Genomic DNA, 57,184 nt, shown 5'->3' on the forward strand with positions numbered 1-57,184 from the left:
ACGCATAAAGCCCCGCAGCGAGCACGACGAGCCCCACCAGCGTGGATACGCTGCCACTTGCCAGAACGCGGTCATAGACCTGAAGCATGAACAGCGGCGAGATGAGCGCAAGCACGTTGACCACGCCGCTGATCAACACAATGCCCCAAATCGCGGAAGTCAGAGGGAAGGGTCTCAAAGCTGAATCCTTTAAGGAATGGTTGTCACGTAAGTCTCCGGAGGCTGGCGACCCAGCTCCCTATATTGCTCCCCGACCGGCAACCGACTGCATCCGCTCGCTGGTTCAGGATCAGTGCTCCCGCCGAATATGTTTGGTCCTGGCATTTAATGGAGCGGGTCAACAACACCGTCCGGCTGAAGGTTTGGAAGGGATTCATCGTGGTCGGCCGCAAGGGCCCGAACAGGCTTCCGCCTCCACACCTTCAGGCGCGTTCATATTCGTCATCGGACAATTGCAGAAATCGATTGCTTGGATAGGCACACATTTACGAAATGGATTCACTCTCGTTCGCTTCGCCCTTCTGCTGAGCAGTTGCGGGGTCGCAGGCGGCGGGGGATCGCCATCCATGCCTCCTCTCATAGTCGAGGGGGGGCAGTTTCTCAATTTGGGGACAACTGAGACGTCCGGTGCTCTTAGGCAGAGGAATCATACGAGATCCCTCCTGCAACATCATTTCCCGCATCCACAGGCTTGCCGGATCACTATTGTGGAGCGCAGGCCATTGAACGGCCTCCGTGAATGCGGGAGGAAGTGGCGGCGGAAGTTTGACAATCCGCAGGGGTGTTGTTTTTGCGAAATGCTGCGCCAGCCGTAAGGGCATGGTCCCGATGCGGCTGGTGCCTGATACAACGGGCGGGATCAGGCTAAAGCCGTGTACGACAACTTCGATACGTCTCTCGAAACCGTGCTCGAGCAAATACCATTCCTCCATGGAGAGCTGCCGGGTGTCCCCGAATTTGAACACAACCTGCCCCATCGATAAGTATCGCTCCAATGTAAGTGGCTCTGACAGCTGCTTGTTCGTGCCGCAGCCTACGCACACGAGCATATCTTCGAACAGGGTTGCGCGAGGATGTTTCGACATGAATACTTCCGGCATGATCAGAAAATCAACGTCGCCGCGCCGGAGAAGCTCCTCGGGGTCGTCGGAAATAGGGAGACATTCAAAGCGGACGGCGGGAGCTTCCCGCGCAGCACGTTCTACGATCTTCTTAAAAAATACGAGCGTGATGTAATCGGAAAGGATAATCCGGAAGCGACGATCCGATTGGGCTGGGTTGAAGGCGTCCCAGGAAATAATCGATAGCTGGATGTGGAGCAATGCCTCCCTGACTGCTGGGGCGAGCCCCTCAGCGCGAGGTGTCAAAATGAGCTCGCGGCCGCTCATCGTAAATAGCTCATCGCTGAAATAGGCGCGTAACCGAGCAACGGCGGCGCTCATTGCCGGCTGGCTCAGGTTAATACTGCGGGCCGCCGCGGTGACTTTACGTTCCCTGACCAGAGCGTCCAACACAACGAGGAGATTCAGATCGAGTCCCTTAAAACGCATGTCTTGATCTAGGCGGCGTGTGAATGGGTTGCGACCAAACATTCAATTCGAATGGTGAGTAGCGTCAACGCATCAGCCTTCGACGAAAAAGAGCAATCGAAAAGAAGAAGGGCAAAACTGTGTATATGCAAAGCGCGCCGATATGCAGGCCCATTTTGTCAATCGGACGGCCAAGCATCGCTGGACGAATGAGGTCGATTGCATGTGCGAGCGGTAATAAGGAGGCAGCATACTGAAAAGCGCCGGGCAATTGGTTGATCGGAAACATCGCGCCGCAAAGGAACAGCATGGGTGTAATAACAAGCGTATTATAAAATATGAAATATTCATAACTGGGCGCAAGCGCCGTGACGACCATCGCTAGACTCGCGAAGGCGAGGCCATTGAGAGCGATGACTGGCAGCAAGCAGAGGATGGATGGCCACGATGCGTAGCCGAGCGTGGTGGCAACAATAGTGATTGCTGTGCCCGCCATGAGGGCCTTCGTGGCTGCCCACGCCAATTCGCCGAGTAAGATATCGCCGAGCGTCAGCTGAGTGCATAGCATTCCTTCCCAGGTGCGCTGGTCGCCCATGCGGCCGAAACTCCCGTAGACCGTTTCAGCGGTCGCCGATGCCATCACGCTTGTGGCAACCATGCCAGCCGCGAGAAACGCAATGTACGAAGAGCCCTCAACAGGACCTATCATTGTTCCGATGCCAAAGCCGAGACCGAACAGATAGATCATCGGATCGGCGAGGTTGCCGAGAACCGATGCAAGCCCGATTTTCTTCCATCCAAGATAGTTGCGGCGCCAAACCGCGACCCAATTCCACGCATTGGCGGGCATGCCCGCCGCATAACGTTCGCCCATTGTTCAGTCCTCCATCTCGCGCCCGGTTAACCGCAAAAACACATCCTCGAGATTGGGGGGACGCTGCAGAAGGCGTAGACCCGTGCGCCCGCGTAGCTGCGCCAGCACCTGCTCCGGATCGGGTGCATAGCAAAAAAGCGTCTCACCGCTCACCTCGATGCGCTGTGCGTACGGCCGGATCAGCGCACCCAGTTCATGCGGATTGCCGCCGTAGACCTCGACCACGTCACAGCCGATCTGCTCGTCAATGAGTTCGGACGGGCGACCTTCGGCGATCTTGCGCCCCTCCTCCATAACGCACAGCCGATCGCACAGCCGCTCGGCCTCTTCCATGAAATGGGTAGTCAAAAGAATAGTCTTGCCCCGCGCCAGCAGCGATCGCAGCCGATCCCAGATCAGGTGGCGGGCCTGCGGATCGAGGCCGGTGGTCGGCTCGTCCATCACCAGCAAGTGCGGGTCATTGATGAGCGCACGCGCGAGCGTCAGGCGCCGCTTCATGCCGCCGGACAGTTCGGCGACGCGCGCATCCGCTTTGTTCTCGAGGCGGGCGAACTCAAGCAGCGATGGTATGACCGCATCGATCTGGCGTCTGCTCATCCGGAAGTAGCGCCCGAACACCAGCAGGTTCTCGCGTACAGTGAACGCGGCATCAAGATTGTCGAACTGCGGGACCACGCCGATGCGCATACGTGCCAAACGCGCGCGCGCCGGCACTGGAGCGCCGAGCACAGTAATCTTCCCCGCATCAGGCGATGTCATGCCGAGGACCATACGCGCAATCGTGCTTTTGCCCGCGCCGTTCGGTCCCAAGAGCCCGAAGCATTCCCCCGCCGCAACGCGGAACGACAGCCTGTCGACAACGAGCTTGTCATAAGTTTTGCTTACGTCAGTAAGGTCGATCGCTATCATGGACATGGGTTCATTTTACCGAGAGGGACGACAAAACTGGCGGTTGCTTGGTTCCCTGCCGACCTGAAACTGTGACTCGTCTTCGCCATCCCCGCCGTCGATAACGAACTGATCGACATCACAAGGATCTAGCCGCTGCTCAGCTAAAGCGGCGACAATTGCGTCGAGATTATCGATGGATTGGTAACGCGGATCGTTGTGCCGCTTTTCCTGGTCATCGCAGAAGACGAGCCGTCCATCCTCGACCAGGGCGATCGCCCCATCATGGGTCAGCTTGGTACCACAGATGCGCATAGTGTCTCCACGTTAACGGCGATAGATTCGAGATTCATCAGGAAGCGGAAATCGGGTTCCGGAAACGGACGAGCAAGCAGTCTTCGTTGACGGACTCGCCCCGACACTCAAGCCGCTCTACCTCGATCAACGTTTCGTTCAGCATGGCCATGACCGGCTCAGCACCAGCGGCGTGACCCCAGCGACGGCAATTAGCATCCCTTGCCGATCCGAAGATCAGATGCCCGCCTGGCGCAAGCACCCGCACCAGGTTTTTGATGGCCGCGCGCATCTCGGCTATGTCTCCGAGGTAGTAGAGGACCTCCGCCACAACGATCACGTCAAACAACTCGTCGGTCGAAAACTGTTGAACATCGCAGACTATCCAGTTGATGCGCGACGGCTCCTTTATCCGTTGACGTGCTCGAGCAATCGCTTGCGCCACGACATCGATGACGGTGAGCCCTTGGCAGTAGGGGACTAGTTTTTCCGTGAATGCGCCGGCAGCGCACCCGACTTCGAGGGCATTTGTAATGGAGCCTTGGGCAAGCGCCAGCTGGAGCATTTGCGTGTGGCGCTTCCGCTCGAATGGATTGCCGTCGAGGCGCCACGGATCGTCAGCGGCCAATTCCCGATCAAGCAACTGATGATTCACGTTCTGGGTCAAACTCGTGCACCTCTCGTCCATTAGGTATTTGCGGTCAGTCGTCGCCGCAAATGTTGTCCGACAGGACTAATTCCGAAGAATCCCGCGCAAGATTGAGCCTGCGAAGCGGAGCCGAATGGGGCGAGAGTTCTGCCCTGCTGGAACCAGTGATCGGAGCTTGGGTGGGGGCCTGTTTTCCCCCAGTGTTCGATGTAGCGACAGCAGAGCTTCGCGACAGCCAATCGCTATTGCTCAAGGTACACAGCGCGTAGGCCTTCAACGGAAGCAAGAGAAAGACGTTGATGAACGTGTGCAGCGAAAAGCCAAGAAATCGAAATTGTCGAGCACGAAATGCTACCACGCTGCATCGGAGCATGGTCATGGACACAATCATCAGTCCTGTCCACCAAGGCACAGTGCCTGTCAGTGCGAAATGTGCGAGGCCCGTTAATACCGATAGGGCGAGGAGTAGCGCGCCGAGATTCTGTCCGACCACGTCCAACGTGAGATAGCTATTTAGGCTAGGCAGCAAGCGCAGCCCAAGCAGCGTGTCCCGGAATGTGCTTCGTGCCCAACGGAGTTGTTGGCGCAGATACGGTCCGAGTCTGTTCGGAACGACTGTGGCCGCGATGGCGCTCGGAACGTATTCGGTTCGAAAGCCTGCTTTCAGCATCAGGATAGTGAGATGGCGATCCTCACCGAAGTCGCTTGGCTTGCCCCGAAAAAATTGCGACTCGTACTGGTCCAGTAACAAAAGGAGCGCAGACCGGCGGTACATGGCACATGGGCCGCAACAGCACATAACGGCACCGAAGCGAGCCTGTGCCGCGCGCTCCTCGTTGCAAGCCAGCCAGTACTCCATGTCTATCAGCCTGGTCAGCCAGCTCTCGGTTCGGTTACTGGCCGTCAATTGACCCATGACTGCGCCGACCGCTGAATCTCGCATCTTCGGTACAAGCTTGGAAATGACGTCGGGCGCGAGTACCGTGTCTGAATCAACGTTAAGCACCAGATCCCCTGATGAGCGTCGTATCGCGGCGATCTGCGCCTTGCGCTTTCCAACATTCTCGGGAAGCAAAATGATGTCGAACCTGGGGTCGCGCGCGTAGTCTTCGTGGACAGTTCCTAAGGCTTCGCGATTTCCAGAACCGTCATCAACCAAATAGACCCGAAGTCTTCCGGCGTATTCTTGGTCTGCAATGGAAGCCAGGCACTCTGAAAGCGTGCGCGGATCCTCGTTGAAGCAGGGGACGATGACATCGACGCTGGGCAGTTTGTCGGAGCCGACGAGAACCTCCAACCCCGACGAATCCTTTGTCGGCATAGCATAAAGCCCTTGCATGCTCTTATAGGCAGTCGAGAGCAGTGCATAAAGCGAAATGGCCACAGTGCTGGTTGTACCAAGAAGAGTCATGGGATCTCGTTGTTCAGTGATGTTGAGGAAGTGAGCGGATTACAAATCCGCGCTCACGCAGTGCTGGAATCAGCCGGGACAGCGCCGTGACCGTCTGGTCGCGCATGCCGGCGTGAGCGCCCTGGCTCAACTCGCCGGGAGGGCATCCGTCGTGCAAGAGTACAATTGCGCCCGGCCGGACGGAGGCGAGCACTTTATCGATAATCGCCTCGACTCCAGGGCGAGACCAATCTCGAGGGTCGACGGACCAATGAAGGGCCGCCAGCCCGGCGATCTGTGATGCTGTGCAGACTTCTTCGCTCCAGGCGCCGTAGGGCGCGCGAACAAAGCGGACCGAGGCCTGCGGGCACGCTCTCATGATGGCGTCGTTCGCTTCAAAGACCTCACGTTGCACTTCGCCGAAACCGCATTGGTACAGATCCGGATGAGACATCGTGTGGTTGCCTACCTCGTGCCCTTCTGCGATCATCCGTTGGATTAGATATGGGTGCTCTAAGGCGTAGGCGCCGATGACGAAGAAAGTCGCCGGCACTCGCTGCTCTGCCAGCACGTCGAGAATCTCCGGTGTGAAAAGTGGATTGGGACCGTCGTCAAACGTCAGATAAACGCTTCGACGGCCGGTGCCGTCAGAGCACTCACGGCGCACTTCGTACAAGCAATCGGACCGGCTCATAGCTCTGGTCCGTTCCGATCTATCATCGTGCCCGTGGGCCATTCGCTGATCGGCCGTCCAACTGGCAGAACAATTGTGAGTGCGTCATCGATGCGTGTGGGCGGCAGGTCGAGGCGGGCCTCTGGTCGGGTGGAGCGCACGCGAATTCCCGACAAAACGGCCATAGGGCTGTATCGCCGTCCGAACCTCTCAACATGATTCCGCAGCGCGTCCCTGACCGTTCCGAAAGCGAATGGAACGCCAAGCTCCTGCAGTATTGGAAGCATGACATGGATTGAATGGGCGATTCCCAGACCCTCAAGGTCCGGACGTACCCCGTACAGGCCCAGTTCAGCCACCAACAGGTCGACCGCGTCGACCTTGATGAAACGGCGCAGTATGCCCATGTGAGCCGCTACACCGCTTGAATCATAGGCGATTACGCGGAGTTCAGGCCTGGCTCCGGCCCAGCTTCGACTACCTTCGAACGGTTCTGCGTTGGACGCCCCAGTCGGCCCGTACGTATCACGAAAGAACTCGGCGAGCTTAACGTGATCGGAGAGCTGCAACTCGTTTTCCCAGCACAACTTCCACTGCACCTGATGGCGCATTCAGGACCTCTCTTCATATTGGTTTTTGCGGCCGCATTACTCGACCAAAGCGGCGTTGTTGGCTGCACTCAGCCGTTGTCGTTGGCGAAGGTGAGCCAGACACTCTCTCGAAGTTCCGGCCCGTGTCGTCGATTTGAGCTTGACGTCGCTCATTTACGTTCCTCTAATGCATGGCTCGTAAATTCGTAAAATTGATTGTTTGAATGATACGCATCCACACGTTGGATAGAACATGACATGCGTTTTAAAGGGCTGGATCTAAATCTCCTCGTTGTGCTGGACGCTCTGATGAGGGAGCGTAAAGTCACTGCCGCGGCTCGCAGTATCAACCTGAGCCAGCCGGCCATGAGCGCCGCCGTTGCTCGGTTACGCGCCTATTTCAACGATGAGCTATTTACGATGAACGGCCGCGAGCTCATTTTGACACCGCGCGCCGACGGGCTCGCTCCAGCAGTCCGGGATGCATTGCTGCACATCCAGCTATCGATTATTTCCCCCGACGCCTTCAACCCGGCCCAATCGGATCGCCTCTTCCGAATCATGCTTTCCGATTACATCACGCTCGTATTTTTTAGGACGATAGTAGAGCGCGCTGCGCGGGAAGCTCCCGCCGTTCGCTTTGAATGTCTGCCTATTTGCGACGACCCCGAGGAGCTTCTCCGGCGCGGCGACGTTGATTTTCTAATCATGCCGGAAGTGTTCATGTCGAAACATCCTCGCGCAGCCCTGTTCGAAGATAAGCTCGTAGGCGTAGGCTGCGGCACGAACAAGCAGCTGTCGGAGCCACTTACATTCGAGCGATACTTGTGCATGGGACATGTTGTGCTCAAATTCAGGCACACCCGGCAGCCCACCATGGAGGAATGGTATTTGCTCGAGCACGGTTTCGAGAGACGTATCGAAGTTGTCGTACAGGGCTTTAGCCTGATCCCGCCCGTCCTGTCAGGCACCAACCGCATCGGGACCATGCCCTTACGGCTGGCGCAGCATTTCGCAAAAACAACACCCCTGCGGATTGTCCAACTTCCGCCGCCACTTCCTCCTCCTGCATTCACGGAAGCCGTCCAATGGCCTGAGCTTCACAATAGTGATCCGGCAAGCATGTGGATGCGGGAAATGATGTTGCAGGAGGCATCTCGCCTGGCGCCTTTGCCTGAAATCATTGAGCGTCTCGGGCACGCCGATCCGACCTTTCGTTTCTTGGTACCGACTGCCACCTCGAAATCGCGTGCGAAGTCCCGGAAGATGTTGAGCCCCACCTAATCACCGCCTGTAAGACAGGCTGATCAGCATGTTCGACAAGCGCCGGCGCGGCGCGTGTTACCTACGTTCTGGGGCTGATCTCAGGCGAGTTGCTCGTCGAGGATGTGTGGCAGAGTGATGCCAGCTGCCTTGATTGCCCGCTTTGGCCGTAGGTGGTGACGACGCGAGCATTCTTTTCGATGGCGGCTTCTGGAGGCGGACGCGATCGCGTAGGAGCGGTTGCCCTTCGGGCGTCGGGCCTTTGGCCCGGCAGAGCGGCGCAGTTCCTTGCTAAGTGCGAGGGGCCGGAACGAGCAGAACACACGCCCGGGCTGCTACTGAATTGACTGCCGCCTCGATTTGCGTGCGAAGTCCCAGAAGATGGTTAGCCCGGTTAAATTCCTACCTTGCCGGCTGTGCCGCGGCTTTTCACGTGCAGCCAGGCGAGGAGATGGCGGTCGACGAGGTCGACCCCAAATGGACTGTGCTGGCCTCGCTCGGCTCCTGCCGTGCGGGATCATTGACCACACCCCCTGCACGAGAACGTGGGGCATGTTGGCAAGTGAAGCCGGTGGAGGTTGACGCTGCGGATCTAGGCAATCTACCTCGCGCTTCCGCCTTCATATATTTTCCGGCAGATGGATGTCGAACGGCAGAAATGTCTGTCCGGGTGTTTCGGCGGTGCCGGTCTCGATAGCCCGTGTCATCAGCGTTATCAGCTCCTGGCAAAGCCGGCGCATTGGCGTGGCGACCGCCATCGTGACGATGTTATCTGCAAGCGCTGCCCGAGACTCAGGTGTGATTTCATTCACGATCGCGACGAGATCCCGACTTTTGCCCTCTTCTCGGAGCGCGGAGATGGCGCCCTCCATGCCGCCGCCGGCGACATAGAAGCCGACGAGCTCGGGCTCCCGCTGCATGAGATCAAGCGTTGCCTCGTAGGTGATCTGCCGTTTCTCGAGGTTCATGACCGGATCCAGCACCTCGAACGTGGGCGCGTTCTCACGGCAATAGGAGCGAAAGCCGACGTCACGGAGCTCGTGCCCCTGGAAACGATGGCTGCCGACAAACACCGCCACTTTGCCGGGCCGTTTTGCGACCTTGGACACCATCCAAGCGGCCGTGCGCCCCACCTTGCGGTTGTTGAGGCCGATATACCCCTGTCGCACGCCGGCGGCGAAGTCGGAAAGCAGCGAGAAAACCGGAATGCCCTTGGCCTTGAGGTCCTCAACCGCTGCTGTGATTTTCGGGTGGTCCGGTGCCACCATCGCGATTGCATGGCAGCGTGCGCCCAACTCCTTGAGCGGCGCGATCAGGTCGCTCGGCATATGTGACGGGGCGAATTCGACGAGCGGAATGCCGTGGAAGGACTGGGCCAAATTGACCGATGCTTCGACCTCGCGCGCAAAATCTTGGTAGAAATGCTGGGCCGGTTTTCTCAAGATGAAGCCCAGACGGTAGTGCGGTAGGTCTCGCCGCAACCGCTGCTTGATTAGCCCGGCAGCATGATAGCCGATCGCCTGGGCGGCGTCGTGGACCCGCCGCGCGGTCTCCTCGCGCACCGGATGGCGGGCGTTCAGAACCCGATCGATCGTTGCTACGCTGACTCGGGCTTCGCGGGCGAGATCGGCAATTGTGGGGCGCTTGGTCATAGGTCCTATTCTGATTGGTTTTTGACGCGGGCCGGCTCTCTGTCCGCCTAACGCGTTTCGGTTTCGGGTGGCAAAGTGAAGACGTCCCCATACGAATGGGCACAGCGTGTTGGACGAACATCATTGCAGACGTAAACCGGCCGGGTATACTGAAAGGCTCATTCGCTTAAAGGGCGGTGACGATTTGCACTCACACATTTAGCGCTTCTGATACATGGTCCGTGAGGAGCCGTTTAGAGGCTGCGGGTCGGTCGTTCAGTTATGTGACCAGCTAAGCGACTTCACAGGTCGTGGGCCGCCCACCTTACTTGCAGGAGGGTAGCCGGTTTGATGCCTCGGTAAGCTGATGACCGCTGAAGGCAGCTTTCATCTGTGCTCGGTCCAACTCTCCTTCCCAGCGTGCGACGACGAGGGATGCCACTGCGTTGCCGACGCAATTCGTCAGCGCCCGGCATTCGGACATGAATCGGTCGATGCCGAGTATCAGTGCCATCCCAGCAACGGGAACACTCGGAACTACCGCGAGCGTAGCCGTCAGGGTGATGAAGCCCGCACCTGTCACACCTGCAGCGCCCTTGGAGGAAAGCATTGCTACGAGCAGCAGCAGCACCTGATCGCCGATGGACAGATCCGTGTTCGTCGCCTGTGCGATGAAGAGAGCCGCTAGCGTCATGTAGATATTCGTGCCGTCCAGATTGAACGAATATCCGGCCGGGATGACGAGACCCACAACCGAACGCCTGGCGCCGGCCTTCTCCATTTTCTCCATCAGCGACGGGAGCGCCGCCTCCGAGGAGGACGTTGCGAGGACAAGCAGCAGCTCTTCCTTGATGTAACGAATGAGAGAACAAATCGAAAAGCCGTTGTAACGGCAGACTGCGCCGAGAACCCCGAACACGAAGAGGAAGGCGGTGAAATAGAACGTCGCGACCAGCATCGCGAGGTTGACTACCGAACCGATGCCATATCTGCCGATGGTGAAGGCCATCGCGCCAAAAGCGCCGATCGGCGCGGCCTTCATCAGAATTCCGACGAGCTTGAAGACAGGCACAATGAGCGCCTGGAGGAAGGAAACGACAGGCTTGCCCGTCTCTCCGGCCATCGCAAGCGCCATGCCGAACAGAACCGAGAAGAACAGCACCTGCAGGATGTCGCCTTCCGCGAAGGCACCGACGATCGTTGGCGGGATAATGTTCATCAGGAAGCCGGTGACCGACTGCGCTTTGGCTTTTGCGGCATAGGTATTCACGGCCTGGACATCGAGCGAGGCCGGATCGATGTTCAGGCCGTCGCCAGGCTGGACGACATTGGCGACGATGAGGCCGACGATCAGCGCGAGCGTTGAGAAGGTGAGGAAATAAACCATTGCCTTGCCGGCGACCCGGCCGACCTTATGAAGATCGTTCATGCCGGCAATGCCGGTCGCAATTGTCAGGAAGATGACAGGCGCGATGATCATCTTGACCAGCTTGATGAAGGCATCACCCAGCGGCTTCAGGCTCTCGCCGGTCTCCGGATAAAAATAGCCAATTGCGACGCCGAGCGCGATGGCGGCAAGCACCTGGGCGTAGAGCTTGGTGTAGAAGGGTTTGCGGGGGGGCGCGGGACTCGCGCCGCGGACTTGTGCAGCTGACACTGTTTCTCTCTCCCTGACCGGATCGAGGTGGCGTGACTTCTCCCGGGCTTCTCCCTATCGCGGCGCTCCGGTCGAACGCTGCACCAACGCCGCCGCAATACCCATGCCAGATGAATCCGCATCACCTGAACTGATGTGGGCTCGCCAATGATGGAGGAGCGGTGTCAGACCAGCGGGCAAGGCCGCGGTCCGAACGCCCTTGATGGTCTCTGGCAGAGTGCTGCCGGTCGATCCCTCTGGCTAGCGGTTTTGCTGCACAGAGCGTGGTGGGTTCCTCGTTAGCCGGCTTTGGACCGGGCCCCATCGTTGGCGCCAGCGCGTACCAATAGGTCGCCTGTTCAAGGCCGTCCAGATGACAGGCTAACTTACCCCTGTTCGGAAGCGCTCGTTTCTAGACAGCCTACGACCATGCAGCCACTGCAATCACAGAATAAATTCGGACGGCCTTTTGGACGACCCATTTTGCAAATCAACGCCCGCAGCAGGGGCAGCCGTTTCCAAGCGGTCGCATCGTAATCTGTTCAGACTTTTCGATACGCTCATTGAGTGTGCCGATTTCGGCCCCCGTGATGATGCTGACCACGACGATGCGATTCATAAAGTTGCGAGCACCGCCTAGGAAGTCGTACTCAACGCCAGCTTCGCGCCTTCACACCCGACATCGCCGCCGCCTGATCAACTCGAGAAAGATGGCGGTTGCCGCAACCGACCAGTGCCGTTGGCGGTTATTATCGCTCCCGACCCTCCTTCGCGGGCGCTGGTGAATGGCACGGCCCCGCATTTACACTCCGCGCGGTCAGCCGCTCGGGCAACGCATGGCCGGCCCGTATTTCTGCTTCAACGCAAGATAGAACTGATGAATCCTATCATAGGCCGCGAGGTTTCCTTTCACAGATGAAAGAAAGCTCGATTGACTATGCCGCCTCGCTCCAGTCTTTTGAAAACAACGTGTGTTTGCCCGGGGCAAGCCAATAACATGGCCAAGCCTCGTGGAGGGAGTAGCCAAGCGATGCGTCAGGGCTAGACCCGCTTTGCACTCGACCACACGGCGGCGGCACGAGTTCACGTCGGAGCATTTTCGCGCGTGCCCACGATGTCGCGGCGCACATGCCGCCAGCCTAGATTTGATGGCGCGAGATCGAGGATCACATGCACCACAACATTAGCAAGTCAGAACAGAATGCCCGCGACTGCGGCATATCGCTGCCGAATGCGATAAAGGGTTGTCCAAAGTCCGACACGAATCCTGCGAGTGTGGCATTGCACGAGCGCGCGCTAACCGGCATCTTCGAAATATCGAAAGTACTCGCCGATGCCGCCCGGCTCGAACTCAAGTTGGCCAAGGTAGTCGATCTCCTGCACTCGTTTGTGCAGATGCGGCACGGCATCATCGCTCTCTGCGATGCCGAGGGCGGACTGGACATCACAGTGGCCAGCGGCTGCGGCACGAACGGCAATGAGCCCTCCCGCTCGCGCCTGCCGCGCAACGCCATCGACCAGATTGTGACGACCGACACGCCGCTTGTCGCCGACGACATAGTGATGCATCCGACCTTCACTGCCGCTGATATCGAGGTGCTTGGGGCCTCCGACACCGTGTCGTTCATCGGCGTTCCCATTCGTGTTGATGGGAACGCCATAGGCGCGCTGACTTTGGACCGGGTTTTGGAAAGCAGGTCAAGCTATCGGCTCGACGATGATGTCCGGCTGCTTACCATGATTGCCAACATGGTGGGACAGACAGTCAAGTTGCATCGCTTCTCCGCGGTCGACCGCGAGCGAACGCCGGAGCTGGAACATCGGCTGCAAACGAAATTTTCTGATGTTAAGCACCCTGCACCCCGGCGCAAAAAGGTCCACGTCGAGGGGATGATTGGTGACAGTCCGGCTATAAGCGCCCTGCTGGAGAAGATCGCGGTCGTAGCGAAGGCAAAAACCACAGTTCTGTTGCGAGGTGAGTCCGGTACCGGGAAGGAGCTGGCTGCCAAGGCAATTCACGAGTTGTCGCCGCGCGCCAAGCGGCCCTTCGTTAAACTCAATTGTGCAGCGCTCCCAGAGACAGTCCTGGAATCCGAATTGTTCGGTCATGAGAAGGGTGCCTTCACAAGCGCATTCAATTCCCGCAAGGGGCGTTTTGAGCTCGCTGACAAGGGGACGTTGTTTCTGGATGAGATCGGCGAGATCTCGGCCTCGTTCCAGGCAAAGCTACTGCGCGTGCTGCAGGAGCAGGAGTTTGAGCGCGTCGGCAGCAATCAGACCATCAAGGTCGATGTTCGCGTGATTGCCGCCACGAACAGGAACCTGGAAGAGGCGGTTGCAAGGAATGAGTTCCGCGCCGACCTATACTACCGCATCAACGTGGTTCCCTTGCTGGTACCAGCATTGCGCCAAAGGCGCAGCGATATTCCGCTCCTCGCAGCTGAGTTTCTCAAGAAGTTCAACGACGAGAACGGCTGTACGCTCACCTTCGATCCGCGTGCGATTGAAGTGCTGATGAAATGTGAGTTTCCCGGCAACATTCGCGAGCTTGAAAATTGCGTGCACCGGACAGCGATCCTGGCCGAGGGACTGTCAATCGGGAGAAACGACTTTGCCTGCTCCCAAGGCCAATGCTTTGCCGAGGCGCTGTGGAAGTGCAGATCGGGCAAGGCCGCGCTGCAACCACCGCCGATCCTGCCGGAGTCAGCGAATTTGGCCACGCCCCCGGACGAGGCCGCCAGTTCGGCCGCGACTAACCCACTTGCCGGCGCAACCCACCCAATTGGCGCGAGGACGCCCGATATAGAGCGCGTCATTGCTGCCATGGAAAGATGTGGCTGGGTGCAGGCAAAGGCAGCGCGCTTGCTTGGGCTGACCCCGCGCCAGATTGGCTACGTGCTGAGGAAATACGGCGTCGAGATCAAGCGTCTTTGAAAGCATGACCCTGGGCATGAGCTGAGCAGCTTAGCGCCTTGGCGCCGCGCAGCGATGCAGATCCGCGTGCGCGTCAACTCGATTCGACCGAGGACAGGTGGCTGAATTCCCATGTCAGCCGGCGCTGCGACCATTGTGTGAAAGGCAACCCTGCCATCGTCCAATCCCGTCCGCCATGTTGCTCTCGTTGCGAGCTCATGCGGATGCCCCTGTGTGACTGAAACGGAGTTAAATATGTCCGACGCAAAACTGCAAACTGTGCTTTCGGCTCTTTCGCAAGTGACACGACAGTTGGATGCTCTGCCGTCCAACGGACCAGCGCCGGACGCAAATTTTATCAAGCTGAATACAAATGAGAACCCGTTTCCGTTGCCGCCAATCATAATGCAAAGTGCAGTGGCGGCCCTCAAGCGCCAGTATCTATATCCGGATGACGATAACTTCAGACTGAGGGAAGCAGCGTCCAGCGCCTATGGCGTTTCCAGGGATCAGGTCATCGCTGGCAACGGGTCGTCTGAACTGCTCGGACTGATCTACAGAGCTTTCCTCGCACCCGGCGACAAGGTTGCGATGATGTCGCCAGGGTTTTCGTTCAACCGCAAACTTGCCATGCTCCAGGGCGCTGAGTTCCTCGAAATCGGATGTCAAGCTCATTCCCTGCCAATGGAGCAATTGCTTTCTGGTCCGGCAAAAGACGCCAAGTTCATTATGTTGGCCAATCCAAACAATCCGACCGGAACATTCCTCCCGATAAGCGATATCGAACGCCTCGTAGCACAATCGGACCGCTTGATTGTCCTCGATGAGGCCTACGTCGACTTTGCACCCGATCACGGACTGCGCCTCATCAACCGGTATTCGAACCTTCTGGTCTTGAGGTCATTCTCGAAAAGCTATGCCGCCGCCGGCATTCGCGTCGGTTTCGGTTTCGGTCACCCTGAAATTATTGGAAGGCTGCGAAACATCCAGAACGTCTTCAACATGAACGTGATCGGGCATGCCGTTGGTATCAGCGTGCTTGAGCATCGCGGCGCCTACGCAGACAACCACAAGCACATCAAGGATGAACGAGAGCGAGTGACAGTTGCACTATCGCAACTCGGATTTTCCGTAACACCCTCCCGCGCAAATTTCTTGCTGGCCCGTGTGCCCGCGGGACAGGACGGCTCATGGTGGCAAGCAGCATTGGAGAGGCAAAAGATACTTGTCGCGTTTTTTCCGGACAAAGGCTTGGAACACTGTATCCGCGTCAGCATCGGCACAAAAGAGCAGATGGATGAATTTCTTGCTGCCGCTGGCGACATTGCTGGAAGCTTAACGGTGCCAAGCTCCAGAGGCAGGGAAGCGTCAGGCTCTGCTTCTTCGTTACGCTGACGCTAATCGGCGATCACACACATCTCTTCCGACTTGCTGGTGATCCCAGCAAGAAAACAGCCTGCTTTTAAAATCGGGGACTTAAAGAGTGACAAACGTCTTTCCTTCAAACCTGGCTTTCGGCATCTTCGATCATTTGGATGAGGATGGCCGCGATATAGGCCGGCAGTACGAAGATCGCCTGATATTAGCAGAGGCGTGCGATCAGCTAGGGTTCTATGCCTATCATCTCGCAGAACACCACTGTACTCCCCATGGGAGAGGTCCATCGCCGAATCTGTTCTTATCGAGCGTCGCCCAGCGCACCCGGCGCTTGCGTCTCGGACCCTTGGTGATGCTGCTTGCGCTTTATCATCCGCTGCGTGCGTTCGAAGAGATCTGTATGCTGGACCAGTTGAGCGGTGGCAGGCTCGAACTGGGCATAGGGCGCGGTGCTCTCCCGACCGAATTGGGCTACTTCGGGATTGGTGCGGACGCGGTGCCGGGCCGTTATGCCGAAGCCAGCGAAATTCTTATGCAAATACTTGTGAATTCGAGGGAGGTCGGCACGCTATGCTATCAAGGCCGCCATTTTGATCTCAATGACGTTCCTTTGACGCTAAGACCTCATCAGCGTCCACATCCGCCCACATGGGTCGCTGCCAATCGACCCGAGTCCACAGCTTGGGCCGCTGCGAATGGAACAAATATCGCGTGTGTAGGACCTTCCTCTTCTGTTCGCAAAACTACTGATGCGTTCCGCGCCTATCGAGAGGACAACGCAGGCGGGGGGGATCAAGGGAGATTTGTCGGATTGCTCCGCATGGTCGTGATTGGGCGTTGTGACACACATGCCTATTCGCTCGCGGCACCTGCTTACGCACGCTGGCTCAAGAGCTTCCAATTCCTTTACGAGCTTAACGCTATCCCCACTCCACCAAACTTGCCGCTAACCTTCGATGCGGCAGTCGAGAGTGAATTGTGCGTGGTAGGATCAGCAGAGTCTGTGCGAAAAGCTCTGCTAGATCAGTTGGAAGAGGCAGGTGCCAACTACCTGCTTTGTCAAATGGCATTTGGAAATCTGCCGCTAGATGCTTCCCTTTACACCGCGAGGACCATTCAGTCCGAAATCATGGCTCGACTTGGCTGACCATGTGCTCGAGCTTGCACGTGGTGGGGCGGGCAATCGGGAGGAGGCCAAACTGACGACGAGCAGGCGGCACAGAATACCAGCTTGTGCGTTGGCTGGCGTCTGGGCCATCGTGTGAACATGCACGATCCTAAGGAGAGGGTAGCCGAGCGCGTCACGATGCCGGCACGCGTCTGCTCGTCGCGCTGGCGCTAGTCGTTGCCCATAGCCAGCCGCAGGAGGTTCTTCTCGCCCGGGGCGGCGTCGGTGCGGCGCCCACTAATCCAGCTTCATCAGCGGCCCGTCGGTGGCAAAGCCGTCGCTCGCTACGGCGCTATTGAGGGCGCGCTCGCGAGCGGCTTTGCGACGCCCAGCCAACACCTCCAGCGAGCTCGCCCGATGATGGTGGTGCACCGCGGTCGGATACGATGCTGGAGGAAATCGTTCGCAGCCGGTCTTCACGAATTGCGAGGAGTGCTCGTTCTTGAGTGCTGGCTGCTGGCCGGATGCGGTGGCCTGAGTGGTCTGCCGACACGCCCGAAAGTCAACGCCACTACCACAAGGCCGCCAAGATGTCAGGTCTGAGAGCCAGCTTGGACGGTGGTATCGTGTTCGGGAAGGTCGTCGAAGGAGGCGTAGTTGAGATAGTAGAGTTTGGAATACAGGCCGCCCATGGCTATTAACTCATCGTGGTTGCCAGTCGCAATAACTTGGCCATTCTGAAGCACGATGATGCGGTCGGCCCCCCGGACCGTGGCGAGACGGTGGGCGATGACGAGGCCAGTCCGCCCTTCAAGCAGCTTGATCAGAGCCTTCTGAATCTGCAATTCCGTGTAGCTGTCGATATTGGCGGTAGCTTCGTCGAGCACGAGGATCTTGGCGTCAGCGACGAGGGCGCGGGCGAAACTGATAAGCTGGCGCTGGCCGAGAGATAAGTTGTCGCCGCGTTCGCCAAGTTGGCTCTCATACCCGTCGGCGAGGCTCATGACGAAGTCATGCGCGCCGACAGCCTTGGCCGCCTCGATCACCTTGTCGCGCGTGGCTTCCGTCTTCTGGTATCGAATGTTCTCGAAGACCGTCCCGGTGAACAGGAATGGCTCCTGCAGCACCATGGCGACCTGGCGGCCGAGCGATTCCTGGGTGAGGTCGCGTACATCATGTCCGCCGACCAGCACCTGACCCTGCTGAACATCATAGAAGCGGTGGACCAGGGCCATCGCACTCGATTTGCCAGAACCGCTCGGTCCGACTAGTGCGACCGTCTCGCCCGGATTGACCTTGAACGAGACATTTTTCAGAACCGAACGGTTCGGATCGTAGCCGAAGGTGACGTCCCTAAACTCGACCGAGCCGTCCATTTCGGGCGAAAGCACCTCGGCATTGGGTTTGTCCTTAACATCGATCTTGACGTCGAGCACATCCGTCAGGCGCTTGCCTGAGGCCATGGCGCGCTGCATGACCGAATATTGCAGGGTGAGTGAGCGGATCGGGTCAAAGAAGCGCTGGATGTAAAATAGGTAGGCTACCAACACGCCCACATCTATACGGCTATTCATGACCATCGAGCCGCCGACCACAATAACGGCGGCCAAGGCGAGGCCGGTGATGCCATCGACGATGGGCACCATGACCAGTGCATATCTGGCAGCGATCAGGTGGGTCCTGAGGTTGGCATGGGCCCGATCGTCAAAAAGACTGAAATTCACCTGCTGGCGGTCCATTGACTGTATGGTCCGCACGCCGTGAATGGCTTCGGCCAGCGCGCCATTGACGACGGAATTGGTTTCGTGTGCAGCCATGAAGGCGTCGCGGGCACGCGGCAACCAGACAATGCGGACGATCACCAGGATCGGCAGAACCGATAGCGTCAGGAGGCCGAGGCGAAAGTCGAGCCACAGCATTACGAAAACGATGCCGAAGAGAAGCGCAACATCGCCTAGGGAATATACCGAGGTTTCCAGGAACTCCTGTATGGAGTTAACGTCGCCTTGCAGGCGCGACATCAGGCGTCCGACCTCCGTCTTGTCCATGAAAGAGAGCGAAACCTTTTGCAGATGGCCAAACATGGCGCGGCGGATGTCGAACAGGACAGTTTCGGCCATTTTCCCATCCAAGGCTTCCTGCATGTAGCCGGCGGCGAAATTGACCAAAATCGCCGAAAGGAACGCGCCGACGGCCGCAAGCTGGGCTGAGCGATCGGGCCTTGCCGGGTTCATGCCGAGGTCGATCGCGTAGCGGATGATCAAGGGGATGAGAAGCTGCGTCCCGGTGAAGATCAGCATCGCGACAATCGTGACAACTACCTTTGCCCGGTAGGGATGGACGAAGCCCCAGATGCGACGGAGGATGCTCTTGTCGAAAGCCCGGCCGAACATCTCCTCCTCGATCCGGTGCGAGCCGACGACCGCGCGCGGAGGGCGTCTCCCGTCGTCAGGTTCGGCTTCGAGTTCGCCGCGGCCCTGGTCCATCAGCGGGCGCCCCCATCCTGGCTAATAATGCTATCACCCGGGCACGTCTGGAGATCGTAAAGGGCCCTGTAGCGTCCCCGCTTCGCCAGAAGCTCTTCATGCGTGCCGCGTTCTACGATTTCGCCGTTATCGACAAAAAGGATTTGATCGGCATGCTTAAGCGCACTCAGCCGGTGCGCGATGATGATCGTCACCCGATCCTTTGCGAAGCGCCGCATCGCCGCGCGAATGCGCAGCTCGGTGCCGGCATCGATCGCGGCCATCGAGTCGTCGAAAATGATGACGGAGGGGCGCAGCATCATGGTGCGAGCAATCGTGAGACGCTGGCGCTGGCCGCCAGAGAGAGAAACGCCGCGTTCGCCCACGACCGTCTCATACCCTGCCGGGAGCCCGAGGATGTAGTCGTGGAGCTGGGCGAATTCTCCAGCGCGTTCAATTCGCTGTCTCTTCGCCCAGGGATCGCCATAAGCGATGTTGTTCTCGATCGTTGTGGTGAATAGGAACGCATCCTGCTGTACAACCGCGACCGCCTTGCGAAGGCTCTCGAGGGTGACATTGCGTATGTCCTGGCCGTCCAACGTGATGGCGCCACCGGTCACGTCGTAAAAGCGGGGGACCAGATGAGCCATCGTCGATTTGCCGGAACCCGGCGGACCGACGATCGCGATCGTCTCGCCTCTCCGGGCCTCAAAGCTGAGGTTCTTCAGAATGGCGCGGTTTTCGGCGTTGGGGTAGGCAAATGAGACATTGTGGAAGCGCAGAGTGCCGTCACTTATCTCAAGCGGTCTGGCCTCGAGAGCATCCCTGATGGTGATCTCCTGATCGAGGAGACCGAAAAGCCGCGAACCGCAGCTAGAAGCGCGGGCAAACGCATTGACCATGAGACCGATCTGGCGGACTGGCATTTGCAGCATGGTCATGAAGGTCAGGAAGGTCGCCATGGTTCCGACGCTGATCTCGCCAGCGACGAGCTTGTTGCCACCGATCCCAAGCACCAATCCCATTGCGAAAAAGTAGGACAAGGTCATCGCCGACGTGTTGGGTACGTAGATGTCAACGAGATCGTTGGCGAGGTCGAGCGCGTTCTTGGAAGCGCCGTCGAACTTCAGCATCTCATAGGATTGAGCCGCAAAAGCGCGGACCACACGGATACCTGCGAGATTTTCCTTCATCACGCGGCTTAGTACCGAAAGGCGCTCATAGAGGTCGAGCCAGGTGGCGCGCAGCCTAAGCTGTGTGGTCGATGAGCGCCAAGCGACAAAAGGCACGAAGCTGAGCGCGGCCAAGCCGAGCACGGGATCGGTCGAGATCATCATGTAAGCGCCAATCCCGATCAGCATCGTCAGCAGGAGCACCCGCATGAGCCCGGTGGAAAAATACATCCGCACGCCTTCGAGATCGAGCATTCCGGCGGTTATCAGATCGCCTGAATGGGCCCGGTCGTGAAAGGAAAAGCTTAGACGCTGGATCTTGTCGTAGTAGGCGAGCCGCAATTCGTACGCGACATGATGCCCGACGGCTTCGGCAAAATAGTTCTGCGCCATCGTGAAAACGCCGCGTAGCGCGCTGACGGCGAGCAGCAGGAGAGCCGGGGCCCAGAGCGCTTGTCCTGCCGCAGCCCCCGCGACACCGCCCCCGATAGCTGTCTGGGTCTGGTCGACAGCCCGGCCGAGAAGCTGGGGAATGAGCAACTGGAGGATTGCCGCCATGATCGTCGAGCCCATAGCGAGGGCGACCTGCCACGGATGGCGCAGATTCATACGCGTGATGCGCAACAGCGTACTCAAATCCCGGCCCCAGCGCGCCGCTTCAACATGGGCCAACGAATTCAGTGCGTTCGTTGCGCCGCTGACAGCTTCACTGTTCACGGGTGTATTCCCGACTGCATTTTGCGCCTTCGAGGAAAGCCGAAGCAGACATCATCAAAGGCATCCGCCATTGTTAATCCCGTCCTCAACCTGCAGCCGTGCCCGTTCCCACAAGCCGAGCCGCCGCTTGACTTAGTGGCATGTCGATCACCGTGATTCCGCTTGCCGCAAGAAAACGCGCTTCGTTTCTGGTCAGGGTTTCCGCGTCCATTACGGTGCAATAGGGACCGCGGGAGCGCTTCATGATCTGTCTGGCGTAGGTGCGCAGCATCTGATCGTTGAAGCGGCAGCCAACGAAGAAAAATCCACGGGTGATGCGCCGTTCCTTCACAGCGTCTGGGATCGGTGTCTGGATATCAATTTCGGACAGGACTTCGACGTAGTCGGAATCTGCGACGAGAAAGTTTTGCGCGGGCGTAATACTCCCGTGAGGTGAATAGAGAACCGTCTTGGCCCCCAATCGGGGGTCGAGCTCCCTCCCGGACAAATCGTAGGTTTTCGTCCAAATGTTGCCGATTTCATTCGCGCGCGTGACGCCTTGTATCTCAAGGACGTCCGTTCGACCGGTCTCTACCAGAGCCGTGCGCATCGCGCTGTCATACCAGCTGTCGATGATGAGGGAGAGTGGCAGCCTTGCGAGCCAGGCGTGGAAGGGGGTCGGCCCCACCGGCGCTGCGAATATGTCGGTCATCCAAGCTTGAAGCGTCCGGCGATGCCGGCGCTGTTCGATGAACTGTGCAACCGACCACATATTGGTGCGGATCCTGGAAGGGGCTGGAGCCCGTGCATTGAGTGCCGCGGCAACAACCTCCGGGGTATGCGGCACAGGCGGTTCCACACAGTTCAACTCAAGAAGACCCGGACCGAGATAGGGGATCACCTCATCGGCGGCGAGCGCTTCCTTCGCCAGGTCAAGCAGCTTTTCAGCAAAACTGTCCCGCACAATGACGAGGTGGCCCGATGTCAGGATCGTGTTCATCTCGTTTCCTCGCGACGCACCTAGGGGCAGCATCAGCCCTCTTCGGAAATCTTCCTTGCCTCGACGGTGATCGGCAGACGCGTATCATGTGGGAGATCGGGTAGGAGGAGCCGCCACCCGTTCCTGAGCGTGACCGTTCCGCCCCACAACTCTTCCTTCTCGAGTTTGATGATCGGCTCTTCGAGGTCCTTTTTGGGGACATACGCTGACAAACCAGCATCGGTCCTGCGGATCATGACTTTCATCTGGCCGTCCCTTCATTGGTATTGCTTTCAGCACTGCAGGGCGCCTCGGCCTCGTCGAGGCTCATCAGTTCACGCGCTCGCATACCGACTACGGTGCCACGGTCGATCCACTCGACCGCATAGATGAAGAACTGCTGGAGAAAGGTGCCAATGTCGCGCACATATCCCTCGTCCCCCTTCCGCACGAGATTTTCGCCGATCTCCCTGCCAGGATAGGTGCCGTCATTCTTTATGTGGCGAGTGGCACGTACCCGCTCTCCCGGCATGAATCGTGGAGGCCTGCGGATTTCGATCTCCTCTTCGCGTCCGAGCGACATGTCCGTTCCCTGATTTCTCTTGCGGCTGAGATTGCGAACAAGGCGCTCCAGGCGTCCTGCGTAGGCAGCCCCCAACCATGTCGGCAGTCCAATGTCCGTTACGCAGGAACGCAGGTCTTCGGCACCGGACATACCGAGGCACATTGCTGCGCATCGAAGACCCCCTCGCATTCGGTGCACTTCTGTGACTCGATCACGTAGCTCTCGCCTTTGAACTTGATCGCGCCGGAAGGACATTCGAATTCGCAGGCGCCGCATTGGGTGCATTGGGATGCGATGATCTTGAAAGCCATTTTAACTCCTGGTCCGAATGAATGAGACAGCTCAGGCCGTCGCCGCGAGTGTGGGGGTCCCAGATGCGGCGATGTAAATCGCGCTGATTGCTGTCTCGATATAGTCATGGGCACAGGCGTCGGTGGCTCTGATTCCAGCCTCCGCGAGCTGATCCTGCGGGCAATTTCCAATCTTGGCGCACAGCACGATATCTATGCCTTGAAGCGCTGCGATGACGCCATCGAGGGCGGCTTCTGCGCCCCAGCCGCCAAGGCAATACTTGTCCACCTTCCGATGCCCGACGAAGCTGATCCCTTTCAGCGAGGCTTGATAAACCTGGAATTCTTTCGCATGGCCGAAATGCTCATTGACGCGGCCGCCGCCCTTGGTCGCCACCGCGAAGAGAAGGGACTTGCCGGGGCTCGCTGCCTTGACCAATCCGATCGCTTCTCTCCTAGCCTCGACGTGATCACGGCGCTCCTCCGCGACCAGCTCCCGATAGGCCTTGCGTTTGCTGGCATCGTAGGTGACCTCGCCGGGAATCCGGTCGACTGTGAATTCCTGGCCACGATCTTCTCCGAGCAGGCCCACGGCATCTGCCCGGCACTGCCGGCAGTGGCGCATCAACTGGGCGCCGTTTTCGACACGATCCTGAAGAGCCTTCATCTCCATTGCGTTTGGGCCGCGCTGCCCGCTCAGACCGTAGTGCGTGCCGTGGGCCGGGTCCGAAATCAGCGGCATAAGGTTGTGCAGGAACGCGCCTCGCTCCTTAATCCATCTATTCACCTCGATCAGATGCTCATCATTCACGCCCGGGATCACCACCGAGTTGATTTTGGTGAGGATGCCCCGCGCGGTCAGCATCTCCAGGCCCAACATCTGCCGCTGGTGCAGGATCCGGGTGGCTTCAATGCCGACGTAGCGGCGATGATCGTGAAAGATCCAAGGATAGATCTTTGCACCGACCTCAGGGTCGACCATGTTGATCGTGATCGTCACGTGATCGACATTCATGTCAGCAAGCTCATCGACATGGTCGGGCAGCGCCAGCCCATTCGTGGATATGCAAAACTTGATGTCTGGGATTTCCCTGGCGACCCTGGCGAAGGTCGCCTTCGTCTTCTTCCAGTCGTAGCAGGCGTCGCCCGGTCCGGCGATGCCGAGCACGGAAAGCTGCGGCACCTCATTGGCGACCGCGATCACCTTGCGTAGCGCCTGATCGGGCGTCAGCTTTTCAGAGGCCACCCCAGGCCGGCTTTCGTTGGCGCAGTCATATTTGCGATTGCAGTAGTTGCACTGGATGTTGCAGCCCGGCGCGACCGCGACGTGCATACGCGCGAAATAGTGATGCGCCTCTTCTGAAAAGCAGGGGTGATCCTTGATCTTCTCCCAGACAGCCGGATCCGTGTCGTCGGGCTTTGTCGACGAGCCGCAGGACGAAGACGCGCAGCCCCCGAGTTTCATGATGCCAAGCAACTGGTCACCGAATGTCGTGCTGAGGCTCTCAAGCGAAATTGCCGGTGCAGACATGAACGGCTCCGTTGCTGCGTGATGTCGCAGTTCAAAGCGCAAGAGCTATGCCAGCCCAAAGAGCTGTTTCGGTTCATGAATAGGCTTCCCGTGTCACATTCCTTCGGATTGCTCCGACACACCTGTCGGGCTTACGACAGTGGACAGGCAAATAGGGTCGCGAGGCTAGCAGCCTCGGACGCGCAGAGTGTGAGCGAGACCACTCCGGGCTGCTTACGCTTGACGTCATCACGACGTCCCGAATTTCTTAACCTTGATACCATGCCGGCGCAGGGCGTAGCCGATTATCCAGGGCGTGAGGCCAGGGATACGAGCCGCCCTGGCAAAACCCAACCGGCCTTGTCAATCGCGTCGATCAGCCACTAGCGTTCCGTCAGATGCGGGCGACAAGCGGCATGGTTCGGACGCCGGCCGTAAGGGGAGATACCTTGCTGCGGAGGCGCCGATGCGACTGGCCGGCAGCCGCAATCCGCTCGATCTGGTACAGCCTGTGGTATGAGGCGGCGAGTGCCTGATTGAGGTGCGTGGGCGTTGCCGGCAGTGGCGGCAATCTCCGGCTCTCCTTCAGCGTCCAGACGACGACTTCTCCATCACCCGTCTGCAGAAACGTGGGCAGGACGTTCACGACAATTGCCCAGCGTATGGCGAGCGTAATCTCCAGCTCGCTTGGCGCGGTCAGCACCTTCACATATCGTAGAGTCCCTGAGCGCGGTATCTGCTTAGGGAATGCGTGCGCCGGTCATCCGAATTTAAAGAGGATTCCGAAACCGCCGCGTGGATAGTTCCACTCGATCTCACCAGTCGTCCCGCACAAAATCCGGCAGGTGCCGCACTCCATGCAGCCGTCGGCAGTGATCTCCACTTGACCCTTGTCGTTCAACTCATAACATTTCGCCGGGCAGACGTGGGTCAGCGCGAGCAAATTCGCGCTCGGCTTCTGGTGCGGTCGCACTTTGATGTGCGGGCGGCCGGAATCCACCAAGTAGCGGTTCTGGTAAAGCTTGTCCTCGACACGTGACTTCGTCGCTGCGCTGGTCATTTCGTCTCCCCTCAGCGCCACGCCAATGCAAGGCGGACCGCGTCGCTGACCAGCCCCCAGCGCGAGCGCGCCTTGATGAAGGCCGCCGTGGTCGCCTTTTCCTTCTCGATCTTCGGCGTGCCGTCGACACGCATGAAGTTCTGCGCAGCTTGCGACATCAACCGCGGATAAGTCGTGAAATAATTGCATGAATTGGTGTGGAGCAAGGCCGGCATGTCTTTGTATTTCCTCAGGTCCTTGACCACGAAGGACTTGTCCAGCATGGCTTTGTAAAGGGCGAGATTCCGTTTGTTCATCGGACCGTTGCGGCTCTTGACCTCGACGATTGCCTCAGCCGCAATGCGGCCGGAGGTCATGGCGAGGTTCGAACCCTCGCGGTGAATGGCGTTGTTCAGTTGCGCGGCATCGCCGACCACGACCCAACCATCGCCAAAGAGCTGCGGAATAGCCTTGTAGCCGCCTTCGGGAATGAGGTGTGCGGAATATTCTTTCACTTCCGAGCCGGCGATCAGCGGCCGGATCGAAGGATGGCTCTTCAAGGCATCAAGGAGAACGTAGGGGCTCTCGACCATCGCGGCAAAATCGGAGACGAGGCAGCCAATGCCCAGTGAGATGGACTCCTTGTTGGTATAGAGGAAGCCGAGCCCGGCCATGCTGCGGGAGGTCGTGCCCACCGCCTCGATCACGCAGCCCTCATCGCCCTTTACGCCGAACCGCTGCTCAATGACCTCTTCGGGCAAGAAATGCATTTCCTTGACGGCGAGGGCCACGGTTTGCGGCTTTGGCATCTCGCGCAGGCCGGCTCGAGTGCCAAGCAGTCCGCAGACACCTTCTGCGAGAACGACCACGTCCGCGTAGATGGCTCCGCCCGCCCGGTCTGTGCGGACGCCGATCACCCTGTCATTGGCATCACGGATGAGTTCCGTCACGGTCGTCTCGCACAGAACGGTCGCGCCGGCCGCGCGCACCTTACGCGAAAACCATTTATCGAACTGGGCACGGATGATCGTGTACCGGTTGGGCTTCGCCTCATTGAAGTCGTCCGACCTATAGTGAATCCCAGTATGGGATGTGTCGTCCATCACCCAAAGCCGCTGTTCAACCAAATGCCGCTCGAGAGGCGCATCATCCCGGAAATCCGGGATGATCTTCTCCAGCATGTTCGCGTACATGATGGCACCCTGGACATTCTTGGAGCCCGGATATTCACCCCGCTCCAACTGCAGCACCTTCAGGCCATGGCTGGCCATGGTGTAAGCAGCTGCGTTTCCGGACATGCCTGCCCCAACAACAATGGCGTCGAAGTTTTCCTCGATCATGTCCATCCCCTTAGCTCGAAAGCTTATCGCGACTGTGGGGCGACAGCCGCCGGGTGAAGGCTTCCGTCAGTGCGGGCAGGAAGCGGATCGCGTCGGTGACGATTCCGAGGTGAGCGAAATCGAAAATCGGCGCGTTCGGGTCGGTGTTGATGGCCACGATGAGATCCGCCCCCTCCACGCCAACCCGATGCTGGACGGCGCCGGAAATCCCGGCCGCTATGTAAAGCTTCGGCCGGATCGTCTTGCCAGTTTGGCCGATCTGCCGATCAGCTGGCATCCAGCTCTTCTGGACCAACGGACGCGAACAGCCGTGCTCGGCGCCGATTGCTCGTGCGAGGTTCTTCACAAGCTGCAGGTTCTCCGCCGCGCCAAGACCAAGGCCTCCCGCAACCACGACGTCGGCATAGGCAAGGTTTGCCTTCGCCGACTGATTGTCCGGCAGGAAGCCGAGGACTTTGGTAGCGATCTCGTCCTCGGCAAGCGAAAGCTTGTGCCGGATGACACGCCCGACCGGTTTATCCGTCCGCTGCGGCATGGGCATGACCCTCGGCCGCACGGTCGCCATCTGCGGGCGGAAATTGAGCGTATAGATCGTGCACAACAAGGAACCGCCGAAAGTCGGGCGCGTGGCGGCGAGCGAACTGTCGGTATCCACATCGAGTTCGGTGCAGTCGGCCGTGAGCCCCGTCTGCAAGGTCGTCGCCACGGAGCCGGCAAGATCCCTGCCCAGTGTGGTGGCACCGAGAAGAAGGATTTCGGGTTTGTGGGTATCGACCAGATCCGTCAGCGCCTTGGTGAAAGGTTCATTCCGATAGTCGGCGAGCAGGGGCGCCTCGGCGATGTAGACAAGGTCAGCGCCATACGCGAATGCTTCGGCAACGGCGCTCCCGACGGCCTCTCCCGGCGGTCCAAGCACGACGCCTGCAAGCTGGACCTGAAGCTTGTCTGCTAAGTTGCGGCCTTCGCCGAGCAGTTCGAATGATACCGGATGGACCTCGCCACGTTCGAGCTCGATGAAAACCCAAACGTGCCGATAGTCCTTGAAATGGGCGGGCAATTCCTTCTTTATGCCGGCGCGGCCGGCGGCAGGGCGAGGGGTTTCTCCGTTCGCGGTCGACATCGTTTTGCTCCTTGCCGTCACGCGCCGCCGTTAAAGGCGAGCTCATGTTCCAGCGCCGGCTGGCGGGTGAAGATTGCGGTGATGAGTTCGTCAGCGACATCGCGCAAGGCCTTCTCGGCGGTGTCGATTTGTGCCGCCTTTTCAGCTCGAGCAGGAGGGGCGAAAACACGTTTGACGACCGTCGGTGAACCGCGCAGGCCGCATTTGGTGAGATCCTCAATGCCGGCGTCGGCCGCGCTCCATTTCAAGACCTGGCTGCGCGCGGCGCACAAGGCGTCCTGGATCGAGCCCCGGCGGATCTCGTTTGTGCCTTCCAGCATGGTGATGAGGCAAGGGAGCCTGCTCTTCAGCATCTGTGTGCCGCCTTCGGAGCGGCGCTCGACCTTGATCTCGCGTGCAGCAAGGTCGACAGAAGGGATCTTCGCGACATAGGTCAGTTGCAGGAGTCCGAGGCGCTTGGCGATGCCGGGCCCGACCTGGGCGGTATCGCCATCGATCGTCTGCTTGCCGGTGAAGACGAGGTCTGGCGTGCCGAACGTCTCGCCAATCTTCGCGATTGCCTGGGAAAGGGCAAACGAGGTTGCCAGCGTGTCGGAGCCGGCAAAATAGCGGTCGGTCAAGAGCACCGCTCGGTCGGCGCCGTAACCGAGCGCCTTGCGCAGCGCGTCCTCTGCCATGGGCGGACCCATAGTGAGCACAGTGACTTCGCCGCCATGTGCGTCGCGCAGTCTGAGCGCTTCTTCGAGGGCGAACAGGTCGTAAGGGTTGATGATGGTCGGAACACCCTGGCGCATGATCGTGTTCGTGACCGGATGGACCCTTATCTGTGCCGAGTCCGGCACCTGCTTGATGCAGATTACGATGTGCATTGGCGGTTTCTCTAGGCTCCTGTCCGGGTGCGGCATTGCGGTTATCTCCTTGATCCGCATTATTCGTGCCAAGTCTCTTGCGCTCCCCCTTTCCTACAACTTCGGCTGGTTGCTTCTGACGGCGCTGTGGTGATGACCTGATTTGGCGGCTGCTCGACATTGTCGCGTCGCACCCTTGTCGCCGATCATTCCCGTCCGAACCGCTTCAGTACCGAGTCGAACGGAACAAAGGTGTGACCCGGCGCGGCAGGTTTGTTCGGATCGTGGTCCTTGAGAACCTTGAAGATCCGATGCGTGAGCGGCGAGGAAATCGCAAAATCCTCGTAAGCGCGTTCGAGCGTCGCGCGCACCCTCGCGGCAATCACCTGGTCGGGCAGACCGGAGAAATCTTCTTCGGCGAGGTATTGGCCCACACGCTTCATGATATGGAGCCGCGAGACATTCAGTACCTTCGGGTCATAGGCGACGCCTAGGGCTGAGAAGAATTCCTCTGCAGCCGACAAGCGCTTCAGTCGTGCGAGGATGTCGGTGACATCCATGGGGCGGCTGTCAGCGGAACAATTCATTGCATTCTTCCTGGTCGCAAAACTGTGGCCTCTGTGCGCTCGCGCACGGCTGACTTGGCCCCGCACAGCTCGATGAGGGATGCCTCGCTGCACATTCCATCGTAGAGCTCGACCAGTCGAGTTGCAGTGACAGTCGATTTGGTCTCGACCGCCTCGCGCCGGACGCGGGCCACCATCGCGGCTGCCAGATCCGGGTCGAGATCGCGACCGCTTTCGCTCAGCACATGGGCAATCGCAGTCGCGCCGGAATGCTTGCCGATGACGATCCGCCGGCAGCGGCCCACGAGAGTCGGATCGAGCCCCTGATAAGTACGCGAGTCCTTCAGCAGCCCTGCGACGTGAATGCCGGATTCGTGGGTGAAAACATCGGCGCCGACGACCGGCTTAGTGGCTGCGGTCTGCCGGCGGGCGGCCCAAGCCACCTGGGCGGCGACGCCGGGCAATGCGGTCAGCTCAATGCCTGTGTCTGCGCCGTCGAAGACCGCCATTGCGGCGGCCACCTCCTCCAGCGCGGCATTGCCCGCACGCTCGCCGAGCCCCAGGACGGTGACGGAGGCATGGCGCGCGCCTGCGCGGATCGCCGCCAGCGTGTTGGCGCCAGCAAGTCCGAGATCGTTGTGCGCATGAAATTCAAGGTCGATTGGAGACTGCACCACGAGCTGGGCGACAAGTTCGAAGGTCGAAAACGGGTCGAGAACACCGACTGTGTCGGCCAGCCTCACGCGGCTTGCGCCGGCGCGTGCGGCCGTCTCGATGACGCGGGCGAGGTGATCCCGATTGGCCCGCGAGGCATCCTCGCAGCCCACCGCGACGAAGAAGCCGGCGGCGGCGGCGCGCCTGACCATATGATCGATGACCTGGAGCGCTCCCGCCTTGTCGAGGCCGAGCTTGGCGGCAAGTTGGATGTCCGACGCAGGCAGCGACAAATTGACCGCTTGGACGCCGCTCTCGATCGCTGCATCGAGATCCAACGACGTCATCCGGCACCAGGCCATGAGCCGAACCGGAAGACGCCGCGCTACCACGGCGCGAATTGTTTCAATCTCGTCGACGCCCATGACCGGCGTGCCGATCTCGATCTCTGTCACGCCGGCCGCCGCAAGAGACTCAGCGATCTCCAGCTTTTCCGTCGTGGTGAAGGCGACGCCCGGCGCCTGCTCGCCATCGCGCAAGGTCGTATCGTTGAGGGAGACATGAGGGGTCATGACAGATAGCCTGTTCTTCTGCGGCTCACGCATAGACCGGATTACCCGGCCCAGAACCGGAAAAGCTGCGCAGCTTCCCCACGATTCCCGGCATGACCTCGAGCACCCGGTCGATGTCCTCTTCGCTGTTGTCCCGCGCCAAGGAGAAGCGGACTGCCGCGTGTGGCGTTTTCATCGCGCTTAGGACATGGCTTGGTTCCAGAGAGCCGGAGGTGCAGGCCGAGCCAGAGGAACACGCGATGCCAATGCGGCTGAGGAGAAGTGGAATTCCATCACTTTCGACATGTTCGAAGGAGATGTTTGCGGTGTTGGGCAATCGTTGCAAGGGATCACCAGTGACACAGGTGCTTGGGATGCGCTGGAGGATCCCGCCCTCCAGGCGATCGCGGAGCGACTTTACCCGTGTGGTCTCGTCGTCCATGAATTTCAAGGCGAGTTCGGCCGCCGTGCCGAGCCCGGCTATGCCGGGCGTATTCTCGGTGCCAGCACGCCGGTTGTGTTCTTGGTGACCCCCCTTGATCAGCGAATGGAAATCGACGCCACGTTTTACGAAAAGCGCACCGATCCCTTTCGGCCCGTGCAGCTTGTGGCCGGAGAGCGACAGCATGTCGATTGCGGTCGACTTCAGGTCCATCGGAAGCTTGCCGACCGCCTGCACAGCATCGGTATGGAATAGGGCGCCCACTTCCTTGGCCAACTCGGAAAGCCTTGCCACGGGGAAGATCACACCAGTCTCGTTGTTCGCCCACATTATTGATACGATTGCAACCTGTGGGGTGAGGGCGGCCATATAGGCGTCGAGATCGAGCCGACCACGGCAATCCACCGGGATCCTGTGCACCTTGAGGCGGCGGGTCTTCTCAAGATGCGCGCAGAGCGTCAGCACGGCGGGATGCTCGACCGCGGACGTGACAATCTCGGTTCGGTTGGGCGCCGCCTCGAGCGCTGAAAGAAGCGCTGCATTGTCGCTTTCTGTCCCACCCGAGGTGAAAGTGATCTCATCCTCGAACTCCGCGCCGATCAGCGCTTGCAACTGCCTCCGCGCCTTTCTCACCGCCGCACTGACTGAGGCGCCAAGAGCGTGTGCCGACGAAGGGTTGCCGAATTGATCCCTAAAGAACGGCAACATCGCTTGCACGACCTCAGGATCGACCCGTGTGGTTGCGTTGTTGTCGAGGTAGACAGGCTTCATAGGTGCGATCCTCAGTTAAACAGAATGACGCGAGCGCTAGACCGACTCGTTGAGCCTCTGGCGCATGCCGTTGATGATCATTTGAACTGGCAGCGCGCGCAGGCGCCCGGAGTGTTTGACGTAAACCGGATCTCCGTCGATATGGACATGTTCGCAGTGGCCGCAGGCCAGGACGCGCGAACGCGATAACGCTACCGATGAGCCGAATTTGGCAGCGGCGCGATTTGTCCGCAAGCAGCTCGGGTGCCACCAGGAACCGAGCTGCTTCGGGAGGCGACGTTCTTTGAATCCTACTGGGAGCGAATGGCGGTCCCGAGATCGGCTTTGACCTTGTCTTGTTTTTTAGGACGGGGACATCTGTTGTGCCGGCCATATAAGTCTCCTCTGCGCAAAATCAGTCTGTCGGCCGTACAGGCGCTTCGGGCGTTTAACTGAAGGACTTGCCGCAGCCGCACTTTTCGCGCGCATTGGGGTTATCGAAGACAAAACCGGAAGATTCGAGCCCGGTGAGGAAGTCGACGGTCATGCCGGCTACATGGGGTTGGGAGCCCGTGTCCACGAACAGCTTGATCCCATCGGTGTCAGTGATCGCGTCGCCCTCGCGCGACACGCTCTCCAGGCCCATTAAGTATTTGAAGCCGGCGCAGCCGCCGGCCTCGACCATGATGCGAAAGCCTTCCGCCGGCTCGCTGGCGCGGGAAAGAGCAGTCTTGAAGGCGGCAACGGCGTTGTCGGTGAGCGTAATCATGGCTCCATTCTCCTCAGTCCAGGACCGGCTTGCGCATCACGCCGCATGCACCGTGCCAAAGCGAAAAAACGTTTCAACACAGCGCGGCATCTCTGACACTGCCGTGCTTCTTGTGAGTGCATTGCAGCGAAGGCGTCGGCAAACCGACACGTACTGTCGGTTTGTCCGGTCCCGCCACCAGGGATGTTGGGCCTGAGTTCCCGGTTGAACTCACATCACCAAGTACAGAACTTCTTCTGAGCTTGCTTCGGCGCAATTGGCACGGTTTTTGAAGCTCCGTTTGGCGAGACGGCAAGAGCATGCCGATCCACAACCATGCCGTGGGTGCCCGCGCGATGGATGGGGCGAAGCAGGGGAGCAACATGTCAGGACCGGGTCAGACACGCGTTGTTTGGCAAAGCCGCGCCGCCCGTGGCATCCGAATGCCCGCTTGGCCGATTGCGACAACACCCACACTCGCTCACCCACCGCCCAGTAGCGGCCGACCGGCTCGATGGGATGCCATTGGCATGTGCCTGCTCGCCGGTTTTCGCGCGGGTGCGACGCCGTGCGCACGCTGTCCAGCGACACCTTGTTCATGGGCCAGCAGCAGATCAGGATCGACCATTTCGGCGCGCCTTATCGGCTGAAGATACCCGGGCAGGGCAGATGATCCTCACACGTCGTAGAAACAGGGGTAAGCATGGACCAACGCGAGAAACCGTCGCCCGACGAAATCCGGCGGGCGTGCAAAGACAATCCGAAAATCCGGGAGCATGATCTCGCCGCTCGATTGGGCATTTCGGAAGTCGAGTTGGTCGCGGCGCATTGTGGTCATGGCGCGGTGCGCATCGAGCCGCGCGTCGATGATCTGCTGACCGGCCTCGAAGCGGTCGGCGAGGTGATGGCGGTCACCAGCAACGAAAGTGCCGTGCACCAAAAGATCGGCGTGTACGGCAAAGTGGTCACCGGCAACCAGCATGCCATATTGCTCGGCGACGGGATCGACCTGCGCATCTTCCCGAAAGCGTGGGCGTATGGCTTCGCCGTCGAGAAGCGCGAGGGAGCCGAGATCCGCCGCAGCCTGCAATTCTTTGATGCCACCGGCGAGGCGATGCACAAAGCTCATCTCAGGCCCGCCTCGAACCTGCAGGCCTATCAGGATCTGACGGCAGAGCTTGTATCCTCCGATCAGGAGCCGATCATATCGCTCGAGGCGAGCGGGGCGCGCGATAACGCAGTGAGTCCAGACCACGCCGCCACGGTCGACGACCTACGCGAGCACTGGGGCCGGCTAAGCGACGTGCATCAGTTCTACCATATGTTGAAGACACTGAAGCTCAGCCGCTGCCAGGCTATGCGTACGGCCGACGAGGATAACGCCTGGCTGCTCGACAATGATGCCGTTGGCGCCCTGTTCCAACAGGCGGCCGAAGACGAGATGCCGATCATGTGCTTTGTCGGCAATCGTGGTTGCATCCAGATCCATTCCGGCCCGATCAAGTCGGTCAAGCAGATCGGGCCGCGGATCAATGTGCTCGACGAGACCTTCCATCTGCATCTTAGGACCCATCGCATCCGCGAGGTCTGGGCCGTGCGCAAGCCGACGAGGGACGGTCACGTGACGTCCATTGAAGCGTATGGCGCGGACGGCGAGATGATCATCCAGTTCTTCGGCAGGCGCAAGGAAGGCGAACGCGAGGGCAGCGACTGGCGGTTTCTGGCCGAGAGTCTGCCATGTGTTCCCGGTCCGGATGTGGAGAGTGCCGACAGGCCCTCGGATTGAACCGGCCGCCATAGGACTCGGCAGCACGTTCCGACAGCGGCTCGCGAGGAATTTAGGTCCATGTGCGGAAAGGCTTGCCTTCATCAGCGCATACGGACGGTTGGGTGTGCACGCCGGAAATTGACCGCATCGATACAGTCAAGCTCGTCGCGGGCCGGACTGCTGCGCACGAGTGCATCGCCGTCTGACCGAAAATCGTTGCAGCGCCTGCGAGCGATAAAATACGCCATCAGCGCCGAACCGAAGCGCGGCTCGACCTTGTTGATATTTCCGATCAAACGCCGTCGGGTCTTGTCGGATCGCACCCGATCCTTGCGCTGGATCGCATCGTTGCTCAATCCGGGCCGTGCGAGGCGATCTCCACGTTCGTCGACCGGAAGGCTGTGCAGCAGCAGCCAAGCCGAACAGCCCGATGTCGCGGACTCGACAAAACCGACCACGGATGTCGGTTGTCGGACGTTGTCCTAAGAATGATGGACAGGTGATCATCAACTTAGCGGCGGCGGCCCAGTTCAGGCTGGCGTCGCTTGGTGCAGGCCAGGGGTACGCCTATCCGGCACGCGACTTGCTTTGACAATTTGGCCAGCGGGGTGTCAGCAGTGCGTCACGGAGCTCAGCGGTGATTGATCGCCTCTCAACCATAACGGGATAAGCGGCGGCTTTGCTTCTGACCGCAGCGCGGCGGAGATGCCCTTCGGATTGACTTCGCAACCGATCTCATCGCGCTGGCAGTGGGCTGATCGGGCGACAGATCTCGAACGCGCCCGACAAGAGACGTGCTCATGCTGGAAACCGATTTTATCAACAGCGGTGCAATCTCAATCGAGCCATGAACGCCAATGTAGAGAAAGCAAGATGGCGACCAACCCCGTTCCAGATCATGTCCCGCCCGAAATGGTGAGGGACTTCAGCCTGTTTACATCGCCAGGGATGCCACCAACACCCGACGGGGATCCACACGCAGCTGTCGCTTGCGTACATGACGGGCCTCCGATCTTTTACTCCCGCTACAACACTCAAGATGGCCGGGGTACCTGGGTCATCACCCGTGCCGCGGACCAGCGTAGGGTGCTGCAGGACGCAGAGACTTTTTCCAGCCATCGCAGCATCTTCTCCTCCATACTGGGTGAAAACTGGCCGACGATCCCGCTTGAGCTCGATCCACCGGCCCATGGCGTCTTTCGCTCACTGCTCAATCCGCTGCTTTCGCCAAAGCGGGTGTTGGCTTTGGAACCGGCTGTCCGCGAACGGGCGGTCGAGCTGATCGAAAGGATCGCCGCGTCGGGCACAAGCTGCGACGTGATGAAGGATTTTGCCTTTCCTTTCGCGGTGAGCACCTTTCTTCGCTTTCTGGGGTTGCCTGATGACCGACTCGATACATTCGTCGGCTGGGGGAAAGATCTGCTCCACGGCGACGATAAGGAACGACCTGTGGCTGCCCGGACGATCGTGGCATTCATCGACGAACTTGCAGCGATGCGCCGCGACGAGGCGGTTGACGATTTCATGACCTTTATCGTGCAGGCACAGGTCGAGGGCCGCCGGCTGACGGACACCCAAGTCCGCGGCATCGGCGTGCTTGTCTTCGTCGCTGGGCTCGACACGGTCGCAGCAGCTATAGGCTTTGACTTGGCGTACCTCGCACGCAACCTCAAAGATCAGCAATTGCTGCGGAGCGAACCGGACCGCATCCCGCTCGCAACCGAAGAATTACTGCGGGCCTATCCGCCCATTCAGTTGATCCGCGTGGCCACGAAAGATATCGACTTCGAAGGCGCGCCGATCCGGAAGGGGGACTATGTTTCCTGCGCCACGATGATTGCCAATCGTGACCCGGCGGAATTCGAATGCCCCAACACGATTGATTTAGAGCGGGAGGACAACCGCCACGCCGCCTTTGGTTATGGTCCCCACCGTTGCCTTGGCTCACACCTTGCCCGGCGGGAGATTGTCATTGGCCTGGAGGAGTGGCTGGCGCGCGTCCCGGCTTTCAGGATCAAGCAGGGTACGGCGCCGATAACTTCTGGCGGCCATGTGTTCGGGATCGAAAATTTGATTCTGGACTGGTCTTAGGCCCGCCCCGAGCCGGGGCACAGACAATGGAGGCAGCGCCATGCGCATCATCGTCCAAAAGGCCAAATGCCAGGGTCACGCGCGATGCGCGGCGCAAGCGCCGGACATCTTCAAGCTTGATGACGAGGGCTATGTCCTGCCTGGTGACATTGAAGTTGCGGAAGGGGAGGAACTGCCTGCATCGCGAGGCGCGCGATCCTGTCCTGAACGTGCGCTGGAACTCACTCGCTGACGCTCTGAATCAGACGTCATTCAACCGTGAGTCTGGCGGCTTGAACCATGTGGCCGCACTCAGCACGCGACCTCTGTCCCGCACGGTTCACGTCCCACCCCGCGGGGGCATTTCCGGCGCCTGTGTTCCCCGTGAGGCGCAAACGGCAGGGCCCGGGGTTCGCGAAACGCCTCCTTCCAATCACAGAATTTGCGACAGAGCCGAGTGGACCAGACGAAAATTGCCGAACTACTCGACCGCGAGGCGATCCGCGACTGCGTATACCCGAAGAACTGCCCGACCCATGTTGCGGCAGGCCGGATCTCTGCATGATTTGATAGGACGAAAGCAGGAGAACGCACCATATTTGCCCAATATTATGCCCGGCTCAGCACCGGCCAATGGCCGCAGATCGAGCTGGAGAGGAGGTTCGACCAGCATGTACTTGCCTGTGTGCTCTCACGGGCGCTCGAGGAGATCGAGGCCGGCGAGGCGACTGCGACGGAGGCAACCGGACTCTCGCGCGCCGAGCTGCGCGATGTCCTGGCCCGCTGTTTCCCTGCTATTCCTATCAACGCGTTTGCCTTGAAAGAGGTGAGCGAGCCCGAGCCGGATCTGGAGGAAGAACTTCTGCACGGACTGCTGCTGGCGCATGCCCGGCCGGGCGACAAGGCGAGCGCCCGCTTCGCCAGGGTCATCGCCCGGCGTGCCATGCGCAATGACCACCTCTGGCAGGAGCTTGGCCTTTTTAATCGGACCGAGCTCGGCCGCCTGCTCGCCTCGCATTTTCCGACGCTGGCGGCCGGCAACACCCAAAACATGAAATGGAAGAAATACTTCTACCGCAAGCTCTGCGAGGCCGAAGGTTTTTCGCTGTGCAGCGCGCCCAGTTGCCGGGAATGCAATGATGTCAAAAGCTGCTTCGGCCCGGAGGAAGGCGAAAGCCGCCTCACACGGATCAAGAACGGCATCGCCTCGGATTGAGAACCGCTTTCGTCTGTCGTACAGCCGCAGCGCTCGCGCCGCGCCATATGTCTCTTACGAACGTAGACTGACGCCTTCGGGGATTGAATGCTGTGCCTGCTGTCCGATTAGTCGCCATGCTCACTTCGGCGGGCGCCGTCATGATGGCGGTGCGGGATGCGACCCGCACCATCGCCGCCGAGCAACTGGTGTTCTCCGGGCCGTTGCTGCTCGCCTGCCTGGCGGTTGCGGCGCCTCGGCGGCCGCGGTTCACCGCCGTCATTGTTCGCGCTGGTGCACAGTTTCGCCTCGATCACCCATTGGGGCGGCCAGATTGTCTCCGGCGTCGCCATCAATTTCGTTGCTGCCGGCTCCGCCATCATTCTCGGCCAGGTTCCGGCGGCGCGCGCGCTGGGGTTCCTGGAAGCTTTTCGCACTTTCTGCCTTGCGCCTCCAGCTGAATTTCGCGCGCTCATGAAGGAAGTTGACGGCCCTGGACATACAGTGATGCAAGCACGATCGAACCGCTTATTCGGGGGTTCGAGTCGGGAGAGGGCTACCGCCAATACAGCGCTGTTGTTGAAATAGTCTGCTAACGGACCATTCGCGGTGAGTTAATGCGATTAGATCTCGTTTTGCTTCAACCGAGTTGATGCGCTGATATCAAGGGGTTCAGATAGCCGCATCGGCAGAATTGCCTCTGTCCGCGCACCGTTCAGCTCGTTGCTATTTCATTCGGATGTGTAACGAGCGCCTACTCATCAAGGTTGGCCATGGAGCCTATCGCGTAACGGATCAGGAGGCGACATGACCAAGGTTCGGGGTGACGCGCAAGCAGCCAACGTGGCGGCGACAGGCCCTAGTGATCGGAGCGAGCCGTGGGGATGAGATCCAGAGGCATCAGAAATTCGAACTCGTCCAGACAGCTATCGAAATCGCCATTGAAGGTTCGAACTGCTCTATCTTTGCCCACCAAGACGATCTGATATGCGTTCTCTGCCGGGTCAAGCGCCCACCAATAGCCCTCGCGAACTGTCGATGGATCGACGGCGCCCTCCGTTGGCCAGAGGCTGGCATCAAGCCATTGCAGTAGCTCGAATTCTATCAAGTCGAATGGATCGGCATCCCCAACACGATTGGCCATTTGGCCAAAGGAATAAGAACCTACGTCGATGATCTCGGGCCGATCATCCTCCTGCCGAATGCTAATCGCCCACCAATAGCCACTCTGTATCCGCATGACTCCATCTCCAAACGTGTTCGTTCGGCCGCCGACTGCGTGAGCAGGTCAGCGGGCCAGTTGATGTGTTCAAGGAGTTTTGTTGGGCAGCCGTGCTGCTCGTTGTCTACGACGTAAGGGCTCCCCCATCGTCGGTTATCACGCGGCTTAGCCAAGATGCCCAGGGCCGCTTCTCTCAAGGCACGGCATGGAATTTATCCGGCGCGATCAGGCAGTCAAGAGCGCTACAAACCTAGGCTATGAAGCCAGGGTTAGCTGTCGCTTCGTTCCACAGCTTTCATCCACCGGCACACCTGACCAGTCCTGCCCACCCCACCCGAATCCATGATCACTGGAATGTAGCCAAAGTTAGACTCGTACTTCTGGACGTCGCTCAATATCTGTTGGCAGATCTCGACCGGTACGGGGTAAAATCGAATGTTGGTCGCTCTAAGACGATGTACCCAGGTGCATTCTCATCTAACCAGTTTTGGAAGCTGAAGCCCTTTTTGTCGAACGAGTAGAACGACCATTCACTCATATGACCTTTGGGCTTTGTGCCAAGCACCGAAATAATGACCCGGCATGCTAGAGGCAAGCCGTGAAGCCAATCGATAATCTGCTGATCGGACACTTTTGCCGAGGCCGACGCCTCGTTCCCTGTTCGACCTGGTCGGGCAGCCGTACAAAACCTGGCGCCGCCGTGGGTCTGCGGGAGTTGCCAGTGCCGAAGCCGAAATGGTCTCCTCATGCTTTGGCAAACGATCCGTTTAGTGGACTTGCCGATGGTCGTTCACCATACACAGCCTCGATGCCCGTCTTCCGGATAGCCAGACCGACGGCTTTCTCTATCTCCCAAACCACCAGCCGCAATCGCTCCATGGTTCGCGCAGTCCTACGCGGCCCGTCCTTGTCAAGCTTGTAGTCGTATCGGATCTGCGTGTATTCGTTCGCGACCGTGCGCGAGCGGATGAAGTCTTCTACCTCGCTCGGCATCTCCAACCCGAGGTGTCTTCCTTCGTCCAGCATGTCCAAGAAATGATGCTGATAGCCCCGGATGTCAGCCGGTGTTTTTCCTTGGAGAAGGAGGAAGCTTCGCAGGTAGTGCTCTAACGCTTGAAAGTAGAGGAATCTGCGAGGATGATCGGAAATGCTCGGCCGAATTTGGGGGGAGACCAAGGCAAGAGCATCAGCGTTCGCCCGATACGTTTGGGCGAAAAGAAAGACGCCGAACGGCGTCATTCCCGATCCATATACCTTCGGCTTTTTGGCTGCACCGTCTCCCATGGTCAGCGAAGATGCCGCCTTCGGTCGCGGAGGGCAAGTCTCTCTCGAGTAAGCACAATCTAAAGGCGCGCTCGCGGGGCAGAGCTACTGGGCGACGCCCGGTGGAGGCTTGCAGCATGGGGGAGACGTTCGAACAGGCCGCAATCCGCGAACTGCGCGAGGAAACCGGAATCCTTGTGGATCGCGTCGCGCCCCAGGTGTGAGAGCGAGAATTTGTGCTTCATTTGCCCGACGGCGAACATGTCATCGCCGAGGAGCGATTCTTCCTGATACGGGCCGATAGTTCCACAGCCGAGCGGGAGTTCATTTGCGAGAGCAGCTAAGGCAGCTTTGAGTCTCTTGGTGCTCGGTGCCGTGGCGCCGCCAACAGGATTGGCGTAATCCGCATTGCGACGTGGGAACGATATGCCTGCTATTATCAGAGCCGCCACTATTGCCGACTTGCCGCGCATGGTCGATCTCTTGTTGGAGGATGCTAGGCAAAGACACGCTCTCAACCCGACACTCTGGGCGATTGCAGATGATGCACATGAGAGGGTGGAGGAGGCGGTGAGATTCGCTTTGGAGGCGGACAAGCAGCCATTCCGGGGTTGTGTGCGTCAAGTTCTGCAAAATGGGCGATCATGAAACTGGTCATGCGGCTTGGCGTAGAGCGAGCTTCTTGTGCTCGCGCAGATCATCCATGTTGATATAGCGGTTGGCCTCCATCCAGTTTTCGTTGGTTTCGACGGCCAGCGCCCTGACCAGGCGCAGGCAGCTTTCGGCGTTCGGGAAGATGCGCACGACATAGGTGCGCCGGCGGATTTCCTCGTTGAGCCGTTCAAGCATGTTGGTGGACTTGAGGTGCTTGTGATGCTGACGCGGCAGCCGGAAGAAAGTCAGCGTCTGTTCTATGGCTTCTTCCGCCCAGGTGGCCAGTCGCGGGTAGCGGGCGGACCATTTGGACAGCCACGCGGCGAGATCGGCCTTGGCCTCGGCGAGATCGCGCCGGTCGTAGAGCCAGCGCAATTCCTGCAGACAATCGTCGCCGTGCTTCCTGGGCAGGTGATCGAGCGCGTTCCTGAGGAAGTGAACGTAGCAGCGCTGCCATGCTGCTTCCGAGATCACCTCGCCGATCGCCGCGACCAGGCCGGCATGGTCGTCGGACACGGCCAGTTCGACGCCCTTGAGACCGCGTCGTTTCAAGCCGACGAGGAAGTCCTTCCAGGCCGAGCGGCTCTCGCGATTGGCCATCTCCACGGCCAGGATCTGCCGGCGCCCGTCCCAGTCGATGCCGACCGCGATCAGCACCGCCTGGCTCATCACGATGCCGGCTTCGCGCACTTTCTCGTAGCGGGCATCGAGAATGAGGTAGGGGAATGGCTCCTGAAGCGGTCGTTCGGCAAACGCCTTCAGGCTCTCGTCCAAGCGCTTGTTGATGGCCGAGATCGACGAAGCCGAGAAGGCATGACCGCACAGCTCTTCCGTGATCGCCTTGACCTTCCGGGTCGACACGCCCTGCACATACATCTCCGCAAGCGTGGCCACCAAGGCCCGCTCGGAACGCTGGTAGCGCTCGAACAGCTCGGTGGAGAAACGACCGGCCCGGTCCTGCGGAACCCGCAGCTCAAGCTTGCCGACCCGGGTGACCAGGGTGCGGCCGTAGTAACCCGAGCGATACCCAAGGCGCTCGGGCGTCCGTTCGCCCTTCGAAGCACCCAGCGCCTCCTCCATCTCGGCCTCGAGAACCTCCTGCATTACTGCACGGATCACTTCGTGCAGCCCCTCCGGGTTCGAAAGCAGAATGTCTTTGACGGCAGCGCTGGTCGATTTACCTTCTGTCTTGGTCATGGTGGCGTTCCTTCGCGGGAATCGGTGACGTTGAACATCACCAGCCTGCCATGACCGCCCTCTCTCAGCGAATTTGCAGAACTCTCAGCACACTACCCATTCCGGCAGAAATGGCTCGTTGCCGAGGGGGATGACGCGCTCGCCGGTCTCCTTCTTTGACGGCATCGAAAGGTCAGGGGAGCTAGAAGGCGCTATTTTGAAGTTTGTAGTAGGGTCGACATTTCCCGACCGGCTTTGCACTGCCTAAGCGTAACTGCGAATCGGAACCTTGTTGAACCACGCGCCGCTGGCGGTCGACGGGTGGCATCGTTAGGGTTTGGCGAGACTCACTTTCTTTCCAATATGATCGCGCCATAAGCCGAGCCGCTTTATTCGATATTCAACAAGTTCCGGTGAGGTCCCGAAGAAGGATGCGATCTCGGGGGCACTTTTGCCATCCGAGACCATACGCTTGATCGCGTCTCGTGGAAGCAAAGTTGCCGATGCCAAGAAATAAGCGTCGTGCTCTTCAGCGCTATCATATGTTCGACCGAAGCAGCCAGCAATCTTAGCTATCTTGGTTAGCTTGTGCCCGGCAAGAATATGCCAATACTCCTCAAGTAGCGTCACTCTTTGTCTCTCAAGGGTATGGTAGTCGTTTAAAAAGACAACCCAGCTATCCTGATCGGAATTCAAGGGAACGCTCATCGCGGACCACTCGCCGCGCGACGGTCCAGCAAGCGTGTTTTTTGCCTTTCCGGAAATACAGGTGGATTCCCGCAATCGTTCTACCGTAACAGAATCAACAACCAAATAAAATGGATCCAGCGGATCGCTTTTCTTCAACCCTAACTCTTTTCGGAAATCTTCGGCCGTCTGCTCGAGCTCCTCCTTAGACATGGCGATAACTTCAGCATCTATCGGCGCGCTGCTCGGTTCTGATATATCACCCTTAGTGTAGTGCTGACGAAGACACACGGCTGCGTGCAGTAGGGTTTGCACAGTCCCGGAGGACGCGTTTTTGCCAGCGCGGAAGTGGACGAATGCCACCCGATCAAAGCCAAGCTCGTGTTCATCGGCATCAGGGCCGAGCCACTCGAGCAGCCTAATTTTGGAATTGTTGTCGGGCGATCCGTCGCCCCGCTCGATGCGGGCCAGCGTGGAGAAGCTGATCCCCACAATCCCCGATAATGCCCTTATACTAAGACCTTCGCGTTCCCGCTTCTCGCGGACCGCCCCGACGAGCTTTTCTTCGAATTCGTTCATGTTCACCATTGTGCGATCAGCACACCTTGACACACTCCGCTCCAGAATGCATCCTGTGCTGGTGACACAGACTCGCACATCGGCAAGCAAAATGGAAGTGTTGTTGACCAACGATGCGCGGGCTGAGTTGCAGCGGATTGGCGACGGTTTGGACGCGCGCCAGCCCGTGGGGGTAAGGGACCGGGGAATCGTAATTCTCGGCCCACAGCCCACATCACCGACTGTCCAGGAGAAAAGTAATGAGCAACAGCAAGGAGCGGGAGGACCCGCAGCCCGATCACGGCAAGGGTCCACCAGACGGCAAAGGTCGTCCGATCGATCACGGGCGCCCCGTGCCGGATCACGGATCGTCGGCCTCGCCGGCAACTACGCTGGGCAGCTAGAGAATGTGCAACGGGCATACCCCGGAGCAACTCTCCTCCCCGATGACCATGGAGTATGGCTTCTCGCTCGCAGCCAAGTCATAGATGGTTTAGCGCGAGAAGCCATATTCCTTATTGCCTTACCAGAAACACCAGCGGTCGAGCCGCGTGGATGGGCGTTCTGGGAGCAAGATGGGCAGGTCGAATGGATCGGCCCGCGACATACCAATTTCCCTGACGGCTCGGTCTGCGCTTATCACCCCATGCTCGACAAAGCTTGGTCGCCAGGTGGTGATTTGTGCACGTTGCTCGACCTTTATAGCGTATGGGCGCTTCGTCACCTTCATTTGGTGGTGTTTGATCGGTGGCCGGGACGCCAGTATGCGATGCCTGATGAACTGGGCCAATCTGATCCCTATTATCGGCTAACTCAGTTTAAGGAGGCCGAGCTTTGCAGCTGCGGATCAAATCGGCGCTATGGCGAATGCTGCCGGCCGCATGACCTGAAACTGCCCTTTCTGTCAATTCTGCACGCCTTCAAAAGGCGTAATCTCGGTCTCGGCATCCTTGGTCGAGCGCCCCCCGCCGAAATTCCAGCGTTGATCGCCCAAGGAGGACAAAAACCTCCACCTTCCATGTTAGAGGTTCACTCTGCTCTGCGGGCGCATGTCGCGGACGTCAGCCGGAATCCGTAGCTCTACATCCCGTAAGAGATGCACGATCGGGTCAGAGGGGAAGCATGCCGCTCCTGACGAATCCCCAATGCCAGGTGCCGACGACTTCCGAGCCCTCGAACCAAGTCGAAAAGTTCAGCTTCGGAAAATGCAGCACGCGGGCCGCCCATCATATTTTCTCAATATCGTGGTCGCCTGGACCCTTTGCCCATGGGGTCCAGCCCTTGCATAGCCGTTGCGCCAATTCGCTGTTTCGCATCTTCATTCCTACGGAATGATGGATAAAATAACGGGGTATATCCGTCGGAATAGGGAAGTCTACGAACTGCCAGCAGGTGGAATTTGGCAGAATTTACCAGATTTGTTCATCACTCTTGCACCAAATTCAACTTTAGGAGATGCTAACTCGGCCTTGGGAGGGCTGGGGGATGAGAATAAAAGCATTTGTGGCACTTGGTGCCACGGCAGCGCTGGGCGGCTGCCAAACAAGCAATCAAGCTGACTACATGCAAATAGGCTACGGGCCTAGTTTCGACGTCGCCCACGCTCAATGCGAAATGCACAAGGGGTCGGTTGACCAAGGCTATATTGCTATCGGGTCCCCGGGCTTTGTTGCGGGGGCCGGAATCGGCAATGCCCTCGGCAACTTGGCTGCCGAAGACCAGTATATGAAGAACTGCCTCATCCTAAGCGGGTGGAAGCGTGCCCCGCATGGCCAGAGTGCCACGGCAGCTCCAGCCGTTGCTGGTGGCGCGCCACCGACACCCTATGGGATCCAGCGCGCACCTGGCAGCTGGATCAATACGGCGCTGCTGGACTGGTCAGACGCGAATAACAAGTGCGTCGCCGGCGACAAGGCCGCGTGTGGGACTCGAGCGAAGCTTGGTGCGCAACTGAGAGCCGCCGGCATAAACCCGGCGCCGGTCTAGGGGCCATGCAGTGGAACCTGGCGATCTGCCTTGGCATCGTTCTAGCATTGAGCGGCTGCGCAGCGGATTATCTCAATCACTACGACAGCGTGACGCTCTCTGCCGGCGACGCCAATCGCGCCAATAGCCTCGCCCAGACAGTCGACCCGTTCAACCCGAACAGTCAGAACACGCATATCGAGGGCGACGGCCAGCGAACAGCTGGAGTCATCCAGGCCTTTCGCGGAATCCCGCTGACACCGCCAGGCCAAGGTGCGCGCCAAGGTGGCGGCGGGGACTCTGGCAATCATCCATGCGATCTGCGCAATGGGGTTGACAGCCTAGGCCGGGCTTGCGGTGAACGTGCCGCCGAAGCGAAACCGGGCGGCCGCACCGGACATGAGGCGAACTAGCAATGCTGCGTAGAATGCGATCGCCTCGCCGGAGGCCACTTGGCGTGGTGCAAAGGCGCCTGATCTTGGTGACGGTGGCCGCGGCTGGCGCTCTGGCTGCGCAAACGGCCATGCAACACAGCGACCGCGTACCTGAGTTCCATCTGCCGAACTGGACCAGCGCGGGCTTGGCGACGATTGCCGGCGTGGCATCCGTCATCGACGGCGACACGATCGAAATCCACGGACAGCGCATCCGCTTCAACGGCATCGACGCGCCGGAGAGCCAGCAGCTTTGTAAAAATGCGAGCGACTATCCCTACGGCCGGCGATCGGCACAGGCGCTTGACACCTTCCTGGCCGCGTCGAAGCCAGTGCAATGCACATTCTTGACCTGGGATCGCTATCACCGCTTTGTCGGCGACTGCCAGCGTGCCGATGGCGCCAGCGTGGGCGCTTGGATGGTCGAGCACGGCCAAGCGATCGACTGGCCCCGCTACAGCCATGGTGCCTATGCAGCGCAGCAGGGGAAGGCGGAAGCGGCGAAGGTCGGGCTGTGGGTCGGAAAGTTCCAAGCGCCGTGGGAATGGCGCGCCGGGCATGGAGACAATGCCCAACCGGCGGTGAGCCAACCGCTCGGCACCATCAGCCGTCAACAGGTAGCGCAAAGCTACTCATGCCAGCCGCGGCGGAAATGCTCGCAAATCAGCTCGTGCGACGAGGCTCAATGGTATCTCAGTAATTGTCCGTGGGGCGGCAAGCTCGACCGGGATGGCGACGGGCAGGCGTGCGAAACCTTATGCTAGGAATGGCGACGATGACAGCGAGACTAATTGGACTGGCTGTGGCTTTGTGCCTGCCCTTTCAGATGGTTGCGCTTGCGGCGGGAGAACCGACTGTGGTCTCCTGCAAGTTTGAGCACCTGCCTCCGATGCTGCTAACGTTCCGTGGCGGGATGGGAGCTAACGACAATACTCTGCAAGTCGGACAAACCCCGCCCGTTTCGTTAAGCGTCGGATCAAGTTTGATGGTTGCCGAAATAGGGGCACATGGCTGACTGTTCCCCGGGGCGCAGCTTCACCGCGCCGATCTCATCGAGGCAATTGCACCGCGCAGTCCAGGAGGCAGCCAAAGTCGCCGGCATCCGCAGCTCACACCTATGTCGGCCTCCGTTAACTTGCCGCGAGCTGGCTTAACTAGGACCTTGCTCATACCTACTCCTCGCATGGACGAGAGCATCTCGCCCCCATCGGTAGTCTTTCGCCGAACAGAGTGAGGTCAGCCGGCGCGTGCGGCCTTTGTGCGATTACGTCCACCTGCCGCTCTTTTAACGCTACGCACGGAGACGGCTTTGGGAGCCACGACGTCGCCGAGCCGCTCTATACGGAGGGGCGCGCGCGAGGGAAGGCGAACGACGAGTTCGAGTTGCCCCCCGATCGCCTCGACGTAGCTTTTAAGAGTAGACAAGTACATGTCGGCTTGTTTCTCGATCTTCGAGACCGAAGGCTGCTTGATCTTGAGGACCGAAGCGATTTCGGCCTGGGCCTTTCCAGCGGCACGCCGCAAATCGCCGAGACTCTCGACTTCTCCCCTTAACTCTTCGAAACGCGCGTCGACCCGCTCCCGACGATCCTCGGGGAGCGCAGCGATTAGGTCATCAAGCTTGCGTCCCATCACTTCTTCTCCTTCTTCGCCGCCGCCAAACGGTCGAGATGCCCTTGATAGCGCTTGTCCGCCTTGGCGATCAGACGTTTATAGAAGCGCTTCTCACTCACGCCCGACTTATCGCCGGCGACGAGCAGGATCGCCTTCCGCTTCCGGTCGAATGCGAACGCAACCCGCCAGACACCATCATCAGCATCGAAGCGAAGTTCTTTCATGTTCGCGAACGACGAGTCATTCAAGGTATCCGCATGCGGTCGCCCCAGCTGGGGCCCAAACACACCGAGCAGCTTAGCGGAGGCCAATAGCTCATCTTGGACTGTCTGGGGCAACGCCTCGAACTCCCCATCGAACTCATCGCCAAAAACGACTTCTCAAGTCATATATAGCTCCTAGGCTATGTGGTCAACATCATCAAGCTGCCGAACGATAGTCTGCGGCCGAAACAAGGTAGGCGCCGTCGACGATAATCCGGCCGCCGTTGACACGACTGGCAATTCGCGACCTGTCTGCGCTATCGAGCGGCATCGTCACCGGCGTTCTGACGGGCATGGCCGGCGCGTAGCTGTCGCTTGCCCATAATGCCTGCTTGTCGTAAAGGATATGACCGCCAGCAAGGGTTCCATCGCGCCGGCAGCGCTCACCGACGCCAAATGGAAACCGGTGCCGGCGAGGTTCGCGTGTCTGGCGGCGAAGGTCGCGTGGCCCGGAGGTGAAGCCGGCGAGGCGCTTGCGCTGGTCCATGCGTAATCGTGCGGAGGACCGCGCCGCGCTGTGCATCGCATCTCTCGTCCCGCTGCGCTGCTGAGGCCTCTTCTGTCAGGCGGTCTAGGTTTCGCGCTTCGGGCCGAGCACGAACACTATGAGGGCAGCGACGAACGTGGCAACAGCACTGTAGGCAATGGCGCTGGTAATCCCCGCATTCTCCACCAACAGTCCGCCGAAAATCGCGCCGGCGGCGATTGCCACTTGGAATACTGTGACCAGCAGCACACCGGCGCTTTGGGCCTGCTCGGGAACGGCCCTCCGTACCATCCACGTCTGCAATCCCACTGGCACCGCGCCGAAGGCAAACCCCCACGCGGCAACAGCAATCGCCGAGGCCAAGGCCGATGCTCCCGCCGTCAGCAGCGAAACAGCGGCTATCGTTATGAGCAGCGGTGCAAGGGCCGCGACTGCCTTGAGACTGTACTCGGCCAGAAGCCCGCCGGCCAGATTGCCGAAAAATCCGCCGATGCCAAAAGCAAGCAACACAAGCGAGATCGTTTCTGCATCCAGCGCGGGAATCTTCTCGAGGAAGGCGCGGATATAGGTGATTCCGGCGAAGTGGCCGGAAGCGACCAGCAGGACGACCAAAAGCGCAACCTTGACCATCGGAATCTTAGCCACATCCAGCAGGCTGCGGAAGCTAGCCACTCCAATCGGAGGCAGTCTCGGAATGGTTATGAGTTGCACCAGCAGTGTAGCCGCGCCGCCGGCTGCGGCGAGCATGAAGGCGCTTCGCCATCCCCAGATATCGCCGACATAGGCGCCGATTGGAGCTGCGCAGACGGTAGCTACGGAAACGCCGGTGAGGATGATCGACATGGCGCGGGGCAGGAGGTGGCTTGGAACGAGCCGCATCGCCAGTGCTGCCGACATCGACCAGAAGCCTCCGAGCGCTATGCCGAGCACGACGCGTGCAGTCAGGAGAACCGCCAGCGACCACGCGCCGGCCGCCAGAACGTCCGACAGGATCAGCAGCAGCGTCATGGTCCACATGACGGTCCTGCGGTCCAGGCGCTTTGTGATGATGGCCACCGTCGGCGCCGAGATCGCCCCGACGATAGCTGTCGCCGTCATCGCCTGTCCAGCCGCTCCCTCGCTGATACCGAGATCATGCGCGAGGGGCGTGAGCAGGCTGACAGGCAGAAACTCTGCCGTGACCAGCCCGAAGGTGCCCAAGGAAAGCGAAATGACCGCACCCCATGCGGGACCAGACGGTGGGACGGGCTTTTCTGGGTGCAGAACAGCGTCCATGACACCTGCTGCGGATTGGGTCATGAACGAAGTCTCCACTTTGATGCAATGCAACGTGATGTTGGCTGCCTTGACCCAAATCTAAAAACACAAGCGCATTTCCCGGCGGCGTTGCACGGAGGAGGGGATGTTCATTGCTTCGCGATATTTTGTGACGGTGCGGCGCGCAACATCGACGCCGGTTTCCTTCAGCCGGACAGCGATGTCCTCATCGGAAAGCACGTCGCCGGGAGATTCTGCGGCAATGATCGCTTTGATCCGATGCCGGACAGCTTCGGCGGAGTGCGCATCGCCGCCTTGGCAGGACGCGATCGCGACGGTGAAAAAATACTTCAGTTCAAAAACTCCGCGCGGGGTAAGCATGTACTTGTTCGAGGTCACCCGGCTTACCGTCGACTCGTGCACGCCGATCGCGTCAGCGACGGTTCTAAGATTGAGAGGCCGCAGGTGGGCGACGCCGTGTTCCAAAAAGGCATCCTGCTGACGCACGATTTCAGCCGCAACCTTAACAATGGTCTTGGCGCGCTGATCGAGGCTGCGGATTAGCCAGTTCGCGTTTTGCAAGCATTCGTCGAGAAATGCTTGATCTTTCGAATTTTGGGCAGTTTGACGCGTGACTTCGGCATAATAGGTTTGGTTGATCAGCAGCTTTGGCAGCGTGGCGGGATCAAGTTCGATCTGCCACCCGCCTTGCGGCGAGGGCGTGACCCAGACGTCGGGTATGATTGATTCAGACGCACCGGATTCGAATCTGTTCCCAGGCTTGGGATCGAGCGCCCGAATCTCATGCATCATGTCGAGAAGGTCTTCTTCATCGACGCCGCAATGCTGCTTCAGTGCCTCAAAATCCCGTCGCGCAAGCTTTTCAAGATGGGCAACCAAAGCTGCCATTGCCGGGTCGAGCCGATTTCGCTGGCGCAACTGAATCTCGAGGCATTCTCTGAGACTTCGCGCAAAAACTCCCGGTGGATCAAATTGCTGCAAGGTTCCGAGAACCCGTTCCACAACAGCCTCATGGACATTCAGGCTCTCGGCCAGCTCCAAAAGGTTTGCCCGAAGATAGCCAGTGTCTTCCAGATCGGCGGCAAGCTGGCCAGCGATCAGCCGCTCCTGTGGTGTGAACGCAGTGAGGGCGATCTGACGAGCGACATGGTCGTGCAATGTTTCGGCGAGGGTGGCATACTCGTCGAGGGAAGGGCCATTGCCGGGCGGGTTGTTGGTCGTGTTGCGAAGTGATTTCCATTGCCCGAGCCGTTCAGGCGAACCTCCCCCGGTCGGTCCTTCAACGGCGTTTGCCCTAGGGCCGACAGGCTGATCCGCTCCCGAAATCGAAGCATCGTCAAAAGGCCCGCCATCGTTTGACGCAGATTCCAAGAGCGGGTTCTTCTCGATTTCCCGCTCCACGAACTGATGCAGTTCAGTATGCGCCAGTTGCAGCAAGCGAATCGACTCAATCAGTTGAGGCGATGCGACGATTGATTGCTTCTGGCGCTGAAACAGGCTTGCTGAAGATTGCATGGTGAGTGCTATAATCCTGTCGAGGAGCCTCTTGGGGCCTGCAATGGCGCCAGTGAGACGTTTTCTAGGTCATGCGGCGGCTTTCAGCGTTTCGAGAACGTTTTGCGGGGATGAGACGCCATACGGGTCGGCCTCGCAGTTGTCGGAGAAACCTTCCTCCTCGAACCAGTGCTCCACCACGCCATTGTTGATCAGGGCGGCGTAGCGCCATGAGCGCATCCCAAATCCGAGATTGTCCTTGGCAACCAGCATGCCCATCTTGCGTGTGAACTCGCCTGAGCCATCGGGGATGAGCTCGACCTGCTTCAGGCCCAAGGACTTCCCCCACGCATTCATGACGAAGGCGTCGTTGACTGAGAGGCAGTAAATCGCGTCAATTCCCTCCTTCTCAAACTCATCATAGAGCTCTTCGAACTTGGGCAACTGGTAGGTCGAGCAGGTCGGAGTGAAGGCGCCAGGCAGCGAGAACAGGATGACCCGCTTGCCGGCAAAGTAGTCATCAGATGTCTTTTCTTCCCAGCGATATGGATTTGGCCCCTGGACCGACTTATCGTGAACACGGGTGAGAAAGGTGACGAAGGGAACTTTCTTTTGAAATGTCATCAAGTTGCTCCTAAAGAAGAAAACTGCCGTTGATTTCTGGCAGAGGCTGGCGCAATACCGAGAAAAGGCTCGTATGCTCGGGCACGGAAGGACCTCGCGGCTCGCAACCTCCTTTTCCATCCCGACGTATGGGAACGTCCTGGCTGCTGGCCTTTGCCATCCGAACGCAATCGATCTGAGCGAGCTGGAGACCGTCGAGCCGCTTGCTTTCCACGGCTATGGCGCCGCAAACGGGATCGATCACTCGCGCTCGTGCCCAAGGAAAAGTGATAGCGGCCGGAAGTAGCCAATGTCGCAAGCATGTGCAGGCCTCAAAAGTGACTTTACGCAACAGACCCGCGTCACTGGACTGGTTCAGCGTGTTGTCGATATGTGGCAGTGACCCGCCGGCCTTGGCTTGGGTGACCCTTTGACAAGGCTTTTCGGCACTCACATGCTGAACAGAACCGGCAAACCGCATTTGCGCGCGCGGCCCGTGTTGGCGTGCCGGCATCGGACCAGCCATGCGCAAAGCGGCCACCCAGAACGGACTTCCGGAGGAGACGATGCCCCGATGTTCAGCTGGAAGGGGCACCGTCTCCTCAGGCCACGGTCTGGAGCTTCGCGTGTCGGCCATGGTGCAAGTCGCTTTCATCGTGATTTGATGGTGCTCTAACCAGGAGCAGCAAGCGGCGTGCCACTTGGAATAGAGGGGCTGTTGGACCGCCCCTCCTTCTCGGAGGCCGTGTCTTAGAAGATCGGGCGCGCGCTATAACCGCCTCGTCACACAGGCAACAACGATGCTGTGTGCGGATATTCGGCGCTTCAGCCCCGGCTGGGCAAAGACGAACCGGAAGCCGAGCCGATGCATTACCTGAGGCTGGAGGGCACTCCAGTCATTGCGTAACGTGTGGCGCTAGCGTTCATGGGCGCGCCGGCACGGCTATCGCGAACATGCGCCTGTCGCAGCGACCATTAGCGGGCGCTCTTGGACAAGCGCCTTGGCCCCGTGAGGATCGAATTCCCCAATCGTGTCTGTTTGCCGCCCTCTTATGTTCGAAACTGGGACCAGAATGTCGCAAGCCCGACCTAAAGGTCGCCGAGGCGTTCTGTCCGACACTGTTCCGTCGCCTTTGTTGGCCCGCGACACCGGCCTATTTCGCCTAGCTCTTCTCTGGCCTCAGGCTAAGCCCCTAAAAGCATCACAGATTTTTTTCTTCGGTCGGCCAAATTGGCACGAGTTTTGAAGCCTCTTCGTTGCGGGCCGGGAGCCGCCGACCGACTTTCATTTCGTGGATGGCACGAATGGAACGAAGAAAGAAAAGCAAAATGTCAAATCCGCGTCGGATAGCGTCTATGGGCATGGTGTGCTCGGCGAAACCGCCCTTACCCAACAGCTCGCCGCCCTTGTCGACCCTTGCGCAGGAAAGCTTGGCCGGCGGCGGCTCAAATGCCCACCGCGCCGACTTTGTCCTGACCTAGAAGGTGCAAGATAACGTTCCGCATCTCGCCGCGCGATGTGCCTAGACAGTTACGCGTTAGCCGTTCTTGATAATCGGTCTGCCTTCGGAGGACGTCATCTATATGCCGTCTTAGGTCTTCGCTGCCGCAGCGCCCGCCGGTCACCTTCCGCCCTCGCTATTGAGTGAAGTGCCACCATGTCCGAACAACCCTTGCCGACGCTGCCGATGTGGCGCCTCGATCACATTGAGCCATCGCCCGAGATGTTGGCGCTACGCACCAATGGTCCGATCCACCACGTGCGCTTCCCGTCCGGGCACGAAGGCTGGTGGGTCACAGGCTATGACGAGGCCAAGGCGGTGTTGACCGACGCGGCGTTCCGGCCCGCGGGAATGCCGCCGGCGGCATTCACCCCGGATTCGGTGATTCTCGGTTCGCCAGGATGGCTGGTCTCGCACGAGGGGGGCGAGCATACGCGGCTACGCACGATCGTGGCGCCGGCCTTCAGCAACGGCAGGGTGAAGCAGCTCGCGCAGCAGGTGGAGGCGATCACCGCGCAGTTGTTCGAGACGCTGGCGGCCCAGCCCCAGCCCGCCGATCTGCGGCGCCACCTCTCCTTTCCGCTTCCTGCGATGGTAATTGGCGCGCTGATGGGCGTGCTCTACGAGGATCACGCCTTTTTTGCAGGGCTGTCCGACGAGGTGATGACGCACCAGCATGAAAGCGGCCCGCGAAGCGCGTCGCGCTTGGCCTGGGAAGAACTCCGCGCCTACATTCGCGGCAAGATGCGGGACAAGCGCCAGGATCCGGGCGACAACGTGCTGACGGATCTGCTCGCGGCGGTCGACCAGGGCAAGGCGACCGAGGAAGAGGCGATCGGCCTGGCGGCAGGCATGCTGGTGGCGGGGCACGAGAGCACCGTGGCACAGATCGAATTTGGCCTGCTGGCCATGTTCCGCCATCCGCAACAGCGTGAACGCCTGGTGGGCGATCCATCCCTGGTGGACAAGGCCGTGGAGGAAATCCTGCGCATGTACCCGCCGGGCGCCGGCTGGGACGGCATCATGCGCTATCCGAGGACCGACGTGACCATCGCGGGCGTGCATGTTCCCGCAGAGAGCAAGGTGCTGGTCGGCCTGCCGGCGACGTCGTTCGATCCGCGCCATTTCGACGACCCGGAAATCTTCGACATCGGACGTGACGAAAACCCGCACCTGGCGTTCTCCTACGGGCCGCACAGCTGCATCGGCTTGGCGCTGGCCAGGCTGGAACTCAAAGCGGTGTTCGGTTCGATCTTCCAGCGCTTTCCCGCGCTGCGCCTGGCGGTGGCCCCCGAAGAACTGGAGTTGCGCAAGGAGATCATCACTGGCGGGTTCGTGGAGTTCCCGGTGCTCTGGTGATGCGCGGACGCCACGAGGAATCGCGATGTCCTCGAATTGCCCGCGCGACTGCCGCGCGCCGATCAGATCAGCCAACCAACAGGTGACCAAGATGGACGTGCAAGAAACCACGGCAGCATGCCGGGACGCCTTCGCCGAACTGGCGTCGCCAGCGTGCATTCAGGACCCGTACCCATTCATGCGGTGGTTGCGCGAGCACGATCCGGTACATCGCGCGGCGTCGGGCCTCTTTCTGTTGAGCCGCCACGCCGACATCTACTGGGCGCTCAAGGCCACGGGCGACGCTTTTCGGGGGCCGGCACCAGGCGAACTGGCGCGCTATTTCCCGCGTGCGGCGACCAGCCTGTCGCTAAGTCTGCTGGCGTCCACTTTGGCGATGAAGGAACCTCCAACGCATACGCGTCTGCGCCGGCTGATCTCGCGCGATTTCACCATCGGCCAGATCGACAAGCTGAGGCCGACCATCGCTCGCATTGTCGCAGCGCGCCTGGACGGCATGGCGCCCGCACTGGAGCGCGGGGAGGCAGTGGACCTGCATCAGGAATTCGCGCTGGCCTTGCCCATGCTGGTTTTCGGAGAACTGTTCGGCATGCCCCCGGACGACATTCTCGCGCTCGTCACCGGCATCAGCGCCATTCTGGAAGGCCTGAGCCCGCACGCCAGCGATCCGCAGCTCGCCGCGGGGGACGAGGCCAGCGCCAGGGTGCAGGCCTACTTCGGCGACCTCATACAGCGCAAGCGCACCGATTCCCGCCACGACATCGTGTCAATGCTGGTCGGCGCACACGACGACGATGCCGAGACGCTGTCGGATGCGGAATTGATCAGCATGCTCTGGGGCATGCTGCTGGGCGGCTTCGCCACCACTGCTGCGGCCATCGGCCATGCTGTCCTGGCGATGCTGGCGTATCCTGAACAGCGGCACTGGCTGAAGGGAGATGCCGTGGGGGTGAAGGCATTCGTCGAAGAAGCCCTGCGCTACGACGCGCCCGCCATGTTCAGCTCCATTCCGCGTATCGCCCAGCGCGACATCGAAATGGGCGGCGTGGTGATCCCGAAGAACGCGGACGTGCGCGTGCTGATCGCGGCCGGCAATCGCGACCCGGACGCCTTCGCCGATCCCGATCGCTTCGATCCCGTGCGGTTCTGCGGCACCAGTCCTGGCATGTCGATCGACGGGAAGATCATGCTGACCTTCGGCCACGGCATCCACTTCTGCCTTGGTGCGCAACTGGCCCGGGTGCAGTTGGCCGAAAGCCTGCCGCGGATCCAGGCGCGCTTCCCCACGCTGGCATTGGCCGAGCAGCCGACCCGGGAGCCCTCCGCGTTCCTTAGGACATTCCGCGCGCTGCCGGTGCGGCTGCATGGGCAGGAGGGCTGAGATGCGCGTCGTGGTCGATCAGGATCTGTGCGGAACTACCGGGCAATGCGTGCTGACGCTGCCGGGCACCTTTCGCCAGCGCGAACCGGACGGGGTGGCCGAAGTGTGCGTGGCGACCGTCCCGCAGGCGCTGCACGCCGCCGTGCGGCTTGCGGCCCACCAGTGCCCGGTCGCCGCCATTCGGGTCATCGAAAGCCACGCTGGCCATGACGTGCGCGCCAGCGCCGACCCTGCGCCTTCTCCGGCGCAGGCCGAGCGGCATGCTGCGAAAGACCAATGCAATTCAGGAGACACGATGGGAAGGTTTGAAGGCAAGGTGGCCGTGGTGACCGGCGCCGGCGCCGGCATCGGCAAGGCATGCGCTCTCGCCATCGCGCGCGGGGGCGGCAGAGTGGTGGTGGCCGACATTGATGGCTCGGCGGCCATCGCCTGCACCGCGCAGATCGCGGCCGAAGCAGGCCACGCGCTGCCCATAGCCATGGATATCGCCGATGAGCAGGCGGTGGCAGCGCTGTTCGAGACGGCGGAGCGGCACTTCGGGGGGCTCGACCTGCTGGTGAACAATGCGAGCGCCATGCATCTGACCCCGAGCGACCGCGCGATCCTCGACCTGGACCTGGCAGTCTGGGACCAGACCATGGCGACCAATCTGCGCGGCACGCTGCTCTGCTGCCGGCAGGCCATCCCACGGATGATCGCCCGCGGCGGTGGCGCGATCGTCAACATGTCGTCGTGCCAAGGGCTCAGCGGTGACACGGCGCAGACGTCCTACGCCGCGTCGAAGGCGGCGATGAACATGCTCTCGGCTTCGCTCGCCACCCAATACGGTCATGCGCAGATCCGCTGCAACGCGGTTGCGCCGGGTCTCGTCATGACCGAGCGTCTCCTCGCCAAGCTGGACGAGTGCATGCAACGGCATTTGCGCCGGCACCAGCTCCTGCCGCGCGTCGGCCGCCCCGAGGACGTGGCCGCACTCGTGGCGTTCCTGCTCTCCGCCGATGCTGCGTTCATCACCGGCCAGGTCGTGTGCATCGATGGCGGCATGCTGGCGCATGTGCCGACATACGCCGACGGCGGCAACAGCTGCGCCGCGCGCCCTGCCGGCGACACCGAATCGGCGACGGCGGCGCGCTGCTGATGGACATACTGCTCAACCCACTGAACCGTCGGCACCGGCTGCGATGCGACATCCCGGTCATGCCTGGCGCTTTCCCCCTGGTCGGGCATCTTCCCGCCATTGTCTGCGACCTGCCGCGCCTGCTTCAGCGCGCAGAACGGACGCTGGGCAGCCACTTCTGGCTGGATTTCGGCCCTGCCGGACATCTGATGACCTGTGTGGATCCGGACGCATTCTCACTGCTCAAGCACAAGGACGTGTCCTCGGCGCTGATCGAAGAGATCGCGCCCGAATTGCTTGGCGGAACGTTGGTTGCCCTGGACGGCGGCGCGCACCGGCAGGCGCGCGATGCCATCAAGGCAGCGTTCTTGCCCAAGGGGCTGACCCAGGCCGGGATCGGCGACCTGTTCGCGCCCGTCATCCGGGCGCGGGTGCAGGCATGGCGCGCCCGCGGCGAGGTAACCATCCTGCGAGAAACCGGCGACCTGATGCTGAAGCTCATCTTCAGCCTCATGGGAATCCCCGCGCAGGACCTGCCGGGATG

52 protein-coding genes and 6 pseudogenes (1 of these 58 cut by a window edge) are annotated in these 57,184 nt (G+C 59.8%); 19 read left to right on the forward strand and 39 right to left on the reverse strand.

Annotated elements, in window-relative coordinates:
* The 9 genes and pseudogenes from NKH54_RS28835 to NKH54_RS28875 form a co-directional block, all read right to left on the reverse strand.
* Positions 1-178 (reverse strand): annotated as a pseudogene (locus NKH54_RS28835) (type I secretion system permease/ATPase); the annotation flags it as partial.
* A 430-nt stretch (positions 179-608) separates the two neighbouring features.
* Positions 609-1,550, reverse strand: a pseudogene (locus NKH54_RS28840) (LysR family transcriptional regulator); the annotation flags it as partial.
* Positions 1,551-1,614: 64 nt separating this feature from the next.
* Positions 1,615-2,403 carry an ABC transporter permease gene (locus NKH54_RS28845; protein WP_023672240.1) on the reverse strand — a complete coding sequence of 263 codons (789 nt, stop codon included), beginning with the start codon at positions 2,401-2,403 and terminating at the stop codon, positions 1,615-1,617.
* A gap of 3 nt (positions 2,404-2,406) precedes the next feature.
* The gene (nodI, locus tag NKH54_RS28850; protein WP_023685034.1) at positions 2,407-3,318 is read right to left on the reverse strand and encodes a nodulation factor ABC transporter ATP-binding protein NodI; all 912 of its coding nucleotides are present in this window, start codon (positions 3,316-3,318) and stop codon (positions 2,407-2,409) included.
* Positions 3,319-3,372: 54 nt separating this feature from the next.
* Positions 3,373-3,606 (reverse strand): annotated as a pseudogene (locus NKH54_RS28855) (carbamoyltransferase N-terminal domain-containing protein); the annotation flags it as partial.
* Between the two features lie 37 nt (positions 3,607-3,643).
* On the reverse strand, positions 3,644-4,273 hold the full coding sequence (gene nodS / locus NKH54_RS28860; protein ID WP_023672237.1) for a nodulation methyltransferase NodS: 630 nt from the start codon (positions 4,271-4,273) through the stop codon (positions 3,644-3,646).
* A 13-nt stretch (positions 4,274-4,286) separates the two neighbouring features.
* Entirely contained in the window at positions 4,287-5,645 is a 1,359-nt protein-coding gene (gene nodC / locus NKH54_RS28865) for a chitooligosaccharide synthase NodC (RefSeq protein WP_023829773.1), read from the reverse strand.
* Between the two features lie 13 nt (positions 5,646-5,658).
* Positions 5,659-6,318 carry a chitooligosaccharide deacetylase NodB gene (gene nodB / locus NKH54_RS28870; RefSeq protein ID WP_023672235.1) on the reverse strand — a complete coding sequence of 220 codons (660 nt, stop codon included), beginning with the start codon at positions 6,316-6,318 and terminating at the stop codon, positions 5,659-5,661.
* Positions 6,315-6,908 (reverse strand): NodA family N-acyltransferase, encoded by a 594-nt coding sequence (locus tag NKH54_RS28875; RefSeq protein WP_023694280.1) that lies wholly within the window; start codon positions 6,906-6,908, stop codon positions 6,315-6,317. Before NKH54_RS28875 ends, nodB begins: the two co-directional genes overlap by 4 nt.
* A gap of 237 nt (positions 6,909-7,145) precedes the next feature.
* Here NKH54_RS28875 and NKH54_RS28880 point away from each other — a divergent pair, with 237 nt between their 5' ends.
* The gene (locus NKH54_RS28880; protein ID WP_023685028.1) at positions 7,146-8,171 is read left to right on the forward strand and encodes a LysR family transcriptional regulator; all 1,026 of its coding nucleotides are present in this window, start codon (positions 7,146-7,148) and stop codon (positions 8,169-8,171) included.
* A gap of 80 nt (positions 8,172-8,251) precedes the next feature.
* Here the strand turns inward: NKH54_RS28880 and NKH54_RS32565 are convergent.
* From NKH54_RS32565 to NKH54_RS28890, 3 genes and pseudogenes are all read right to left on the reverse strand, one after another.
* Positions 8,252-8,479: pseudogene (locus NKH54_RS32565) on the reverse strand (IS1634 family transposase); the annotation flags it as partial.
* Between the two features lie 291 nt (positions 8,480-8,770).
* Positions 8,771-9,802: a LacI family DNA-binding transcriptional regulator gene (locus NKH54_RS28885; protein ID WP_023672231.1), complete on the reverse strand. Its 1,032-nt coding sequence runs from the start codon at positions 9,800-9,802 to the stop codon at positions 8,771-8,773.
* 304 nt (positions 9,803-10,106) lie between these two features.
* Positions 10,107-11,438: a dicarboxylate/amino acid:cation symporter gene (locus NKH54_RS28890; protein ID WP_353029470.1), complete on the reverse strand. Its 1,332-nt coding sequence runs from the start codon at positions 11,436-11,438 to the stop codon at positions 10,107-10,109.
* 1,149 nt (positions 11,439-12,587) lie between these two features.
* On the opposite strand from NKH54_RS28890, the gene nifA reads away from it, so the two are divergent.
* The 3 genes from nifA to NKH54_RS28905 all read left to right on the forward strand — a co-directional run bounded on the left by nifA (position 12,588) and on the right by NKH54_RS28905 (position 16,854).
* Positions 12,588-14,351: a nif-specific transcriptional activator NifA gene (nifA, locus tag NKH54_RS28895; RefSeq protein ID WP_023672228.1), complete on the forward strand. Its 1,764-nt coding sequence runs from the start codon at positions 12,588-12,590 to the stop codon at positions 14,349-14,351.
* Between the two features lie 234 nt (positions 14,352-14,585).
* Positions 14,586-15,725 (forward strand): histidinol-phosphate transaminase, encoded by a 1,140-nt coding sequence (gene hisC / locus NKH54_RS28900; protein ID WP_023750026.1) that lies wholly within the window; start codon positions 14,586-14,588, stop codon positions 15,723-15,725.
* Between the two features lie 88 nt (positions 15,726-15,813).
* Entirely contained in the window at positions 15,814-16,854 is a 1,041-nt protein-coding gene (locus NKH54_RS28905) for an LLM class flavin-dependent oxidoreductase (RefSeq protein ID WP_031194208.1), read from the forward strand.
* A gap of 554 nt (positions 16,855-17,408) precedes the next feature.
* On the opposite strand, the gene NKH54_RS28910 is transcribed toward NKH54_RS28905, so the two are convergent.
* The 12 genes from NKH54_RS28910 to NKH54_RS28965 all read right to left on the reverse strand — a co-directional run bounded on the left by NKH54_RS28910 (position 17,409) and on the right by NKH54_RS28965 (position 28,860).
* Positions 17,409-19,301, reverse strand: a complete 1,893-nt coding sequence (locus tag NKH54_RS28910) for an ABC transporter ATP-binding protein (protein ID WP_353029471.1) — start codon at positions 19,299-19,301, stop codon at positions 17,409-17,411.
* Positions 19,301-21,169 carry an ABC transporter ATP-binding protein gene (locus NKH54_RS28915; RefSeq protein ID WP_023712675.1) on the reverse strand — a complete coding sequence of 623 codons (1,869 nt, stop codon included), beginning with the start codon at positions 21,167-21,169 and terminating at the stop codon, positions 19,301-19,303. The genes NKH54_RS28910 and NKH54_RS28915 overlap by 1 nt, the downstream gene beginning before the upstream one ends.
* 85 nt (positions 21,170-21,254) lie before the next feature.
* Entirely contained in the window at positions 21,255-22,148 is an 894-nt protein-coding gene (locus NKH54_RS28920) for an SIR2 family NAD-dependent protein deacylase (protein WP_023706365.1), read from the reverse strand.
* 32 nt (positions 22,149-22,180) lie between these two features.
* The gene (nifT, locus tag NKH54_RS28925; protein WP_023672220.1) at positions 22,181-22,393 is read right to left on the reverse strand and encodes a putative nitrogen fixation protein NifT; all 213 of its coding nucleotides are present in this window, start codon (positions 22,391-22,393) and stop codon (positions 22,181-22,183) included.
* The gene (locus NKH54_RS28930; RefSeq protein ID WP_023672219.1) at positions 22,390-22,710 is read right to left on the reverse strand and encodes a nitrogen fixation protein NifZ; all 321 of its coding nucleotides are present in this window, start codon (positions 22,708-22,710) and stop codon (positions 22,390-22,392) included. Before NKH54_RS28930 ends, nifT begins: the two co-directional genes overlap by 4 nt.
* 98 nt (positions 22,711-22,808) lie before the next feature.
* Positions 22,809-23,003, reverse strand: coding sequence for a 4Fe-4S dicluster domain-containing protein (locus NKH54_RS28935; RefSeq protein WP_023672218.1), 195 nt, complete (start codon positions 23,001-23,003; stop codon positions 22,809-22,811).
* 31 nt (positions 23,004-23,034) lie between these two features.
* Complete coding sequence (gene nifB, locus NKH54_RS28940) at positions 23,035-24,513, reverse strand: nitrogenase cofactor biosynthesis protein NifB (protein ID WP_352854600.1); 1,479 nt, start codon at positions 24,511-24,513, stop codon at positions 23,035-23,037.
* A 373-nt stretch (positions 24,514-24,886) separates the two neighbouring features.
* The gene (locus tag NKH54_RS28945) at positions 24,887-25,201 is read right to left on the reverse strand and encodes a hypothetical protein (protein ID WP_023672216.1); all 315 of its coding nucleotides are present in this window, start codon (positions 25,199-25,201) and stop codon (positions 24,887-24,889) included.
* A 51-nt stretch (positions 25,202-25,252) separates the two neighbouring features.
* On the reverse strand, positions 25,253-25,552 hold the full coding sequence (locus NKH54_RS28950; RefSeq protein WP_023806340.1) for a ferredoxin family protein: 300 nt from the start codon (positions 25,550-25,552) through the stop codon (positions 25,253-25,255).
* Between the two features lie 11 nt (positions 25,553-25,563).
* Positions 25,564-26,871 (reverse strand): FAD-binding protein, encoded by a 1,308-nt coding sequence (locus NKH54_RS28955; RefSeq protein ID WP_023712672.1) that lies wholly within the window; start codon positions 26,869-26,871, stop codon positions 25,564-25,566.
* Positions 26,872-26,881: 10 nt separating this feature from the next.
* Positions 26,882-27,991, reverse strand: coding sequence for an electron transfer flavoprotein subunit alpha/FixB family protein (locus NKH54_RS28960; RefSeq protein WP_352854602.1), 1,110 nt, complete (start codon positions 27,989-27,991; stop codon positions 26,882-26,884).
* A 17-nt stretch (positions 27,992-28,008) separates the two neighbouring features.
* The gene (locus NKH54_RS28965; protein WP_023672212.1) at positions 28,009-28,860 is read right to left on the reverse strand and encodes an electron transfer flavoprotein subunit beta/FixA family protein; all 852 of its coding nucleotides are present in this window, start codon (positions 28,858-28,860) and stop codon (positions 28,009-28,011) included.
* Here NKH54_RS28965 and NKH54_RS28970 point away from each other — a divergent pair.
* Positions 28,784-28,993 (forward strand): hypothetical protein, encoded by a 210-nt coding sequence (locus NKH54_RS28970; protein WP_353029491.1) that lies wholly within the window; start codon positions 28,784-28,786, stop codon positions 28,991-28,993. The two genes, NKH54_RS28965 and NKH54_RS28970, sit on opposite strands and share 77 nt — an antisense overlap.
* A 52-nt stretch (positions 28,994-29,045) precedes the next feature.
* Here NKH54_RS28970 and nifW read toward each other — a convergent pair whose 3' ends face one another.
* The 4 genes from nifW to NKH54_RS28990 form a co-directional block, all read right to left on the reverse strand.
* Positions 29,046-29,426 carry a nitrogenase stabilizing/protective protein NifW gene (gene nifW, locus NKH54_RS28975; RefSeq protein ID WP_031195875.1) on the reverse strand — a complete coding sequence of 127 codons (381 nt, stop codon included), beginning with the start codon at positions 29,424-29,426 and terminating at the stop codon, positions 29,046-29,048.
* Positions 29,423-30,631 carry a homocitrate synthase gene (gene nifV / locus NKH54_RS28980; protein WP_353029472.1) on the reverse strand — a complete coding sequence of 403 codons (1,209 nt, stop codon included), beginning with the start codon at positions 30,629-30,631 and terminating at the stop codon, positions 29,423-29,425. The genes nifW and nifV overlap by 4 nt, the downstream gene beginning before the upstream one ends.
* A gap of 25 nt (positions 30,632-30,656) precedes the next feature.
* Positions 30,657-31,823: a cysteine desulfurase NifS gene (nifS, locus tag NKH54_RS28985; protein WP_023806336.1), complete on the reverse strand. Its 1,167-nt coding sequence runs from the start codon at positions 31,821-31,823 to the stop codon at positions 30,657-30,659.
* A 427-nt stretch (positions 31,824-32,250) separates the two neighbouring features.
* On the reverse strand, positions 32,251-32,571 hold the full coding sequence (locus NKH54_RS28990) for an iron-sulfur cluster assembly accessory protein (protein WP_352601193.1): 321 nt from the start codon (positions 32,569-32,571) through the stop codon (positions 32,251-32,253).
* 547 nt (positions 32,572-33,118) lie between these two features.
* Between NKH54_RS28990 and hemP the strand changes: the two genes are divergently transcribed.
* On the forward strand, positions 33,119-33,223 hold the full coding sequence (hemP, locus tag NKH54_RS28995; protein ID WP_352761077.1) for a hemin uptake protein HemP: 105 nt from the start codon (positions 33,119-33,121) through the stop codon (positions 33,221-33,223).
* Positions 33,224-33,253: 30 nt separating this feature from the next.
* The gene (locus tag NKH54_RS29000; RefSeq protein WP_352854604.1) at positions 33,254-34,336 is read left to right on the forward strand and encodes a hemin-degrading factor; all 1,083 of its coding nucleotides are present in this window, start codon (positions 33,254-33,256) and stop codon (positions 34,334-34,336) included.
* 83 nt (positions 34,337-34,419) lie between these two features.
* Here NKH54_RS29000 and NKH54_RS29005 read toward each other — a convergent pair whose 3' ends face one another.
* Complete coding sequence (locus NKH54_RS29005) at positions 34,420-34,776, reverse strand: hypothetical protein (RefSeq protein WP_352854605.1); 357 nt, start codon at positions 34,774-34,776, stop codon at positions 34,420-34,422.
* Between the two features lie 415 nt (positions 34,777-35,191).
* Between NKH54_RS29005 and NKH54_RS29010 the strand changes: the two genes are divergently transcribed.
* From NKH54_RS29010 to NKH54_RS32570, 4 genes and pseudogenes are all read left to right on the forward strand, one after another.
* Entirely contained in the window at positions 35,192-36,409 is a 1,218-nt protein-coding gene (locus NKH54_RS29010) for a cytochrome P450 (RefSeq protein ID WP_352854606.1), read from the forward strand.
* Positions 36,410-36,449: 40 nt separating this feature from the next.
* Complete coding sequence (locus NKH54_RS29015; protein ID WP_352752785.1) at positions 36,450-36,641, forward strand: ferredoxin; 192 nt, start codon at positions 36,450-36,452, stop codon at positions 36,639-36,641.
* Between the two features lie 342 nt (positions 36,642-36,983).
* A complete protein-coding gene (locus NKH54_RS29020) occupies positions 36,984-37,604 on the forward strand; it encodes a nitrogen fixation protein NifQ (protein ID WP_502902361.1) in 621 nt (206 codons plus the stop codon).
* A 264-nt stretch (positions 37,605-37,868) separates the two neighbouring features.
* A pseudogene (locus NKH54_RS32570) lies at positions 37,869-38,057 on the forward strand (ABC transporter permease); the annotation flags it as partial.
* A gap of 385 nt (positions 38,058-38,442) precedes the next feature.
* Here NKH54_RS32570 and NKH54_RS29030 read toward each other — a convergent pair.
* Complete coding sequence (locus tag NKH54_RS29030; RefSeq protein ID WP_023760385.1) at positions 38,443-38,823, reverse strand: hypothetical protein; 381 nt, start codon at positions 38,821-38,823, stop codon at positions 38,443-38,445.
* A gap of 726 nt (positions 38,824-39,549) precedes the next feature.
* Positions 39,550-40,044, reverse strand: a complete 495-nt coding sequence (locus tag NKH54_RS29035; protein WP_031213832.1) for a hypothetical protein — start codon at positions 40,042-40,044, stop codon at positions 39,550-39,552.
* A 161-nt stretch (positions 40,045-40,205) separates the two neighbouring features.
* On the opposite strand from NKH54_RS29035, the gene NKH54_RS29040 reads away from it, so the two are divergent.
* On the forward strand, positions 40,206-40,292 hold the full coding sequence (locus NKH54_RS29040; protein WP_245266724.1) for an NUDIX domain-containing protein: 87 nt from the start codon (positions 40,206-40,208) through the stop codon (positions 40,290-40,292).
* A gap of 430 nt (positions 40,293-40,722) precedes the next feature.
* Here NKH54_RS29040 and NKH54_RS29045 read toward each other — a convergent pair whose 3' ends face one another.
* Positions 40,723-41,919 carry an IS256 family transposase gene (locus NKH54_RS29045; protein WP_353029473.1) on the reverse strand — a complete coding sequence of 399 codons (1,197 nt, stop codon included), beginning with the start codon at positions 41,917-41,919 and terminating at the stop codon, positions 40,723-40,725.
* 309 nt (positions 41,920-42,228) lie between these two features.
* Positions 42,229-43,164 (reverse strand): ImmA/IrrE family metallo-endopeptidase, encoded by a 936-nt coding sequence (locus NKH54_RS29050; protein WP_352854564.1) that lies wholly within the window; start codon positions 43,162-43,164, stop codon positions 42,229-42,231.
* A gap of 1,970 nt (positions 43,165-45,134) precedes the next feature.
* On the opposite strand from NKH54_RS29050, the gene NKH54_RS29055 reads away from it, so the two are divergent.
* Positions 45,135-45,521 carry a hypothetical protein gene (locus NKH54_RS29055; RefSeq protein WP_031260607.1) on the forward strand — a complete coding sequence of 129 codons (387 nt, stop codon included), beginning with the start codon at positions 45,135-45,137 and terminating at the stop codon, positions 45,519-45,521.
* Between the two features lie 110 nt (positions 45,522-45,631).
* Positions 45,632-46,306 carry a thermonuclease family protein gene (locus NKH54_RS29060; RefSeq protein ID WP_352854566.1) on the forward strand — a complete coding sequence of 225 codons (675 nt, stop codon included), beginning with the start codon at positions 45,632-45,634 and terminating at the stop codon, positions 46,304-46,306.
* 472 nt (positions 46,307-46,778) lie between these two features.
* On the opposite strand, the gene NKH54_RS29065 is transcribed toward NKH54_RS29060, so the two are convergent.
* The 6 genes from NKH54_RS29065 to NKH54_RS29090 form a co-directional block, all read right to left on the reverse strand.
* Positions 46,779-47,174 carry an XRE family transcriptional regulator gene (locus NKH54_RS29065; RefSeq protein WP_023801991.1) on the reverse strand — a complete coding sequence of 132 codons (396 nt, stop codon included), beginning with the start codon at positions 47,172-47,174 and terminating at the stop codon, positions 46,779-46,781.
* A complete protein-coding gene (locus tag NKH54_RS29070; RefSeq protein ID WP_353029474.1) occupies positions 47,174-47,494 on the reverse strand; it encodes a type II toxin-antitoxin system RelE/ParE family toxin in 321 nt (106 codons plus the stop codon). Before NKH54_RS29070 ends, NKH54_RS29065 begins: the two co-directional genes overlap by 1 nt.
* Positions 47,495-47,576: 82 nt before the next feature.
* Positions 47,577-47,906: a hypothetical protein gene (locus NKH54_RS32575; protein WP_155930619.1), complete on the reverse strand. Its 330-nt coding sequence runs from the start codon at positions 47,904-47,906 to the stop codon at positions 47,577-47,579.
* Positions 47,907-47,990: 84 nt separating this feature from the next.
* The gene (locus NKH54_RS29080) at positions 47,991-49,205 is read right to left on the reverse strand and encodes an MFS transporter (RefSeq protein ID WP_353029475.1); all 1,215 of its coding nucleotides are present in this window, start codon (positions 49,203-49,205) and stop codon (positions 47,991-47,993) included.
* 57 nt (positions 49,206-49,262) lie between these two features.
* Positions 49,263-50,699: an RNA polymerase factor sigma-54 gene (rpoN, locus tag NKH54_RS29085; protein WP_352854567.1), complete on the reverse strand. Its 1,437-nt coding sequence runs from the start codon at positions 50,697-50,699 to the stop codon at positions 49,263-49,265.
* 69 nt (positions 50,700-50,768) lie between these two features.
* The gene (locus tag NKH54_RS29090; protein ID WP_023755847.1) at positions 50,769-51,302 is read right to left on the reverse strand and encodes a peroxiredoxin; all 534 of its coding nucleotides are present in this window, start codon (positions 51,300-51,302) and stop codon (positions 50,769-50,771) included.
* A 1,637-nt stretch (positions 51,303-52,939) separates the two neighbouring features.
* On the opposite strand from NKH54_RS29090, the gene NKH54_RS29095 reads away from it, so the two are divergent.
* The 5 genes and pseudogenes from NKH54_RS29095 to NKH54_RS29115 form a co-directional block, all read left to right on the forward strand.
* Positions 52,940-54,142: a cytochrome P450 gene (locus NKH54_RS29095; protein WP_353029476.1), complete on the forward strand. Its 1,203-nt coding sequence runs from the start codon at positions 52,940-52,942 to the stop codon at positions 54,140-54,142.
* Positions 54,143-54,233: 91 nt separating this feature from the next.
* On the forward strand, positions 54,234-55,523 hold the full coding sequence (locus NKH54_RS29100; protein ID WP_352513575.1) for a cytochrome P450: 1,290 nt from the start codon (positions 54,234-54,236) through the stop codon (positions 55,521-55,523).
* A gap of 1 nt (position 55,524) precedes the next feature.
* Positions 55,525-55,650: pseudogene (locus NKH54_RS29105) on the forward strand (ferredoxin); the annotation flags it as partial.
* 168 nt (positions 55,651-55,818) lie between these two features.
* Complete coding sequence (locus tag NKH54_RS29110; protein ID WP_353029489.1) at positions 55,819-56,661, forward strand: SDR family oxidoreductase; 843 nt, start codon at positions 55,819-55,821, stop codon at positions 56,659-56,661.
* On the forward strand, positions 56,661-57,184 hold the 5' portion of the coding sequence (locus tag NKH54_RS29115) for a cytochrome P450 (protein ID WP_353029477.1). It continues 820 nt past the right edge of the window; 524 of the gene's 1,344 nt are visible here — the first part of the coding sequence; it begins with the start codon at positions 56,661-56,663; the stop codon falls past the right edge of the window. Before NKH54_RS29110 ends, NKH54_RS29115 begins: the two co-directional genes overlap by 1 nt.

The sequence above is a fragment of the Mesorhizobium sp. M1004 genome, from assembly GCF_040318795.1.
Lineage (GTDB): Bacteria > Pseudomonadota > Alphaproteobacteria > Rhizobiales > Rhizobiaceae > Mesorhizobium.

Coding starts and splice junctions, on each gene's coding strand:
- NKH54_RS28845 (WP_023672240.1), bottom strand. CDS start 2,403: ATGGGCGAACGTTATGCGGCGGGCATGCCCGCCAATGCGTGGAATTGG.
- nodI (WP_023685034.1), bottom strand. CDS start 3,318: ATGTCCATGATAGCGATCGACCTTACTGACGTAAGCAAAACTTATGAC.
- nodS (WP_023672237.1), bottom strand. CDS start 4,273: ATGGACGAGAGGTGCACGAGTTTGACCCAGAACGTGAATCATCAGTTG.
- nodC (WP_023829773.1), bottom strand. CDS start 5,645: ATGACTCTTCTTGGTACAACCAGCACTGTGGCCATTTCGCTTTATGCA.
- nodB (WP_023672235.1), bottom strand. CDS start 6,318: ATGAGCCGGTCCGATTGCTTGTACGAAGTGCGCCGTGAGTGCTCTGAC.
- NKH54_RS28875 (WP_023694280.1), bottom strand. CDS start 6,908: ATGCGCCATCAGGTGCAGTGGAAGTTGTGCTGGGAAAACGAGTTGCAG.
- NKH54_RS28880 (WP_023685028.1), top strand. CDS start 7,146: ATGCGTTTTAAAGGGCTGGATCTAAATCTCCTCGTTGTGCTGGACGCT.
- NKH54_RS28885 (WP_023672231.1), bottom strand. CDS start 9,802: ATGACCAAGCGCCCCACAATTGCCGATCTCGCCCGCGAAGCCCGAGTC.
- nifA (WP_023672228.1), top strand. CDS start 12,588: ATGCACCACAACATTAGCAAGTCAGAACAGAATGCCCGCGACTGCGGC.
- hisC (WP_023750026.1), top strand. CDS start 14,586: ATGTCCGACGCAAAACTGCAAACTGTGCTTTCGGCTCTTTCGCAAGTG.
- NKH54_RS28910 (WP_353029471.1), bottom strand. CDS start 19,301: ATGGACCAGGGCCGCGGCGAACTCGAAGCCGAACCTGACGACGGGAGA.
- NKH54_RS28920 (WP_023706365.1), bottom strand. CDS start 22,148: ATGAACACGATCCTGACATCGGGCCACCTCGTCATTGTGCGGGACAGT.
- nifT (WP_023672220.1), bottom strand. CDS start 22,393: ATGAAAGTCATGATCCGCAGGACCGATGCTGGTTTGTCAGCGTATGTC.
- NKH54_RS28930 (WP_023672219.1), bottom strand. CDS start 22,710: ATGTCGCTCGGACGCGAAGAGGAGATCGAAATCCGCAGGCCTCCACGA.
- NKH54_RS28935 (WP_023672218.1), bottom strand. CDS start 23,003: ATGGCTTTCAAGATCATCGCATCCCAATGCACCCAATGCGGCGCCTGC.
- nifB (WP_352854600.1), bottom strand. CDS start 24,513: ATGTCTGCACCGGCAATTTCGCTTGAGAGCCTCAGCACGACATTCGGT.
- NKH54_RS28950 (WP_023806340.1), bottom strand. CDS start 25,552: ATGACCAGCGCAGCGACGAAGTCACGTGTCGAGGACAAGCTTTACCAG.
- NKH54_RS28955 (WP_023712672.1), bottom strand. CDS start 26,871: ATGATCGAGGAAAACTTCGACGCCATTGTTGTTGGGGCAGGCATGTCC.
- NKH54_RS28960 (WP_352854602.1), bottom strand. CDS start 27,991: ATGTCGACCGCGAACGGAGAAACCCCTCGCCCTGCCGCCGGCCGCGCC.
- NKH54_RS28970 (WP_353029491.1), top strand. CDS start 28,784: ATGATCGTGTTCGTGACCGGATGGACCCTTATCTGTGCCGAGTCCGGC.
- NKH54_RS28965 (WP_023672212.1), bottom strand. CDS start 28,860: ATGCACATCGTAATCTGCATCAAGCAGGTGCCGGACTCGGCACAGATA.
- nifW (WP_031195875.1), bottom strand. CDS start 29,426: ATGAATTGTTCCGCTGACAGCCGCCCCATGGATGTCACCGACATCCTC.
- nifV (WP_353029472.1), bottom strand. CDS start 30,631: ATGACCCCTCATGTCTCCCTCAACGATACGACCTTGCGCGATGGCGAG.
- nifS (WP_023806336.1), bottom strand. CDS start 31,823: ATGAAGCCTGTCTACCTCGACAACAACGCAACCACACGGGTCGATCCT.
- NKH54_RS28990 (WP_352601193.1), bottom strand. CDS start 32,571: ATGATTACGCTCACCGACAACGCCGTTGCCGCCTTCAAGACTGCTCTT.
- NKH54_RS29000 (WP_352854604.1), top strand. CDS start 33,254: ATGGACCAACGCGAGAAACCGTCGCCCGACGAAATCCGGCGGGCGTGC.
- NKH54_RS29010 (WP_352854606.1), top strand. CDS start 35,192: ATGGCGACCAACCCCGTTCCAGATCATGTCCCGCCCGAAATGGTGAGG.
- NKH54_RS29015 (WP_352752785.1), top strand. CDS start 36,450: ATGCGCATCATCGTCCAAAAGGCCAAATGCCAGGGTCACGCGCGATGC.
- NKH54_RS29030 (WP_023760385.1), bottom strand. CDS start 38,823: ATGCGGATACAGAGTGGCTATTGGTGGGCGATTAGCATTCGGCAGGAG.
- NKH54_RS29035 (WP_031213832.1), bottom strand. CDS start 40,044: ATGACGCCGTTCGGCGTCTTTCTTTTCGCCCAAACGTATCGGGCGAAC.
- NKH54_RS29040 (WP_245266724.1), top strand. CDS start 40,206: ATGGGGGAGACGTTCGAACAGGCCGCAATCCGCGAACTGCGCGAGGAA.
- NKH54_RS29045 (WP_353029473.1), bottom strand. CDS start 41,919: ATGACCAAGACAGAAGGTAAATCGACCAGCGCTGCCGTCAAAGACATT.
- NKH54_RS29050 (WP_352854564.1), bottom strand. CDS start 43,164: ATGAACGAATTCGAAGAAAAGCTCGTCGGGGCGGTCCGCGAGAAGCGG.
- NKH54_RS29055 (WP_031260607.1), top strand. CDS start 45,135: ATGCAGTGGAACCTGGCGATCTGCCTTGGCATCGTTCTAGCATTGAGC.
- NKH54_RS29060 (WP_352854566.1), top strand. CDS start 45,632: ATGCAACACAGCGACCGCGTACCTGAGTTCCATCTGCCGAACTGGACC.
- NKH54_RS29065 (WP_023801991.1), bottom strand. CDS start 47,174: ATGGGACGCAAGCTTGATGACCTAATCGCTGCGCTCCCCGAGGATCGT.
- NKH54_RS32575 (WP_155930619.1), bottom strand. CDS start 47,906: ATGGACCAGCGCAAGCGCCTCGCCGGCTTCACCTCCGGGCCACGCGAC.
- NKH54_RS29080 (WP_353029475.1), bottom strand. CDS start 49,205: ATGACCCAATCCGCAGCAGGTGTCATGGACGCTGTTCTGCACCCAGAA.
- rpoN (WP_352854567.1), bottom strand. CDS start 50,699: ATGCAATCTTCAGCAAGCCTGTTTCAGCGCCAGAAGCAATCAATCGTC.
- NKH54_RS29090 (WP_023755847.1), bottom strand. CDS start 51,302: ATGACATTTCAAAAGAAAGTTCCCTTCGTCACCTTTCTCACCCGTGTT.
- NKH54_RS29095 (WP_353029476.1), top strand. CDS start 52,940: ATGTCCGAACAACCCTTGCCGACGCTGCCGATGTGGCGCCTCGATCAC.
- NKH54_RS29100 (WP_352513575.1), top strand. CDS start 54,234: ATGGACGTGCAAGAAACCACGGCAGCATGCCGGGACGCCTTCGCCGAA.
- NKH54_RS29110 (WP_353029489.1), top strand. CDS start 55,819: ATGGGAAGGTTTGAAGGCAAGGTGGCCGTGGTGACCGGCGCCGGCGCC.